Annotated in this window: 25 protein-coding genes (2 of these 25 cut by a window edge); 10 read left to right on the top strand and 15 right to left on the bottom strand. The window is 47.1% G+C overall.

Going from position 1 to position 57,671, the window contains the following annotated elements; all coding sequences use genetic code 11:
• Positions 1-96, top strand: the 3' portion of a protein-coding gene (locus tag RIG68_RS13695; RefSeq protein ID WP_350123120.1) for a CASTOR/POLLUX-related putative ion channel. It extends 1,809 nt beyond the left edge of the window; 96 of the gene's 1,905 nt are visible here — the last part of the coding sequence; its start codon lies beyond the left edge, outside the window; it ends in the stop codon at positions 94-96.
• Here RIG68_RS13695 and RIG68_RS13690 read toward each other — a convergent pair whose 3' ends face one another.
• Positions 97-282: a hypothetical protein gene (locus RIG68_RS13690; protein ID WP_152001483.1), complete on the bottom strand. Its 186-nt coding sequence runs from the start codon at positions 280-282 to the stop codon at positions 97-99.
• A gap of 157 nt (positions 283-439) precedes the next feature.
• Positions 440-2,146, bottom strand: a complete 1,707-nt coding sequence (locus RIG68_RS13685; RefSeq protein ID WP_350123117.1) for a DUF6909 family protein — start codon at positions 2,144-2,146, stop codon at positions 440-442.
• A gap of 173 nt (positions 2,147-2,319) precedes the next feature.
• Here RIG68_RS13685 and gdhA point away from each other — a divergent pair, with 173 nt between their 5' ends.
• On the top strand, positions 2,320-3,663 hold the full coding sequence (gdhA, locus tag RIG68_RS13680; RefSeq protein ID WP_350123114.1) for an NADP-specific glutamate dehydrogenase: 1,344 nt from the start codon (positions 2,320-2,322) through the stop codon (positions 3,661-3,663).
• Positions 3,664-3,934: 271 nt separating this feature from the next.
• Here gdhA and RIG68_RS13675 read toward each other — a convergent pair whose 3' ends face one another.
• The 6 genes from RIG68_RS13675 to RIG68_RS13650 all read right to left on the bottom strand — a co-directional run bounded on the left by RIG68_RS13675 (position 3,935) and on the right by RIG68_RS13650 (position 7,396).
• On the bottom strand, positions 3,935-4,642 hold the full coding sequence (locus RIG68_RS13675) for a metallophosphoesterase family protein (RefSeq protein ID WP_350123111.1): 708 nt from the start codon (positions 4,640-4,642) through the stop codon (positions 3,935-3,937).
• Between the two features lie 18 nt (positions 4,643-4,660).
• A complete protein-coding gene (locus RIG68_RS13670; protein ID WP_255471551.1) occupies positions 4,661-4,795 on the bottom strand; it encodes a hypothetical protein in 135 nt (44 codons plus the stop codon).
• Positions 4,796-5,331: 536 nt separating this feature from the next.
• On the bottom strand, positions 5,332-5,655 hold the full coding sequence (locus RIG68_RS13665; RefSeq protein WP_350072423.1) for a LiaF transmembrane domain-containing protein: 324 nt from the start codon (positions 5,653-5,655) through the stop codon (positions 5,332-5,334).
• Positions 5,656-5,661: 6 nt separating this feature from the next.
• Entirely contained in the window at positions 5,662-6,234 is a 573-nt protein-coding gene (locus RIG68_RS13660; protein ID WP_350123108.1) for a hypothetical protein, read from the bottom strand.
• Between the two features lie 210 nt (positions 6,235-6,444).
• Positions 6,445-6,972 (bottom strand): ferritin, encoded by a 528-nt coding sequence (locus RIG68_RS13655; RefSeq protein WP_350123105.1) that lies wholly within the window; start codon positions 6,970-6,972, stop codon positions 6,445-6,447.
• Positions 6,973-7,051: 79 nt separating this feature from the next.
• Positions 7,052-7,396: a hypothetical protein gene (locus RIG68_RS13650; RefSeq protein WP_152001490.1), complete on the bottom strand. Its 345-nt coding sequence runs from the start codon at positions 7,394-7,396 to the stop codon at positions 7,052-7,054.
• A 15-nt stretch (positions 7,397-7,411) separates the two neighbouring features.
• Here RIG68_RS13650 and RIG68_RS13645 point away from each other — a divergent pair, with 15 nt between their 5' ends.
• Positions 7,412-7,837, top strand: a complete 426-nt coding sequence (locus RIG68_RS13645) for a DUF427 domain-containing protein (protein ID WP_502880637.1) — start codon at positions 7,412-7,414, stop codon at positions 7,835-7,837.
• On the opposite strand, the gene RIG68_RS13640 is transcribed toward RIG68_RS13645, so the two are convergent.
• Positions 7,838-10,714 carry a DUF5050 domain-containing protein gene (locus RIG68_RS13640; RefSeq protein ID WP_350123099.1) on the bottom strand — a complete coding sequence of 959 codons (2,877 nt, stop codon included), beginning with the start codon at positions 10,712-10,714 and terminating at the stop codon, positions 7,838-7,840. It abuts the gene before it with no gap.
• Positions 10,711-11,856, bottom strand: coding sequence for an aminotransferase class V-fold PLP-dependent enzyme (locus tag RIG68_RS13635; RefSeq protein WP_350123096.1), 1,146 nt, complete (start codon positions 11,854-11,856; stop codon positions 10,711-10,713). Before RIG68_RS13635 ends, RIG68_RS13640 begins: the two co-directional genes overlap by 4 nt.
• Before the next feature lie 53 nt (positions 11,857-11,909).
• On the opposite strand from RIG68_RS13635, the gene RIG68_RS13630 reads away from it, so the two are divergent.
• A complete protein-coding gene (locus tag RIG68_RS13630; RefSeq protein ID WP_350123093.1) occupies positions 11,910-12,233 on the top strand; it encodes a Rieske (2Fe-2S) protein in 324 nt (107 codons plus the stop codon).
• Here RIG68_RS13630 and RIG68_RS13625 read toward each other — a convergent pair whose 3' ends face one another.
• Both RIG68_RS13625 and polA read right to left on the bottom strand, forming a co-directional pair.
• Positions 12,234-13,196 carry a threonine ammonia-lyase gene (locus RIG68_RS13625; RefSeq protein WP_350123090.1) on the bottom strand — a complete coding sequence of 321 codons (963 nt, stop codon included), beginning with the start codon at positions 13,194-13,196 and terminating at the stop codon, positions 12,234-12,236.
• 90 nt (positions 13,197-13,286) lie between these two features.
• Complete coding sequence (gene polA / locus RIG68_RS13620) at positions 13,287-16,076, bottom strand: DNA polymerase I (RefSeq protein ID WP_350123087.1); 2,790 nt, start codon at positions 16,074-16,076, stop codon at positions 13,287-13,289.
• Positions 16,077-16,494: 418 nt separating this feature from the next.
• Between polA and RIG68_RS13615 the strand changes: the two genes are divergently transcribed.
• From RIG68_RS13615 to RIG68_RS13605, 3 genes are all read left to right on the top strand, one after another.
• Positions 16,495-17,058, top strand: a complete 564-nt coding sequence (locus RIG68_RS13615) for a DUF4251 domain-containing protein (protein WP_350123084.1) — start codon at positions 16,495-16,497, stop codon at positions 17,056-17,058.
• Between the two features lie 175 nt (positions 17,059-17,233).
• Complete coding sequence (locus RIG68_RS13610) at positions 17,234-18,196, top strand: hypothetical protein (RefSeq protein ID WP_350123081.1); 963 nt, start codon at positions 17,234-17,236, stop codon at positions 18,194-18,196.
• A gap of 187 nt (positions 18,197-18,383) precedes the next feature.
• Positions 18,384-20,741 carry a prolyl oligopeptidase family serine peptidase gene (locus RIG68_RS13605; RefSeq protein WP_350123078.1) on the top strand — a complete coding sequence of 786 codons (2,358 nt, stop codon included), beginning with the start codon at positions 18,384-18,386 and terminating at the stop codon, positions 20,739-20,741.
• Positions 20,742-20,745: 4 nt separating this feature from the next.
• Here the strand turns inward: RIG68_RS13605 and RIG68_RS13600 are convergent, their stop codons facing one another.
• Both RIG68_RS13600 and RIG68_RS13595 read right to left on the bottom strand, forming a co-directional pair.
• Positions 20,746-22,539 (bottom strand): SLC13 family permease, encoded by a 1,794-nt coding sequence (locus RIG68_RS13600; protein WP_350123075.1) that lies wholly within the window; start codon positions 22,537-22,539, stop codon positions 20,746-20,748.
• A gap of 78 nt (positions 22,540-22,617) precedes the next feature.
• A complete protein-coding gene (locus tag RIG68_RS13595; RefSeq protein ID WP_152001506.1) occupies positions 22,618-23,046 on the bottom strand; it encodes an RrF2 family transcriptional regulator in 429 nt (142 codons plus the stop codon).
• Between the two features lie 136 nt (positions 23,047-23,182).
• Between RIG68_RS13595 and RIG68_RS13590 the strand changes: the two genes are divergently transcribed.
• Entirely contained in the window at positions 23,183-24,835 is a 1,653-nt protein-coding gene (locus tag RIG68_RS13590; protein ID WP_350123072.1) for an amidase, read from the top strand.
• 53 nt (positions 24,836-24,888) lie between these two features.
• Here the strand turns inward: RIG68_RS13590 and RIG68_RS13585 are convergent, their stop codons facing one another.
• Entirely contained in the window at positions 24,889-28,107 is a 3,219-nt protein-coding gene (locus RIG68_RS13585; protein WP_350123069.1) for a CHAT domain-containing protein, read from the bottom strand.
• A 674-nt stretch (positions 28,108-28,781) separates the two neighbouring features.
• Here RIG68_RS13585 and RIG68_RS13580 point away from each other — a divergent pair.
• A complete protein-coding gene (locus tag RIG68_RS13580; RefSeq protein ID WP_350123066.1) occupies positions 28,782-39,719 on the top strand; it encodes a BspA family leucine-rich repeat surface protein in 10,938 nt (3,645 codons plus the stop codon).
• A 198-nt stretch (positions 39,720-39,917) separates the two neighbouring features.
• Positions 39,918-57,671: the 5' portion of a LamG-like jellyroll fold domain-containing protein gene (locus tag RIG68_RS13575; RefSeq protein WP_350123063.1), read on the top strand. Its footprint extends 33 nt past the window's final position; 17,754 of the gene's 17,787 nt are visible here — the first part of the coding sequence; it begins with the start codon at positions 39,918-39,920; the stop codon falls past the right edge of the window.

Here is a 57,671-nt window from a genome sequence, read left to right as displayed (position 1 = left end):
GCCACCCAGGGCTACGGGGTAGTGGTTAACCCAAAGAAATCTGATCTGATTACCTTTTCCAGTAAGGACAAGATAATCGTGCTGTCAGAAGACTAACTAAGCAAACGCCTCATTCTTCAGGGCAAGCCTGATTTCTTTTAGCGCCTGGCTCTTTAGCCTTGCTTTGACTCGCTGATCATTTAGTTGCAGTTCTGAGATGTACTCAAGCACATCTTTTTGCTGATCTGTCTTTAGGTTCTCCACCGAGTGAAGAATTTCCGATTGTAGATTACTCAGTTGCATGATTTGGTATAATTAGCTACTGTAAATAACGTAACACAGCGTAACTTGTTCATTACTATTCTATTACCCTATCATTACAGATGTAATATTTCTGCCATAATCGTTGAAAAAGGTGGCGGCTTGCCCTAGCGGTAAGGCGTTGTTTCTGAGTATGTGGCTAATCTTCTTGTCGAAAAATTTTGTTGATAATGGCAGTGGTGATCAGGTAGGTGGGTTTCACACCTACAAGGCCCAGACTTCCCGAAGCCAGTGTGTTGCCCGTTACCAAAGGGTTGTCAGATGCGTAGTAGGCGTACCTTAGTACAACGTCTTTGCTGATACTGTTGCGGATAATTGCGTGTGACTGAATAGCCTTCTGATAGTGTGCACCCTCCATTTCCAGTCCAATGGCATTCCACGAGGAGCTTTTGAAGTATTCCAGCACTTCTTTGTTTTGAAGAGAGGTGCCAAGCACGGTGATCATAGGCCCTTCACAAACATATAACCCCTTTGCGTGGAAGTCGCTGGCCTTGAAATCATTGACGATGGGGTAATTGTCGGCAGTGCCTTCGAACACATGGGCTGTGGGGATCATAATGTCTCCTTTGCCTCCCTGCAATATGCCCGCCTTGCCCATGATATTGATAGAAGCCACCCTGATCGAAATTTGATCGTTTTCCTCCAGCGGTTTCAACAGCTCATCCATGATCTCGTAGGCCTGCTCGCCAAAGGCGTAATCGAAAACAATCAGCACTGGTTTCTTGCTCTTGGACTTTGCCAGGTCTGCTTTAATCTCCGTGGGAAGGAGATCAAAGTTGATTTTAGCGGTATCGATTACCTGAGCAGAGATGTTGGTTCCGTTGCTGTCTTTGATAAGGTGGAGGCCATTTTTGGAGGCAAACGCTTCCACACGATCATTCAGCTCTTTGTTTTTCGGGTCGCTCAGCATAAGCGCTACATCTTCCAGGCTTTGCTTCTTGCGTTCCGATTCTTTTAAGGCCGCAAAACAGTAAAGCGTGTTGAGGAAACTATGAAGGTTGGCGCTGATGACGTGGATGGGTCTGTCGAGCAGTTTTGCTTTTACAAGGTATTTGTTAATTTGCTGCGACCAGCGCTCACCGTACATGTGGTGCCCAATGCGCTGGCGGAGGGTGGGAGAAAACGAAATTTCGATGGTTTTGCTTTCCTGTTTTTCACGAATGATCAGGGTTCCCAGCCAGTAGACAATGTGAAACAGACCATTGTTATTCGACTTGGACGACTGTAGGCGCATAACAGCCGCCTTTGTTTCCTCGTAGGTTCTACCCAGCAATGTCGACAGGTAAGTGAAGGCAAGCTCCTTGCTTTTTCCTTTCAAATCCTGCTCACTGGTGACCAACCTTTCCAGTGCAAGCCATTCTTTTCTCAGGTTACCACCCCCGTCATAGGCATGCTCTTTAATTTTCTCCGCTTCATGGTACATAAAGGTAAGGTGAGTGAGAATGTCGTAAATCTCACTTCTGCCTCTGGTTACCTCAATGAACATTTGTTCGTCATCAATCCTGTAGCAGTTTCTCTTTCTCGCATGAGGAATGAGCACTTCAAAGCCAGATTTGTGGTAGCCTTCTTCTGAGATAAGCCGGATAAAACGACACTCTTCTATCCCCTTTGGAAGTCGTTCGATTACATATACCAGGCCGTCCAGCTCAACTTTTGAGGGGTCGTTCATTGAGCCGTAAATTTCAGGCCGAAGCGTGAGCAGTGAGTCGGTGAGCTGCTGGCCGGATGCCCCCGAGGGCTTGTAGATGCCACTGTTGAACAGGTGGCGCATTTCGATATAAACTCTTTCAATAGCAGCCCTCGACTCCTGGGCTTTGGTTAGTTCAATGGGGTGGTGAAGCGACATTTTTTACGTTTCACACAAAAATAACCATTTACTTTCAAATGACCACTGTGCTAGGCACCGGCAAACGGAGTGGAGCGCCCTCTGAAGGTGGTTTTTTTCGCTGAGTTTACGTTTGTCGCTGAAAACTTTTATATTAATTTTTTGAGATCAATCAACACCTAAAAAAAAGAGATATGAACCACACTGCTTTAGTATCCGCATTTATGGAAAGAACTGCAGCAAAAAACCCCGGAGAGAAGGAATTCCTGCAAGCTGTATTGGAGTTTGCCGAGGTGATAGTTCCTTTTGTGGAGGAGCATCCTGTGTACAAAAGGGCCAAAATTTTGGAGAGGATGGTGGAGCCAGAGCGAGTGGTGATTTTCAGGGTGCCCTGGTTGGACGACAAAGGAGAGATTCAAGTGAACCGAGGGTTCAGGATACAAATGAATTCTGCTATTGGGCCATACAAAGGTGGTTTGAGGTTTCACCCCTCGGTCAACCTGAGCATACTTAAATTTCTGGCGTTCGAGCAGGTATTTAAAAACAGTCTTACAACGCTTCCGCTGGGTGGAGGCAAGGGTGGCTCCGACTTTGACCCCAAGGGAAAAAGCGACAATGAAGTGATGAAGTTTTGCCAAAGCTTCATGACTGAGCTTTGCAGGCATATCGGCCAGTTCACGGATGTGCCGGCAGGCGATATCGGCGTAGGCGCCAGGGAAATAGGCTTCCTTTTTGGGCAATACAAGAAAGTAACCAATGAGTTTACGGGCGTGCTCACAGGCAAGTCGCTGAACTATGGCGGCAGCCTGATCAGGCCTGAAGCGACTGGCTACGGCTGCGTCTACTTCAGTGACGAAGCGCTGCGGCACCACGGTCATGAGATTGCAGGCAAAACGGCCGTGGTTTCTGGCTCAGGAAATGTAGCTCAGTTCACCACCGAGAAGCTTATTGAACTGGGCGCAAAAGTTGTGACGGTGTCAGACTCTTCTGGTTTTGTTTATGATAACGCTGGCATTGACGCAGAGAAACTCGATTTTATTAAGGACCTGAAAAATGTAAGAAGAGGCAGGATAAAAGAATATGCTGACAAGTTCAAGGCGGAGTTTCACGAGGGCAAGACGCCATGGGGAATAAAGTGCGATATAGCATACCCTTGTGCCACTCAAAATGAGCTTGACGAAGATGACGCCAAAACACTGGTGAAGAATGGAGTGATTGGCGTTTTTGAAGGAGCTAACATGCCCACTACCCCCGAAGCCATGCACTTTCTGAGGAACAAGGATGTGTTGTTTTCGCCGGGTAAGGCATCTAATGCTGGCGGTGTGGGCACTTCTGGACTGGAGATGGCACAAAACTCCCAACGGCTGTCATGGACGAGGGACGAAGTGGACTACAGGCTTAAAATTATTATGAAAAGTATTCATGAAAACTGTGTTAACCACGGTGCTGGCAGCAAGATTGTTGACTACGTGAAGGGTGCCAATATCGCAGGGTTCAGAAAGGTAGCGGACGCCATGCTACAGCAGGGAGTTGTATAGAACAGGTAAGGGCTGGCGATAAATTTAATGAGATTATCAGCCAGTTAAACTATTTGTTGGCGTCAATACAATATTGATCTATATTTGGGCTCTCATTAAAATTTCAGAACTATGGCAATGGTAGTTATTATTGGCGTTTTGTTTGTGTTGGCAATTATTTGCCCCATTATTTTGCCCAACAGCAAAGTGAGCAGCCACAACAAAGACCTGGAAGTATAACGAGCATGCTGGTACCTGCAATTGCATCCCGGCAGTTTCCGGGATTTTTCATTTAGTCGATTCTGGGCTGAGTGAAAAGCTTCATTTTGTTTAGTTCAAGGCAGCATAGCGATCCCATATCCTTTCTTTCGCCCGAATACACACAACCATTGTCCAGTGGAATCACTGGAAATTCTCTCTCTATTCTTTTTTTCATAATTGCCAATTCTACAGGAAGGTGTCCATGAACGAGGCGCTTGTTGCTGGCCTTGCGGGCGTCATAGTGAAAAGCCCTCGTGTTGATCATGGCACTGGTATCGTCAAAAATGCTTTTCCTTTCGAAGTTGAACCCGGCATGTACAAAAAAGGTGGTTTCAGTTTCGTAGTACAGGGGAAGCGTAAGAAGAAAATCTACAAATAGCCGCTTTTCGTCGGCAGAAATGGTCTGATACTCTTCATAACGTTTCATGTTGGCGTATTCCGAGGAATCCAGCCAATCGTCGTCGTCTCTCGTGAGAAAGGAGAGGAGGTACTGATCGTGATTGCCTGCCAGTGGAAGGACTTTGGGAAACTGGCTTTTTAAATCAATGATAAAATTGAGGGTGGCAACAGAAGAGGGACCCTTGTTTACATAGTCACCCAATAAAAAAAGAGGCGATTGCCCCTTGTAGTCAATTTGATCCAATAAAGCTTTTAGCGTATTGATGCAGCCGTGTATATCGCCAATGGCGTATACTTTCTGCTCATTTTCTACAGAAACAAATGAGCCGGATGCACTCATTTCTCTGAAAGCAGTGCCTTATTTGTGGTTCTCTTCAGCCTTAGCTTTCGTTTTTCTTGCGTTAACGAACAGAAGCGCATTAACAAGGGAGATAAGTCCAATAGCGATGTAAACGAAAAGGTCAACACCAGAAGTAACTGCAGGATTAAACATATTGCTTTTGTTTTTTACGTTGCGAATATAATCAGTTTGGCCAGCCGAAAAAACAGCCGTGGGGTAAATAAACGGCTTCACGTTAAAAAAGAGTGACCAATGTGCTCATTTCAACGTTTTTGAATATGCTCGGCCTGCGGAAATCATCGTTTTGTTGAAAAAAAAGTACACGGGTAATGGCTATACCAAGTAGGGGGAAAATGATTCTTACATCAGCCCTACATTTGTATTGTAAGTAACAGAGCAACCCGTGCAGAAATGAAGCGGGTTAGGCAAAGCCAGGAAGCTCAAAAAAGGAATTTGTTTTTCAACACAGCTAAGGAACAAGTAAGTAGGAATAGTTTATTGTTTTACAACCCAGCTAATGGTAAAAGGCTGTCTCGAATAGGGCAGCCTTTTTTTTGCTCAACCACACACCAAACATTCAATACCCAGGAATACAGATTGATCCTACAGCTGTCCCTCTTACGACCAATGACTGGTGAAATGACGGTTGGCTCTACCAAAAAACTTAATTTTGTCGACTATGCAGTCTTTTAGCCCGAGGCGTCTTCGTCAGCGCTGTTTCGGTTTCGAAAAAAGAAACTTGCGCCGATAATGATCAAAACAATTGGCCAGAGATCACGGAAATTGAAACTCATGATGTCTGGAAGCAAAAAAACAGCGCCAATACCTGCAAGTATAAAACCGGCTGAACGGTTTCCGGTGAGGAAATTGAAGGCACCAAGCCCGATGAGCAGCATTTGCCAGGTGTGGAAATACCAGGGCAAATCGATGATATCGAGGTTTCTCAGGAGAAAAAGCACGCCAATGATGATGAGAAATAGACCTAAGACCAAACGTCTTTGTGATTGTTCCATGATGTCTTATTTAAACCAACCGAATAGAAATGATAAGGTGAATGATGGACTGCTAAAATCCTTATTGTCGTAAAAGGAATTGCTAACGGCTGATACCGTACGGTAGCCTACACCCGCATTGACTTTCATCCAATGGGAGAAGTTCATTTCAGCCTCTAGCTGAGGCACCCATACGAATACGTTGTCAGATATGGGAGCGGCGCTCGATAAAAAGGCGTCTTCGGGTGTCAGCGTAATCACTCCCCAGCCCAGCCTGTTGCTCACCCCAAAGTGAACGAGCTTGTGCGGAAAGAAGACGTAGCCTGCATAAAAACCACCGTGGGTAAAACTGGTTTCCCGCCTGATACCGGCAGCTTCTTTATGAATACTATTGGCGAGGCTGAGCCCGTAACCACCAAGAAAGAGCGACCTATTGAAGAGTACCGCTCCACCGCCGCCATTCATAATGGCAGCATGACCCTCAATGGATGAGAATTCCAGGATGATTCCTCCAAACCCGGAAATGTTGATTTTTTCGCCTCCGAACAACACTTTTGGCTCTTCGTCTCTCGCCCTGTTTTGGGCATGTAGATGGCACAAGCAAGCCATAGTTAAAACACAGACCAGGTAGAAAATCCGTTTCATTAGTTGAAGATAAAAAATAACCAAAAGTTAAAAGTAGGCTCCTGGAAGATCAAAATGGATTCACCTCCCCTGACCTGTTGAACTAATACGATAAACTGGGCAATAAGGGTACTGAAATAAAAAAGGCTCCTTTTGGGAGCCCTTCAAAAATAAGTATTTTTACAGCTATTCTGCCATGCCTCTGGTCTTCCCGATTTCTCTGTCGATAAGAATCTTGCCAACGCCTTCTTCACCGACTAGCTCAAATATTTCAAGACACCTTCTTGCAGTAGCCTCTTCTTCTACCTGTTCGTTGATAAACCAGTCGAGAAAAGAAGCGGTGGTGTAGTCTTTTGCTTTGTAGCACTTATCAACGATGTTGTTGATGGAATGGGTGATGGCAATTTCCTGCTCCAGCGCAATTTCGAAAACGGACTTGAAAGAGTCGAATTCCTGCACAATATTGGTGATTTCGGGCACAATGGCGGTTCCACCCACGCTCGAGATATAGTTGAATATTTTTTTCATGTGAGCACGCTCCTCGTCCGACTGAAGCTCAAAAAAACGGGCACTATGTACGTAACCGTTGCGCTCACACCAGGAGGAGATGGCTAAATAGTTGAAGGAGCTGATGGCTTCTCTGCGCACTTGCTCGTTCAAAAGTTTCTCAATTTCTTCAGAAAGTGAGGTTTTCATTCTTACAATATCCTTCATAACAAAATCTGGTTTCAATAGGCTAAGATAACAGGAATCGAAGCCAAAAAGTGTAGCTGCTGGCTGATTTGTAATTAAACTAAATAAGTACGTTGTAAACCCGCTTATAAAGAATTGAGGTCAGCTCAAGCATGGTGGCCGCCCCGGCGAAGAGGTCTTTCAAACCGATCATTTCCTGCACCCTCATAACGAGCAATACATCTATTGACGGGATATACACAACCTCGGTGTCGCAAAGGGAGTGACTAAGCAAGAGGCTTTCAGGATTAACTGCCTCCATTTTTGATTTCAGCCGACTGAACTGAATGGCATTGAAAGGCTGCACCACACCCTGAAAAACAAGGTAGAACCGCTTGTTGGAAGTGCTTTGGTACAAAGCACCTACTCCATTTTTGAAAAGCTCCTGAGCGTCTTCTGGTAGCATAAACTATTAAAATCAATGCAAATTAGCGCTTATTTAAAATCAGTCCAAATAAAAGGAGCTGATTTTTGTCAGTTGGAAGATAGTTGGCCCAAATATTACTGGGTGGCAGAACCAATACCACATTTTGATGTTAAACTGGTATATCAAAAGCAAGCACCCATGAAAGCGATTTGGAACGACCAGGTAATAGCAGAAAGCAATGACACCATTGTTATTGAAAACAATCACTACTTTCCAGCCAACACCATCAAGAGCGAGTTTTTTAAAGAGAGCAACACTCATACAGTCTGCCCCTGGAAAGGGACGGCTTCTTATTACACGTTGGAAGTGGCAGGAGAGCAAAACAAAGACGCCGCCTGGTATTACCCTAAAGCCAGCGAGCTAGCCAGAAACATAGAGGGTTATGTGGCTTTTTGGAAAGGTGTGAAGGTGGAGAAGTAACTAGAAGCCAATCGAGCCCAGCAGTACGTTGAAAACATAGGTGTCTTGATCTGGTATATACACCATTCTGACACCAGTGGAAAAAACAGGCAAGTATCTCATGATATTGTAATCCACAAAGAGATCCAAGCCTACCGAACTGAATGTTACGTCTGAAGAGGGTGTGGTTCCTATTCCATAATCGTAGAATGCATTCGCCCGAACTCGCTGGACATAGAGCAATGAGCCCAGGGCGAGATCAGGATAAACTAGCGGTAACGCATAGTTAGCAGAAAACGTGGTCAGATCCTTGAATGATGTGTAGCCATAGCCTCTGACATACTGAACCTGGCTGCGAAACCTGTAGTTATTGATATCCTCTTTTTGGTAGGCTCCACGCAGTCTGACGGAATGGTGCTTCAACACACCAGGCAAGTAAAGGTATGCCTCTCCAGACCACAGTGTTGACAGGTAGTCGCTTCCTTTAAATGGCGTGTCAAAATAGCTGAGGCTAACCGATTGCCCCCATTTTGGATAGATATCACGCTTGCTTTGTTTGAGAAGCCGGGAGTAGCTTAGGCTGTATTGCGCAGAATAAAGGGAGCCATTTCTCTGTTGGTCAATGTCCAGCACCGGATTGGCATAGTCTTCAACCAGAGTGGAGGAAAACACAGCTGCCACTGAAGCGTCTTCCTGATACTTTGAGTGCGTGAGGTGAAAAGGAATGCGAAGGCCGCCGTTGAGTCCCTTTTCAGTCCAGGTATATAGCCTGGTGTCTCCAGTGACATTATCAAACACCGATCTTGTGCCAGAGAGCATCCCAGCATCAAAGATGACAGGCAAGCCCTGGTAGGAGAGATTGGCCGACCAGTACCCGGTACCTTCCGTGAGGTTTATAGTGTACCCGGCATCCATATACATGGTGCTCAGAATGTTTTGCGAATAAAGCCCCAGCTCGATTTGTCTGTCGCTGAGTGTGTTTATCCAGCCCCAGCCATAAGGCCGGAAAAGGTGTTTGAGCTGCTGATACTTTTTAACGTCAAAGGTTACCTCCGGCACAGTGCTAAGTATATCGGCCTGATTTTCCTGCGCTACCAAAGGCTCAAAATAGTTGACGGGATTGACCACCATGTCCTGAATTTTAGTCCAGTTTGCAGTCTCGAACGGAGCCCGGACAATGTCCCAGCCATCTTTGGTCATCTCGTTGTAGTAAATCCAGTTTTTGTCTGTTGAGACAATGGGGTTGTAGGCCCCCAGCCTTGAAGAAGTAATCTGGAATCGTTCTTTGGAAGAAAGATCGAGCGCATATAAATTGTCCAGCCCGGATGCATCGGAGGCATATACGAGCCAATCATTCGTCATAACGGGATGTCCCAGGTTTTCAGTTGATGAGCTGATCCATTCAGTTTCCTGACCTGATTCGATATCAATGCTAACGATGCTTTTCTTTGGAGCAGCATGCTTCAGTGCTACTATCGATAGCCCGTTGCTTGAAAACTGCGGCATTGAATAGAAGTGATTGCCGGGGTTTTCGAACCTGTTGAGGACATTACCGCTTTTTGCGTCGAGCAGCACAATATTGAACTGATTGTCGATGCTTGATTCTATGGTAGCCACTATTGTGCCATCTGGCGAAATGCCCGCTCCTTTGTAGCGCTTGCGTTTGCCCAGGGTAGCTGCTTTTCCTGTTTTCAAATCAAAAACTTTGATTGAGGAATAGGTGGTTTTGTCCCAGCGGGGGTGAAAAAGAATTTCATTCCAAACGACCTTATTACCGCCTGAAGACAAGTAGCCACTGTCTTCCCAAACTCCTAGTGTATGCAACACTCTCCAGTCACCACTTTCTTGATGCCGTACCAGCTGCGATATATCTCCGATACCATATCTAATGGCCAGGAACTCTTTGTCTGACGTTAACTGTGGGTAAGCATATTCAGTGTACGCCTTTCCTCTGTTTTTGGTAATGGTATCAAAGCTTGTTAGTTGAAGCTCGGCCACCTGGTTTTCATATAGCCCTTCCATTTCCTCACTCATGAGCTTGTAGTTTCTGGTGAGGTTGAGTCCGGTTTCTTTTTTCAGTGCCCTGGAGAATGTGAAGGGGAGAATTGGCCAGCTAAAGGAACGTTCGGTTACTCTGTCCAGAATGTCATCACCGTAAGTTCTGCGAAGGAAGGTAGTCATCAGGTAACCGGTGAGGTAGTGGTTGGGTATCTGGTCTTTGTAGGATCGCAAGTACTGCTTCTGATATTTAAAGCCACCTCTGTCGAGCAGATTGGCACGGTGAAGTGCTTGAAAATAGGGAATACGACCCCTGCCCGAACCGGACATGGCTGTTTCGATCCCCACGGCGTCGCCCTCCCAAAGCCAAAGTGGCGTTGAGATAAATGCCAGGCCCGCCAGTACGTCCTCTCCAAAAAACCAATAGCCGAGCTTTGAGATCCCCGTGATAGATTTGTCGAATTGCACCACATGCCGGTATTCGTGGGTAGCCAGCGTGTTGAGCCAATCGTTGTTGCCGAGAAACTTATAGTCTTGCGGGGGCGAGGTATAAAATTCGGATCGTCTGGGCCCCAGTGTTACAAACCCGTTGGAGATAACTCCCTGGTTTTGTAGCAGAATTGGAATAGGTCTCGGCTTCTTGCCCAGCGACTTGGAGACAGGTCCATGGAGGTGCTCCAGGGTGTTGGCCATTCGCTGGCCTTCTTTTTCAAAGCCTTCGGGAAAGAGCACATTGAAGTTATCGGTTATTATTTCATTCCATTTTAATGTGGCGGGGTTGTTTTCCATCACCGGAACCTGCGCAAAAATGGAATGAAAAAAACACAGCAGAAGTAAGGTTAGAGCGGTTGGCTTTAGCATAGGCTGAAAACAACCTACCATTTGGTTAACCTTAATCATTCGAAGCATTTAAGTAAGACAGAAATGTCGTCGAAATTGTTGTAAACATTGGGTGAAATGCGGATAGAGGTGCCTCTGACCGAAACACTGACTTTGTGCTGTTGAAGGAGGGCCTGGGTTTTCTCAAAAGAGGTCTTTTCTTTGAACCTAACCCCAATGAGGTGAGGAGAGCGATAGGCGTCATCTTCGATCAGATAGCCTTTGTTGCGCAAAATGGTAATAGCCTCCCGGGTGAGTTGAGTGCAATACCGGCTTATTTCAGGCACCTGCCATTTGATGATTTGTTTGAGAGCAGCCTTTAGCATGGGCACAAGAATAAAATTGCTGTGCTCGCCTACCTCATAGCGGAGTGCGCCGGGTTGATAATTCTCCTGATAGTTGACGAGGTTAGCAAAATTCTCACTTTCAAATCGGTTGATCCAGTTTTCTTCTACCGGTGAGCCATTGTCAAAATGTGGGCCGTAGTAGGCAAGCCCGATGGAGTAAGGACCCATCAGCCATTTGTACCCAGCGCAAACCAGGGCATCGGGCTCAATCTCTTTGACACTGAATGGGAAGGCCCCAACAGATTGCGTGCCATCAATGACCAGCAAAGCACCAACCTCCCTGGTGCGCTGCCGAATTTTCTTCAATTCAAAAACAGTACCATCGGCCCAATGACAGTGGCTGATCGCCACAAGCTTGGTCTTGCTACTGATGGCTTCCAGAATGTTCTCATTCCATTTCTTTCCACGTCCTTCTGCCAGCTTGGGCGGAGCAATTATTTTGAGCTCTGCTCCCTGATCATTACAAGCCTTCATCCAGGGATAAATATTGCTTGGAAACTGCTCTCCGGCAGCAATAACCTCGTCACCTTTGCTCAGCTTCAGGTTCCTGGTAACTGTGGCCATGCCATAAGACACAGAAGGGATCACAACTATTCGATTGGGCTCAGGGGTATCAATTACCTCTGCAAACAGCGTCCTTAACTCGTCGGTATCCGAAAAAAAATCTTGAGGTGAGACTTGATAGGGAAACCTCTTTTTTTGCATACCCTCGATGCCTTTTTCCTCTACTTTGATCATCATAGGCGACATGTAGGCGCAGTTAAGGTAGGGCACGCCTTCAGGCAGAAAAAATTTATCTCTTTGGCAATCGAGCATCGTTGTTCTAATTTTAGCTATCGGGGTAAAAATAACCGTAATAGTAACAATAGATGCAATGGTATAAGGTATTTTCCAGCAAGCAGGCGATGCAAAACAGTCTGACGATCAATAAGCCGGTAAAACTGACTGCTGGTGGGAAAACGCTTTGCCTTGTGATGACACCGAAAGGAGTTTTTGCTTTTCACGACGCCTGTCCACATATGAGGTTTCCGCTGCACCAGGGGAGGGTCAATCCCTTTGGTGAAATAGTTTGTGCATTGCACAGCTATCGCTTCAACATGGAAACTGGTGAGGAGGCAGAGCAACGGGGCGGAGACCTGAGCTGCTGCCCATTGGAGTGGAGAGAAGATGGATTGTATGTCGGGGTTGATTAGCTAAAAGGTTTTTCCAAACGGCAAATCTTCCAAATCAACATTGCCACCGGTGAGTATAATGCCTATTTTTTGCCCCTTGAATTCCTCTTTTCTTTTCAACAAAGCGGCAAAGGGTACGGCGCAAGAAGGTTCAATGATGATTTTCATACGCTCCCAGATGATGCGCATGGCGTCGACAATTTCAGTTTCCGAAACGGTGACGATTTCCTTAACGTGATTTCTGATGATCTCGAAGGTAAGCTGGCTCAGGCTTGTTCGCAGGCCATCGGCAATTGTCACGGGCGGCCTGGCAGGCATCAGTTTGCCTTTCTTCACCGACTGATAAGCATCGTTTGCTAACTCAGGTTCGGCCCCAATAACCGCAGTTTTAGGCGAGAGGTAATGGCAAGCGAGGGCGGTGCCGCTTAGCAACCCACCACCACCTACAGGGGCCATTACCGCATTCAAATCCACTACCTCTTCCATCAGCTCTTTGGCAGCAGTAGCCTGGCCGGCGATGATAGCCGGGTCGTCGTAAGGAGGGATGAATGTCGCTCCCGTTTCAGCTATTACTTTCTTTAATGTGTCCTCTCTTGACTTCAGTGTGGGTTCGCAAAAAATGACTTCGGCACCGTAGCCGATTGCAGCGTTTTTCTTCACCTCGGCCGAATTACTGGGCATAACGATATAAGCCTTTACACCAGCCATTTTAGATGCGAGCGCAACAGCCTGTGCGTGATTGCCCGATGAGTGTGTGGCGAACCCCTTTGTCCGGTTTTCAGGCACGATCGAGAAGATGGCGTTTACCGCCCCTCTCATTTTGAAAGCCCCGACCTTCTGGAAGTTTTCGCATTTAAAATAAACACTGGCGCCAACCATTTCATCAATGCTATGCGAGGTGAGTACAGGAGTTTGCAGAATGTGACGGGCGATTCGGGTGTGGGCCCGCTTGATATCGCTCATAGAGGGAATGGTCAATTCCATGTTTTATGGTATTTCTAGGTTGTTAGTTCTTTGTAAAAGGCAATCATATTCAGCGTTCAACTAACCGGTCACGGACGGCCTCGCAAGGGTTTAATGTGCCTCCAGCCAGTTGTTGCCTACACCGGTGCCGACCTCCAAAGGTACTTCAAGGGAAATCGCATTTTCCATAAAATGTACCACTTTTTCTTTGACTACATCCAGCTCACTTTCATGCACGTCAAAAACCAATTCATCATGCACTTGCATGATCATCTTAGTCTTCATTTTTTCCTTGATAAGCCAGTCATGTATGCGTATCATGGCGATTTTTATAATATCAGCGGCACTCCCCTGGATAGGTGCATTGATGGCGTTTCGCTCAGCAAACCCACGGATGGTGATGTTTCGGGAGTTGATGTCTCTCAGGTAGCGACGTCTCCCCAGTATGGTTGTTACGTATTCCTGTTCACGTGCCACGTTCACAATATGATCCATGTAGCGTTTTACTGCTGGAAACTCAGTGAAATATGCATCAATAATTTCTTTTGACTCGGTACGTGAAATGCCCAGGTTTTCGGCCAGGCCAAACGCTGAAATTCCGTAGATGATACCAAAGTTAGCCGACTTGGCAATGCGCCTCATGTCGGAGTCCACTTCTTCCAGTGGCTTTTTGAAGATTTTGGCGGCTGTGGTTGAGTGAATATCCCGGCCGTTTTTAAAGGCCTCAATCATACTTTCGTCTTTGGCAAAAGCGGCAATAATGCGCAGCTCGATTTGCGAATAATCCGCAGAGAAAATTTTGTAGCCTTCTTCCCGTGGAATAAAGGCTTTCCTTATTTCCCGTCCCTTTTCAGTTCTGATGGGGATATTCTGCAGGTTCGGGTTATTGGAGCTCAATCGGCCGGTGGCCGCCACGGCCTGGCGGTAGTCGGTGTGTACCCGCCCATCTATTTTGCTGATCATTAGAGGCAGGGCATCTACATAGGTCGACTTCAGCTTTTGATACTCCCGGAATTCCAGAATCTTGTTGGCTATGGGGTGTTCGTTCGCCAGCTTTGAAAGGATATCTTCCCCAGTAGCGTATTGGCCGGTCTTTGTCTTTTTGGGACTGTCGATCAGCTTGAGTTTGTCAAAAAGTATCTCACCCAGCTGCTTGGGAGAAGCAATGTTGAATGTTTCTCCAGCAATTTCATAGATTTCTTTTTCTACTATTTTACTGGCCTTCTCCAGCTCACCCGACATTTGGCTTAAAGCATCGGTATCAATTTTGACGCCTTCGTACTCCATGTATGACAGCACTTTCACCAGCGGGCCTTCTACTTCGTCCAGCAGTTTTTTCATGCCGTATTTTTCTACTTCAGGCTCAAGCTTTTCCTTTAACTGCAAGGTGATGTCTGCGTCTTCCGCCGCATATTCTGTGATAGCCGCCAAGTCTGCATCCCTCATGGTGCCCTGCTTCACGCCTTTTTTCCCAATAAGGGTTTCGATAGAAATAGGGCTGTAGTTCAGGTAGTTTTCGGCGAGCACATCCATGTTGTGACGGGTGTCGGGATCGACCAGGTAGTGAGCCAGCATGGTATCAAACAATGGCCCCGCCACTTCAACGCCATACTTCTTGAGCACCGTCATATCGTATTTGATGTTCTGGCCAATCTTGGTAATGGTTTCGCTTTCAAATACCTCCCTGAACTCCTCAGCTATTTTTTTAGCATCGTCAAACTTTTCCGGCACAGGGATATAGTAGGCTTCGCCGACTACATAGGCGAAGGAGATGCCCACAAGTTCGGCCTCAAATGAGTCAATATTTGTTGTTTCTGTGTCGAAGCAAACCTCTTTTTGCAGAAGCAGATATTTGAGGAGACTTTTTCTTAGCTCCGGGGTATCGATCAGGTGGTAGTCGTGCACTTCCGTGAAGGCAGTTTTCTTTTCAGCAGGCGCCTCTTCTTCGAAACTCTCGTTGCTGATTACCGGAGCCGGGGCACCGAAAAGATCCATTTGCGATCCAGTTTCCTGCTTTTTAGGCTCGCCAAAAATACGTTTGGCAAGGGTTCGGAATTCCAACTCACTAAAAACACCTTTCAATTTTTCCTCATCTGGCCCATCGTATCGGAGCTGCTCTTCGTTGAATTCAATAGGTACCTCGCAGTGAATAGTGGCCAGTTCTTTACTCATTAAACCCTGTTGAGCAAACTGAATCACATTTTCCTGAAGCTTGCCTTTGAGTTTATCTGAGTTGGCAATCAGGTTTTCTACTGTGCCAAACTCTTTCAAAAGCTTGGAGGCTGTTTTGGCGCCCACCCCCGGAATGCCGGGAATATTATCTACAGAATCGCCCTGTAAACCGAGCAAGTCACGAACCTGATCTACCTTGTCGATATCGAATTTGGCCAGCACTTCAGGGATACCCAGAATTTCCACTGAATTACCCAGGAAAGCGGGCTTGTATAAGTAAACATGTTCCTGCACAAGTTGGGCGTAGTCTTTGTCGGGCGTCATCATGAAGACTTCAAATCCCATATGCCCGGCTTTTTTGGCAAATGTTCCAACAATATCGTCGGCCTCGAAGCCATCCAGCTCCAAAACAGGAATCCGATAGGCCTCGGCCATTCGCTTTACCCATGGAATGGCTATAGAGATGTCTTCCGGCTGAGCTTCCCGGTGAGCTTTGTATGGCTCGTACTGCACATGCCTGAAAGTGGGGGCAGCAGTATCGAAGCAGATGGCAATATGAGTAGGCTTTTCTTTAGTTAAGATTTCGAGCAGTGAATTAGTGAAGCCAAGAATTGCTCCTGTGCTCATGCCTTTTGAGTTTATTCTTGGGTTTTTGCTAAAGGCAAAATGAGCCCTGTAGATAAGGGCCATTGCGTCAAGCAGGAAAAGTTTTTTCTCGGGTTTGCTCATAATGGTAAAGGTAGAAAAAATGGAGTTTCCATTCGAGAAAGTATGCAGCTTAGCTCCGCCTAAAATTTTTTTTGAGACAGCACCAACCTTTTATTTCCAATTGTGTCATTGATGGTGTTATGAGAAAACGAAGATATTTTTTGATTTTATTGGGACTGGTTGTAGGGATGGTTTGCTTTTTAACCTCATTTGAGTCTAAACCGTCAGCTGGGCGTAATGCTTCTGTTGTTAGCTATTACCTCCGCTGAGACTGATCCTCGTTTTTTGATCACCATCAATCTTTGTGGTTCGCCTTTGTGGCGAACTGCAAAGAACTGGAGGTGGATGTGATTCCTCCCACAAATGTTAAAAATTGCTAAAAAGGTACGAGTGGCATCGCTTTTGATTGTTATAAGGTTGTACTAAACAATTAGAAGCTATGAAGAAGTTGAAGAATTTAGCGGTGCTTGGATTGTTGATCTTAGTAGTACCGGCTTATAGCCAAACGGCTGATGACAATGAGAAACTTTCCAAGGCTGATAGAAAAGAACTTAAACAATTAGAGAGGGATCAGGAAATGACTGAGCTCAAAGAGGTAGTGAATGAGCGGTTGTTCCTCATAGACGCCGATTTCCTCCTTGACAGACAAAGCCGACAGTATATGGCCACGGCCAATAATTTTGTTTCCATTGAGGGAGACCGAGTTATTATGCAAACTGCTTCTCCCTACGGCATAGGCTACAACGGCATTGGTGGCGTTACGTTTGTTGGTCGAATACTAGACTATAAGGTCAACGAGAGTAAAAATGGCAACAACTTATTCGTCACCATTCAAACAAGCTCAGTTGGCTATGGTAACGGCACCATATTTATATCTATTCGGGGCAAGGAAAACGCCGTGGCCCGATTTTATGGGCCCTGGGGAAGAAGTCTTGCCTTTTCGGGAGATGTGGAGCGCCATGGCGAGTCGTTTAAATACAAAGGAATGAGTGTCCCCATGTAGCACTTACAAAAACACATGAAGAAAGGGCCGTTGCTTAGCAGCAGGCCTTTTTATTTTATTGAAAATTTAGGAGTATCTTAGGTGCTGAGTGAAGTCGAAAGTGCAACGCTAGTTTTTTGACGATTTCGGTGATCACCTGCGAGTTTTGGCAATATTATTTCTAACCTGAGTGATTATGAGAAAACTTATTACCACTGTCCAACTGGCAGTTTCCCTGACGATTATTGTTTCTATCGTCAGCTGTGGCGACAAAGATGAGGAACCTTCAGCGTCCCTGGAGTTTGATGGAAGTTATAATGGGATTTTTTCGATGCAAGGGGTTCAAATTGGCACCTGGACTATGCTGGTCAACACGGGGCAGGCCAGTGGATCTTTTGATTATATCACCGGAAGTACAGCTTACACAGGCACTGTTTATGAAGGAGGCAAGCTTGAAGTAAACATCACTTACGACGACGGATCTACCACAGAGACGGTCATCACTATTAAAGAGGACGGTGCAGTATCGGGAACCTGGGCAAACTCCGATGTGGAGTTTGGGGAGCTTTCCGGCGCTATGGAGGTGACAAGCTTTGACGGCAGCTACAACGGGATTGCTTTTTCTGACGACATGTATTCCGCTTCCTGGTCGCTGACAATCAGCAAGGGAAAGGCAACAGGTGCTTACAGCGGAGGAGACGGCAATGGCCTGATATCTGGATATGTTGATAGCGAGGGAAAATTATCAATCGGCTCTGCCTTTGCCACTGGAACGGTGCTGACTGCGCAGGGCAGTATTGCGGATGGCAACGTCACGGTAATTTGGTTCGATACAACACAAGAAACGGGTACAGCCCTTGGTGCTATTGCCACTGGCGCTTTTGACAATGACTATGAAGGAACGGCACAAGGCGGCGGTGTCGTTATTGGTACCTGGACTTTGAATATTGCGGGAGGCAAGGCGATGGGCGTTTATAATGGCAGCGATGATTCATCGGCAATTAACGGCTTTGCCAACGAGGATGGCGACATTTATCTGGGCATCAACCAGGGCGACGGGGATGTGGTGACTGTCACCGGCACCATCGAAGGTGGGGATATCGCTGGCTCATGGACCGATTCTGACGGACGAAGTGGAACGTTCGTAGGTGGCATCTAACACATGAGGATTGTTGGTTAACTCAAACCAACCGATTCAGCATTTACATTAAATTTATTCTGAAGATCACAAAGTCGACTGCATGGCAGCCGACTTTGTTTTATTTTACCCTGGCTGCGCCTTTTGTGTAAGGCTGCTTTCAAAAGTTTTGAATAAGGTGAAAATTGTTCAAAATAATATTGACCCCATGAGACCTATCTACATTGTTGTCCTTTTGCTTGCTCTGTCGTCATCAGCCACCGGACAATCTTCCCTTTCCATTCCCCAGATTATGCAGGGGCAAGATTTCACGGGCTACTGGCCGTCCAGCCCATGGTGGTCAGAAGACGGTAAGACGATCTACTTCGACTGGAATCCTGACAAGAATCCGAGCGATTCACTATATAAGTACGTCGTAGGCTCCAATGGCCCCGTGAAGGTAACTCCGAAGGAGAGACGGGCTCTTCCGTCCAGACGAGGCACGTACAATAAGGCAATGACCAAAAAGCTGTACGAAAAAGGTGGGGACGTATTTGTTCTGGATCTGAAGAGTGGAGCAACTACTCAGGTGACTAATACAGCAGGTAGGGAGTCGGATGCTTATTTTGGCCCGGATGAAAAAACCATCCATTTTACCTTCGATAACAACCTGCTCTCCTGGGACATTTCAACGGGCGTTATCACCCAACTTACCAACTTTAAAGAGGGCTCTGCAAAGAAGCCCAAAAAACTATCGGAACAAGATGAATGGCTAAAAAATGATCAGCTGGGGCTTTCGCAGATTGTGAAGCAGCGCCATGACGAAGATGAACTGGAAAAAGAAATCCGAAAGGCAGATCAACCAGGCAGACCAAAGGAAATTTACCTTGAGGGCAAAAGTGTGTCGGGTATTCTAATGAGTCCTGATGGCAAAGTCATTTCTTATGTTCTTTCTAAATCGGCGGACAATACCCACAATACCATGGTGCCTGAGTTTGTAGCTGAATCAGGCTACACGGAACCAATCAATACGAGAACAAAAGTGGGCTCCGAGTTATCCAAAAGGGAAGTTTGGATGTTTACGCCTGCCACAGGAAAGGTGATGCAGGTGAAAACCAATGATTTACCGGGGATCAAAGACAAGCCCGATTTTTACGCCGACTATCCAAAGCTTGATACGATGAAGGCTTTCGAAAGAGAAGTGTTCAGCTTTGGCCCTTTCTGGTCTGACGACGGGTCGAAGGCAATGATGGTGTATCGGTCGGTCGACAACAAAGACCGGTGGATCACCCTGTTGAACCCTGAAGACGGATCGAATACATTACTGGATAGGCAAAGGGATGAGGCCTGGGTAGGCGGCCCCGGCGTGGGTTGGTCAATGTATTCTCCTGGTGACATTGGCTGGTTGCCTGACAACAAAAGGATTTGGTTTCAGTCGGAAGAAACTGGGTTCTCACATTTGTACGTACTGGATGTAGATAGCAAAAGCAAAAAGGCTTTAACGGCTGGAGAATATGAGGTGTACGATGTAAGCTTATCCAAAGACAAGAAGTCGTGGTATTTCAGCAGCAATGAGGGAGACTTCGGACAAAGGCACTTTTACAAATTGCCGTTGGAAGGAGGCAAGGCCGTGAAAATTACATCACAGGTGGGAAGCAACGATGTTACACTGTCACCGGACGAGAAGAACCTGGCCATGTTGTTTTCAACAGCCAACAAACCCTGGGAGTTGTTCCTGATGCCGAACAAGCCGGGGGCAGCGATGAAGAAAATTACCTCTTCAACTACGCCCGAATTTGATGCATATAGCTGGAGAACACCCGAGTTCACTACGTTCACCGCCAGGGATGGCACTGAAGTGCCGACGAGGCTTTATAAACCAGAGAACCCAACCCCCAATGGCCCGGCTGTTGTTTTTGTGCACGGAGCTGGCTACCTGCAGAATGCGCACAAATGGTGGAGCAGCTATTACCGTGAGTACATGTTCCACAACTTTCTGGTAGACAATGGATACACAGTGCTCGACATTGACTACCGGGCCAGTGCAGGCTACGGCCGTGACTGGCGAACTGCCATTTACCGGTTTATGGGGGGGTGGGATTTGTCCGACAATGTGGATGGGGCTAAGTTTCTGGTAGAGAAACACAGCGTGAGCAAAGACAAGATCGGCGTTTATGGCGGTTCCTATGGAGGCTTTATTACGCTGATGGCATTATTTACCGAGCCCGATGTTTTTGCGGCTGGTGCCGGCCTGCGGTCAGTTACCGACTGGGCTCACTATAACCACGGCTATACGTCTAATATCCTGAACACACCTGTGCTGGATAGCATTGCCTATCGCAAGTCGTCACCGATTTATTATGCAGAAAACCTGAAAAAGCCATTGCTTATTGCACATGGCATGGTCGACACCAATGTACACTTTCAGGATGTTGTTCGGCTGTCGCAAAGGTTGATTGAGTTAGGCAAAAAGGATTGGGAAATGGCTTTATATCCGGTGGAAAACCACGGCTTTGTGGAGGCTTCCAGCTGGGTCGACGAGTATCGGAGAATTTACGAGCTATTCGAGAAAAATCTGAAAAAGTAGTTTTTCAGAAGGGAAAAATAATGGGGATCAGGATGCTGGCTACTATCCAGAACACCAGGGAAAGTGGCCAGCCTACTCTGAAGTAATCGGTAAATTTGTAGCCGCCAGCACTATATACCATGGTATTGGTTTGGTAGCCAACTGGGGTCATGAAGCTGGCGGATGCAGCAAAGGTGACAGCCATTAAAAAAGGCGTGGGGCTCAGGTCAAGCGATTGCGCAGTTACGATGGCAATAGGGGCTAAAAGTGCTGCGGTGGCATTGTTGGACATCATTTCGGTCAATAGTGCGGTAACCAGATAAAGACCCGACACAATGGCAATTGGTCCAAATTCGCCCAGCGAATCAATGAGCGAGCCAGCAATGATGGCAGCGAGGCCACTTTTTTGCATGGCCACTCCAAGGCTGAGGGCACCAGCCAGCAGAAAGACCACTTTCCATTCAATGGCCTGGTATACCTCCTTCATCGTGATTGATTTAGAGACCACAAGTATGGCGGTGCCGGCAATCGCTCCAATCATTATATTGACGAGATTAAAAGCCGCCAGAAACACAATGGCGCCAATAATTGTCAGCACAAAAAGGAACCGTTTCTTTTTAAAGTCCATCACACCCTCTTCTGAAAGGATAAGGAAAGGGCTTTCGTGATGCGTCTCCTGCTTTTTGAGCTCAGTCAGGTGGTGGGTTTTTATTTCTGCAAGGATAACGTCTCCAGCCTTTAACGCTACCTCATGCAAGTGTTCGTGGAGCACCTCTTCACGGTGGCGAATCGCCAAGGGAACAGCACGGTAGCTTCGCCGAAAGTCGATTTCTCTAAGAGTTTTTCCCTCAAAACTAGATTGAGAAGTAATGACCAACTCCACCAGCGTCATACCCTGGTTGTTGAGGGCTTCTTCACCAATACTTACGGCAGATTGCGATTGAATCTTTACCAGGTCTTTCAGCCCTTTGATCTTCTCAACATTGCACCGCACCTTTAGCACATCGCCCGACAGCAAAACCATATCGCCGGGGGGCAGCCCATATTTTTGCCCATTGCGCCGCACCTCAAGGATATCCATTTCAAGCTCTTTTACTATTGGGCTATCCATGATACGCTGGCCAGTGAAAGCCCCATCTTCTTTTAACTCTATTTCAGTAAGGAAGTCCCGGAAAGAAACACTGCTTTTGAATCCTTCGGCCACCGATCGGTCGGGAAGAAGTTTTATCCCAATGAAAGCGATATACAACGTGCCAATCACAAGAAAGATCAGACCAAGGGGAGACATTTCGAACATACCAAACTCGGGCAGTCCGTTTTTCATCGCCACACCTGAGACTACGATATTTGTAGACGTACCTATTAGGGAGCAAACGCCACCAAAGATGGAAGCGAAGGAGATAGGAATGAGCAGCTTGGAGGGACTTATGTTGCTGGTGTGGGCGATCTGCACGGCAACGGGGATAAATACTGCCACAACTGGCGTATTGTTTACAAAAGCCGAAGTGAACCCGACAAAGAGCACGAGGCTGATCATCCCAAAAAGGTAATTCGATTTGAACAGGCCGGCAAGCTTGGGTGTCATCAGCTGAAGCGCACCTGTCTTGAGCAGAGCGGCACTGAGAACAAACATGAAAGCCACGGTAATGGTGGCTGGGTTGGCAAAGCCAGCCACCCCTTCTTCAGGGCTGATAATACCCAGAAGAACCAGTGAAGACAATATGAGTAGCGCAACAACGTCGATTGAGAAGAATTCCGTCACGAATAGCAGCACTGCCACTACTATCACGCCTAATACCAACCATGCATCTAGCCCCATATTTTCCGAATAAGCGGGCAAATATTATAAAATCTATAAACTATACCAAATTAGTAGACTTTAGGACAAAGAAAAAAATCACTTTTGAACCGATTCCTTTCCGATGATGGAAGCCAGGGTGTTTTGCTTCAGTATCTGAACGGTCTCATTTCTAACAGCCATAAATACATCCCGGATACCACAAGTTTCTTCGTCTTTACACTCCTCGCAGCGTTCATAGTATTTGTAAGTAACGCAGGGAAGTAGCGCAATAGGGCCGTCAAGCAAACGCATAACATCAGCCACATTCACTTCTTCGGGGGGTTTAATGAGGTAGTATCCACCGCCTTTGCCCTTTTTACTGGCGAGTATGCCTGCATTTTTCAGATCAAGAAGAATGGCCTCAAGAAACTTTTGAGGGATGTTTTCTTGCTCGGAGATGTAACTAATTAGCACTGGGCCCTGCTCGAATTTTTTGGCCAGGTGAACCAGCGCATTAAGTGCATACTTGGTTTTCTTTGAAATCATTAACAGCGACTGAGTTGACAGCGAAACAAATATAACTATATAAATAGAACCCGAAGAAAATGGTGTGTGGGATTCCATTCCTAAAAAACTAATTGGTGCCACAGTGATACTTCCTTAGCTTCTCAAAAAAAATCCCATGAAGAGGAGAGTCGTTTTGCTGCTGTTGGTTTTCAGTTTTGGAAGTGGCTTTTTTATTGCCTCCAGGCATTCGTTTTCCAGGAAAGATATAGGCTCGGCACAAAAGCTTATCGGTTTGCAATTTAGCAAAGGCGATGTGGACACTATGTTCAGCTATCTGGAAAGGAACCTAACGGGTTATGAAGCGATGAGAAACCTTCGGTTGCCCGAGACAGTTGTGCCGCCTCTCCTTTTTACCACCAATCATCGGGTGGGCTCGAAAGAGCAGCACAAAAAAATCGATTGGTCTGTGGAAGCCAATCCGGATGCAGTTTCTGAAGAGGAGTTGGCTTTTTTAAGCGTGGAACAACTGGCTGCGCTAATCAAAGCAAAAAAGGTTTCTTCAGTTGAGCTGACTCAGTTATTTCTCAGTAGGATTAAACAATATGACCCAACACTGCTGGCAGTGATAACCGTCACTGAGGAGCTGGCATTGACGCAAGCCAGGAAAATGGATCAGGAGCTGGCGGGGGGTAAATACCGCGGCCCGTTGCATGGAATACCCTACGGCATAAAGGATTTGTTTGCTGTGCAGGGTTACCCCACCACCTGGGGTTCAAAGCCGTACGAGCATCAGATACTAGATTATAATGCTACAGTAGTAACAAAGCTTGAGGAGGCTGGGGCCGTACTGGTAGCAAAGCTCACGTCTGGTGCTCTCGCCCGGGGTGACGTGTGGTTTGGCGGGCAAACAAAAAATCCCTGGGACACCACGCAGGGAGCCAGCGGTTCCTCAGCTGGAGTGGGGTCGGCAGTGGCTGCCGGGCTTGTACCATTTGGTATTGGTACGGAAACACTAGGCTCCATTGTTAGCCCGTCGTCCCGTTGTGGCGTGACCGGGCTGCGGCCCACTTTTGGAAGGGTAAGCCGGTACGGCTGCATGAGTCTGAGCTGGAGTATGGACAAGCCAGGGCCAATTACAAAAACGGCTATGGATTGCGCCATCGTGCTGGAGGCCATTATGGGGCCTGACGGCCTCGATCTTACCGTCGACGACGTCCAGCTTTTACACCCAGCGGCGCTCTCGGCCAAATCGCTGCGAGTGGGCTATTTGAAGGGCATGATGGAGAACGACAGCACAGAGCTGGGAAAAAATGCGATTGCCATACTCAATAGACTAATGGAGGCAGGTTATGAAATGCAGGAGATTGAATTGCCAGCTGAGGATTCAATTCCCTACAGTTCTTTTGACGTGATTCTTAGGGCGGAGGCTGGTGCTTTTTTTGACGAGCTGGTGAGAAGCCATGATGTTGATAAGATGGTAGAACAGACGGGCGGCTCCAGAGCTAACTCACTGAGACAATCAAGGTTTATACCAGCCGTGGAATACCTTCAGGCGCATAGGCACAGGCAGGTGTTGATGGATAAGATGGATGAGACACTTGCGGGAATTGACATTTTAATTTCGCCCACATTCAGTCGCCAGTTGCTGATAACAAATCTTACCGGGCACCCGGCGTTGGCTTTTCCAACTGGCTTCGATGACAAGAAGAGACCGACAAGCCTTACCCTGGTTGGTCATTTATTTGAAGAGGACAAGCTGGTTGCCTTTGGGTCAGAAATTCAGGGGTTGACGGATTTTCACCTTCAGCATCCGCCTATGTTCAAATAAAAACCCATCTGCCGCAGACAGAAGGGTTCGCAATTTCGGATAAGGAATATTTCTTATTCGCCGACCATTATAAATGCTCCCCAGAAATAAGGCTCTGGATATTTTTCCTTCAACGACTTTTGCGCATTAATAAAGGAGGCATGTTTATCTCCTGTCTTTAGCCAATTTTCATAAAAGTGAGTCATGAGCTCTTGCGTGGCGTCGTCATCCACCGTCCACATCGACATGATCATACTTTTGGCACCCGCCACTCTAAAAGCCCTCTGGAGGCCGTAGACGCCTTCTCCATTTTGCACCTCGCCCAACCCCGTTTCGCACGCAGACAGCACCACCAACTCAGTACCATCAAGGTTGAGGTTCATCGCTTCGTAGGCGGTCAGAATCCCGTCATCTTCTGTCATTTCGCCGGTCGCCAGAAAACTATTGGCGCCCGCAAACACGAGACCTGACTTAAGAAGTGGGTTCTCAATATACTTAGTATCAATAGCTTCTTCAGGCTTGGGATCCTCAAGAAAAAACCCGTGCGTGGCTACATGCAAAGTACGGGGATATCTAACATTCTTAAGTGATGTCTCGATAGCATTGTCTCCCAGAACAATTTCCGAAGAAGTTTTGCTCGACGTGTAAAGGGCGTTGATTTTTTCCACCTCCACTTTTGTTCCCGGGAGAAGCGCAAGCAGGTCGTCACTGTTTATATAGCGATTGAGATTACCCCGGATTCCTCGTGGCAGGCCTCTGGAGGCTCCTCTTGTTAGACCACGGCTAACAGCTTCTTCGCCATCTGTGCCTCTCGACCCCCGTGTTCCACGAGTACCTCTGGTTCCCCGCACACCCCTACTATCTGCACCGCCTTCAGCGGCATCCGCAACGACGCTGGAAGCAATGGCTTCTTCAGCTTTGATGTCTTCGAAGGCACCTTTGTTGTAGTTGGGGTACCCTATGAGCACCGCTTTGCCGTCCTTAGTTTGAAAGGCTGAGACTTTTCTTTCCTCCACCAGGTCTTTGGTATTGGTTACTACCTGAATCTCTATTTCGTCGAGAGTGTAATTGCCAGTGTCAGGGTTTCGCAAGGTGTAGATGCTGATTTGATTAAAGGCTCCATCAGGAGACAAATACACCTTTTTGACACCTTCTAGTTTGTTAGCGATGGGCTTCCAGAATAGCCCGTATGAAAAGTCTTCTTCAATTTTGTAGCGAATGGCGTTTCTATAGTTGGCCAGGTAGCGGTCTTCCATTTGGTTGCCGTTTCTTATGATTACCAAATCAGGGTTGTCCTTTGTGTCGTTGCGAACAACTAACGCCGCATAGTATATATTGTCAGTGAAAATGCCGCTTGAGTCAGGCTTGAATTCTCTAAAACGGATAATTTCTACGGCCGCTTCTCCAGGTTTAAGCTTGTCTCGTACATTTTGCCAGGTGTAGTCCTTTTTCACGAAAGTATTGGAGAAGGCCGCCGAAGCGGTACTTAGCTCTCTTTCCAGGGCATTGGCAATGCTGGACAGTGAATCAATTTTTCGATTTCTGATGTCTAGCTCCTCATCATTGGAAGAGTATAATTTTGCAATCTTTTCCTTTTGGCTTATCCAATCCTGGTATTTGTTGATGACGACAGTGTCACCGCTGTTAAGGATGCTTTCACGCACTTTGTTGGTGGCGTATAAAATCAAGCCTTTCGTAGCCAGCTGAATATTGTACATATCGCCAATAAGGGCTGGGTTGTCTTTGAACCTGTCAATGGCAAAAGAATTAAACTCTTCAAAGGCAGTTCTTAACTTGGTATAGTAGAACGTAGCTTTTTCGTCTTCGCTAAGGATGGGGAAATAAGCGTTGATCTGGGTGAAGAAGTTATCAAATGTCTCTTTGTAGAAGGCTTCAGCACCTTTTGAGTCTTTTTGAGCCCACTTGAGGATGGCTAGCTTATTCGTCGTTTCTGCGTATTTTGGGTGAGTGGCACCCAGCGCTCTTTTCCTTATTCTTAAAGATTCGCTGTAGTACTTATCCGCCTCGCTATAGTTTTCTCTTTTGAACTGGAGGTTACCCATGTTGTGTACACTATTGGCATAGTCTGGGTGGCCTTCTCCTAACACGGCTTTATCAGTGGCCAGTACTTCAGTCATTGTGCCAAGAGCCTTTTCCAACTGGCCATCGTTGATATAAGCAAGTGCCAGGTTGGCCTGAGTGTAGGAGTAGTCGAAGCTTTCAGTACCCATAACGTCGCCAATAATTTGCATTGCCTTTTCATATGCTTCGATGGACTTGGCGTGATTCCCCATATAATTGTAGACAGACCCAAGGGCATCAAGAGAATAGGCATACAAAGGAGACTCCGTCCCATACAGTGTTGAATCTATTTTTAGCGCTTGTGTGAAGTAGTTAACGGCTTCATCGTAAAGGCCCATTCTGAATTTAACGGTGCCTGTATAGTTATAGATAAGACTTTTTACCTGCTCGTTTTCTCCCTGGAGCCTGTTTAGAATTGAGTTGGCCGTTGTAAGCGTTTCTTCAGCTTCTGAATAGCGGCCTGCTGACTGATAGAGATAACTTAAGCTACTTAATGCAACAACGTAATCAACCGAGGCGGTTCCAACGCTATTTTCCAGCAATTCCAGCGCTTGCTCGAAAGTCCTTTCTGATTTGGAATATTCTCCGGTGGCGGTGTATAAAATAGCCAGATTGGTGACTACTGAAGGATAATTGGGATTGTCACGATCAATATCTCTCATTAGTTTTCTGAGGGTGGTTTCGCTGTCTTTGTAGCGGCCCATGCTCTTGTAGAGGTCAGCCAGGTTTTTCACAGTCCTTGCGTATTCCTCGCTTTTATTACCGTAGGTCTTTTTGTCTTCCTCCGCCAGCTCTAAAAACAGCTTTTCTGACTCCTGATAGTCGCCAAGCCCCATGGCATAGAAAGCCAGGTTGAACAACAAACCCCCATAATTGTATTCTGATTTATCCTGAATAGATTGTCGTAGGGCATATTCCTTTTTGTAGTAATCATAGGCCTTCATGGGGTCGCCCTCCACATCGTATGACTCACCCAAAAACGAGTAAACCAGGGCCGTAAGGGTGTCTTTTTTAGGCTCGGAGAACTTCAGAAGATCGGCTTCGAGATCAAGAATAGTAGGGTAATCATAGTCATCGTACGCTTTTTTAGCCTTTTCGAAAGTTTTCTTAAAACTTTTGTTGTCGAACTTATACTGGCCCCAAGCAGGCAGAAATGTTGATGCCAGAAAAAAAATAAGAAAGCCTTTAAAAATCAAAATGTGGGTCTTCATGAACCGTCAGATTTAGGTTGATTGCTTTAACCGAACAAGTTACAACATAGAAATATAATAATCCCAGAAAAAAATTGGATTTCTCTAATTTCTCTGTGTTGAAATGTAATTCTAAGGTTCCGATGGATGAGTTTGTTGTTTGGTCTAACACAGCCGACAGAACCGTTAAAAATATTTTAGTAGAATTATACACGTCTGTTTAGCTTAAGTTAAATTTTGACATTATGTTTATGGACGAAGCGTAATAGGGCTTTCGCTGCTATTGTGTCGTTCGAACTATTCGATGTTGCCAGCTGCCTTTTTATAAAGACGTTTTTCGCTCATTTTTCAGACTGAAAATAGGCTGGCGTCAACATTTCCTACACTTTTACTTTTGTTTTTGGGCGTGCTATGTCACTGTTGAAATCTCTTTGTCTTCATATCAGCATACTGATATGAGCTTGCACTCTTTTATCTTCTTTTTCACCGATTTTTGCTCGGCAGCTTTTTCGGTCAGCCGGAGAGAACCTCCTTGTTTGTTGGATACTATGCCAACCGCCATTTTTCAACAACCGGTGCCACTTCCAATCGTAGGAGGTGGGTTTTTACCATTCAAATGTCAACAGCAAACCAGGAGTTTATTGCAGGTGAAATCATTTCTATAAAAATATCTAGTACCCAACCGCTAACCGAATATGAAAATCCGAACAGCTTTTTTACTGAAATGCCCGAAGGTTCCTTTTGTGCTTTTCTTGCTGCTTATGTCATTTGGTCATTTACACTATGCTCAGGTCATAAAGCTTGAGAATGCCAGTGCCTATGGAACGGCCGCTTTTGAATTTGGACAAGCTATCGCCATTCACAATGGAACCAACAATGTGTATACTACTGGAAGGTTCTTTGGTACGGTAGATTTTGACCCCAGCGGGTCTGTATTTAATCTAACTTCGGTAGGTGATGGTGATATTTTTGTTTTGAAGCAGGACGAGGCAGGGAACTTCCTGTGGGCCATCAACATAGGCGGATCCGATTTGGATACGCCAGGAGATATTGCCGTAGATGCTAGCGGCAATTTTTATATAACAGGGTGGTTTAGAGATATTGTTGATTTTGATCCGGGCGTTGGGACAACCAACCTTACGGCAGCAGTTGGTGGAGGAGATGTGTTTGTAGCCAAGTACGATGCAAATGGGGATTTAGTTTGGGCAAAAAGCATGCTAAGTGACGGTCTTAGCACTGATTCCGGGGCAGCCATCGCTGTTGACGGCTCCGGCAACGTTTATACTGCGGGTTCTTTCGACGGCACCACAGATTTTGATCCGGGTGTTGGTGATGCAAGCGTCGTTGCGCAAGACTATGATTCTTTCTTCAGCAAGCTCGATGCAAATGGTGATTTTGTTTGGGTAAAAACAATAGGTGGGTCGCTACTTTCTACCATTGTATCCGACATGACCATAGATGCCTCAGGAAATATTTATGCGGTGGGTACTACTAATGGAGTCATTGATTTGGATCCGGGCATAGGCACTTCCAATATGGCTTTTTCAGGCACGACTGCCACTTTTTTGTTGAAGCTTGATGCGGCTGGTGTATTTCAGTGGGGTAACTCAATGGTGAGTGACGACGTCTTAGGCATTACGGGCCTGGCTATTGGGTTGGACGCCTCCGACCAAGTATATACGGTCGGGTATTTTGCTGGCGTTGCTGATTTCGACCCGACTAATGGCCCGGTAAATGTTACAGCAACAGGTTCTGCTCTAGATGCCTACATTAGTAAGCATGATGATTTGGGAGGTTTTTTATGGGGTAGGACTTTTAGCGGAACCATAGAGACAACTGCAAACTCGCTTGTAGTGAGTGGCCTGGGAGATGTTACCGTTGCCGGTTATTTTGACGGCACAACGGATTTTGACCCCTCAGTAGCGACCCAAAATATTACGTCAGCCGGGTCTTACGATATATTTATAGTCCAGCTTGATCCAACAGGTGACATAGTATCGTTTGCTGAAAACATTGGTTCCAGTACTTCCGAGCAACCTGAGGACATAGCCATTGACGGCGGCGGCAGAATTTACTTAACGGGCCTTTTCGACGGAACTACTGACCTTGACCCAAATGCTGGGGTATCCAATTTTATTTCAGCAGGAAGCGGAGATATATTCATTGCGAGCTATTCCGAATACAAGCCGTTCATTACTACCTGGCAAACCACAGGCACTAGCGAAACTATAACCATACCGACCACCGGAGCCAGTATCGGCTATAGTTACAGCGTCACCTGGGAGGAAGTAGGAAATGAGGTGTCAAATAACGGCTCAGCAGGACCATTTAATGACGGAAACCAGCCTCATAGTTTTGTGTTGCCAACTGCCGGCCTCTATCGGGTGTATATCGCCGGGGATTTTCCGGCAATCTATTTCGACAGTTCAGGCGACCGTTTGAAAATACAGTCTATTGAGCAGTGGGGAGATATTGCATGGGCGGATATGAATGCGGCTTTTGCCGGGTGCAACAATCTTATATACAATGCAATAGATGCTCCTGATCTTTCCAATGTGTTGGACATGAGTTCCATGTTTAGCTATGCGGGTTCATTTGATGGGGACTTGAGTAGCTGGGATGTAAGCAATGTTGAAAACATGCGTTCCATGTTTGAAGGAACCGACTCCTTCAATGGAAACATTACCAACTGGCAAGTTGGAGCTGTTACGGACATGTATTCGATGTTCTCCTATGCGATATCTTTTAATCAGGATATTGGAGGATGGGACGTAGGCCTGGTGGAAGATATGGCATATATGTTTTCTGGAGCGTCTTCTTTTGATATCGATATCTCCGGTTGGCAAGTGGGAAACGTCACAAATATGTTCCACATGTTCGAGGATGCGACCATTTTTAATCAGGATATTGGCGGTTGGGATGTGAGTCAAGTCTTCGAAATGCGGAGCATGTTCTCCAATGCGACTGCTTTTGATCAGAACCTTGGGGCGTGGGACATTGGCAGTCTAAATTCAACTTCCGGCGACAACATGCTCGACAACAGTGGTCTTTCCAAAGCCAATTACGATGCTTTGTTGGTAGGTTGGGCAGATGACAACGGAGCTACGGAAAATATTCCAACAGGATTAACACTTGGGGTAGCTGGCCTTACCTATTGCTCATCAGCAGCCGACCGGCAAGTATTAATAACAAACTACTCATGGACGTTTGTCGGAGATACTGAGGATTGCCCCTCTGAGCATTGCGCTTCCGCAGCAACTGATGCCGCTGACTCTAAGATAGTAGCATTTTCCATGGGGGGTGTTAGCACAACCAACGCCCTCTCCTGCGAAACATATACTGACTATAGCTCAGAAATTATTTTAGTGGCGCCCGAATCTGTGAATGCCTTCTCACTTGATGTAGGCACTTGTGGCGGTGACTATGATAAGATAGCCAAAATTTTTGTAGACTGGAACAACGACTTTGTTTTTTCACCTGGCGAGTTGGTATACACGTCGACGGTTAGCCTGTCGCCGACCAATTTTAGTGACGACATCACGGTGCCCATAGACGCAGCGACCAATGCACTGCTTAAGTTGCGCATAGTGCTGATGGAGACGACGGTTGCCGGAGACGTGCAGGCTTGCGGCCCGTACGACTATGGCGAAACTGAGGACTACTCAATCTATGTGTCCGACGCCACCACCAATGCAGGTGTCACCGCTATCACATCGCCACTTACCGCACCTACCGGCGACTATCAGGTAAAGGCCAGAATCACCAATGTCGGTCAGGATCCTATTCAGAACTTCACTGTTAGTTATGAAATCAATCCGGGGGCAATAACCGAAGTAGAAACGTTTACCGGCACGATCAACCCGTTGCAAACTCAAGAGTATGCCTTTACCAACCTGGCCAACCTGGCAAGTGTTGGAACGTATCAGCTTGCCGTAAGCTTGGCACTTGCTGGAGATGAAGTTCCCGCAGACGATGTTTTCAACGCTGACATTGAAATAATTGAGCCGATCGCCGCCTTTCCCTATTTTGAAAGCTTTGAAAGTGGAGATGGTGGTTGGATGGTGGGGGGATCGAACCCTTCTTGGGGTAGCGGATTCCCCAGCGGTTCGGTAATTAATGATGCAGCAGATGGCGCACAGGTTTTTACAACTAGCCTTGAATCAAGCTATAATGAAAATGAAGACAGCTATATTGAAAGCCCGTTTTTTGACGTTTCAGGCCTTACGAATCCGACCTTCCGCTTTTCGCTGATCTACGACATGAATTTCAATGCTGGTGATGGGCTCGAAACCTTTGACTATGCTAATGATATTGCCTACATAGAATATTCATCGACGGATGGTCTTTGGCATGTGCTGGGCCAGGCCAGCGACCCCAACTGGTACAACGTCAGTAGTGACCCTCCGGCAGGAACAGTGTCTGGCACCGATGGCTGGTCCGACGGCTCTGGAGGCTGGCAGGAGTACAGCTATAACCTAAGTACGATTAATCTTACCGGCCCAGTGAGGTTTAGGGTTCGTTTTGTGACGAATGAGACAAGTGAAACCAGTTATGACGGGGTGGGTTTTGACAAAGTCTATCTCTACGATGACGTACCCTCTTCCTTAATCGTAACTTCCACCGCTGATGCTGGCCCTGGCACTTTGCGTCAGGCGATTTTGGATGCCAGCACGGTTTCTGTTGATACTATCAGATTCAATCTGCCCGCCAGCTCAGAGATCACCGTGCTTTCTACCCTGGATATAGGGACCAAGCAGCTGGTGATCAACGGATACGAGGTTGATAATCTTGTCATAAATGGTTCCGGGGATGTAGACCAGGGCAGTGGTGTGTTTGGTGTGAGGCTCTTCAACGCTACCGCCCCTCTTACACTCAGCCACCTCGGCTTCACCAACGTGAATTATACCAACCCTCTAATCGACGGAAATATCGGCGCTTTGCTAACTATCAAAGAAGACCTCAATATTGAGCATTGTTCGTTCTTTGGGAACACTATGGTGGGCCAGCCGATGTTTCATCTGATGGATGAATTTTTTGGAGCAGGGCCGCAAGTATTGGTCAATGAGTCAAGCTTTACAGGCAACAGCCTCACTGGTGCCAGCGGAACCATATTCAATATTTTGGGAGATTGCCAGGTTTTGGTTGACAATAGTGTTTTCGACGGGAACGTAACCGACTTTGATGGAGGGGCGATATATGCTGAAAAGGGATTCATTTCTACAGAAAATACGACCTTTGAAGCGAACGAAGCCTACCTTGGAGGAGCTGTTGCCGGAGCTAGCAGCACAGTCTATCTTGTGTTTAGCAACTCTACCTTTAACGATAATGGTGCCAATAGCGGCGGGGCGATAAGCTACTCGGGAAATGCGTTGGTGACAATTAGTCGGAGTACAATATCCGGTAATTCAGCATTGAACTACGGAGGCGGCATTGAAGTTACCGCTGGATCGATAAACATTTATTCTTCGACGATCACACTGAATCAAGCGGATTTTGATAGTGACGCAACAGGCAGAGCTGGAGGTATATACAACAATTCTTTAAGTGATGTATCTCTTTATAATACGATTTTGGCAGGGAACCTTGATACTAACTACCCCGATGGAGAAGGTTCATTCTCATCCAGTGACTACAATTTAATTGGCGACAACTCTGGAATGACATTTACTCCACTTGGCAATGACTTAGTAGGAAATAGTGGTACCCCCATAGATGCCTTGCTTGAACCGCTTGCAGATAATGGCGGACCAACTTTAACACACCTCCCTGGGGTGGGGAGCCCGGCTATTGACGCTGGTTCGCCGGCTGAGAGCAGTGAGTATGACCAAAGAGGAGCACCAAGGTTTGACGGCAATCCTGACATCGGTTCAGTGGAAGCAGGGTCACGGGTGCCAACTGTTATTTATGTGAACGCTACAGCGTCAGGTCTTGATGATGGCACCTCCTGGGCCGATGCCTTTGTCGACTTGCAGGATGCCCTGGCTTTTGCTATCAGCGGCGACCAGATATGGCTGGCCAATGGGGTGTATCTGCCTGACGGGGCCGATGCTGGTAATACGTCTCTTTCTTTTGTGATTGCACAAAATGACCTGGAGATTTTTGGTGGTTTTGATGCGACTGAAACAGACCTTTCACAACGATTTGCTGACCCGGCACAAACTGTTTTGAGTGGCGATTTAAATGGTGATGACGATTTCAATTTCACCAATATGGCTGATAATTCGAACAACGTGCTTATTGTAAGCAATGTGCAAGGGGTTTTCCTTGATGGGTTCACGATAAGTGGCGGTAATGCCACCACCTCTGGAGGAGGTATTTATTCCTCCAATACGGACTTGAGCCTGAATAACATGGTGGTTGAATATAACCAGGCCGGGACTAGTGGAGGTGGCGTCTATATAACAAGCGGAGAAGTTACTTTTCTCAAGACCCATTTTCAGAATAATAACGCCACGGTAGGCGGAGGGGTCTATCTGGACGCATCGGAGCCCTTTATCTACAGGTCTATTTTTCAGTACAATTCAGCTGTTCAGGGGGCCGGGCTTTACCTGAGTAGCTCTAACCTGACTAACCAGACGCCTGGATATTACAATAAATTCATCGGGAATAGCCAAAATGGAGTAACGGGAGGGGGGCTTTACCTCAGTGAAAGTTATTATGAAGCATTTCAAAATTTGTTCGCAGGTAATTTCGCTTATGACAATGGTGGTGCGGCGCATGCGGATTATCTTTCCACATTCATTTCTGTCAACTCAACTATTGTCGACAATTCATCTAACGACGGATCAGGCGGTTTGAGCTTTGACGATGGAGCTTATGTTGAAATACAAAACACCATCTTTTGGGGCAATACCTCAGTAGCAGCACCAGAGGGGAGTCAACCAAGCATTAGGGATGGGGGATCATTTACGGTTGAAAATTCCATTGTAGAGTTTTGGGACCCGCTTGTCTATAGCGACGTTTCGGACTATGATGTATTCGGCACCGATCCTAATTTTGTAGATGGGCCTGGTGGCGATTATGGACTTTTGTCAGGGTCGTCCGCCATTGATCTAGGCAACAATCTTTTATTGAACAATTCCGTCAACATCGACTTTCTTGATGAAGACGGGGATGGAAACTTTACCGAAAAGCTTCCTAATGACTTGGCCAATAACCCGAGGTACACAGGGCTTAGTGTAGACCTTGGTGCTTTTGAATTTCAGGCAGGGTTCGGGCAGTTACAGGTGGTGGCGGCAAACGGAGAAATACCAACGGGTACTGTTTCCTATCCCGACACCGATGTGGTTGTGGCAGGATTGAGTGTCAGCCTCACTGACGCTGCCGATCTGGATGGGCTAGCCTTTACCACCAACGTTGACCTGTCGGCAAGCCTGGGTAACTATAGGCTCTACCATTCTACTGATGCTTTGTTCGGCACCACCGGTGACAATACCCTGATTGGCAGTAGTCCTTTTTTCTCTATGACTGATTTGGAGTTTGCCTCTATGGCGTACGGTTTAGCAATAGGTACTCACTATATTTTCCTGGTAGCAGATGCAGAACCAGAGGCCAACCCTACCCAGCCGGGTATTCAATTCAGCACAGATAATTTTGGTATTGATGTAAGCTCGGTAACGGTTGAGGCATTTAGCTACAGCGGCCCAAGTATTACCTTTGATGCTGATCCGTTATTTACGGCGACCCTTCAAAATGCGACTGGCAGTGAGGTGAATGTTTCGGCAGGAACGTCAGATATTACTTTGATGGAGCTTCTCGTAGCTGCTGATCCTTATGGAGAAGTAACCGGGTTGAAGGTCAACTTCTCATCGGATCCGGACACCTACCTGGAGAACTACCGATTAGTTATTTCACTGGACAACAGCCTTGCTACTTTGATTGACAATGACACATACAATTCCTCTTCACTTACAGCTGGTTCAGTAGAATTTTCACCGCTTTTCGGGGGGATCTACACCGCAGGCAGGTACTACTTCCTGATGGCCGATGTGGCAACCGGGGCAGGAATTACGCCTTCTCCCATTACCTTTTCTGTGGATGACGCCAGTTTCACTGCAACATTTGGAACGGTGACCGGCATTGATGTTTCGAGTGATCCGTTGTCGGTTGGAGATATTGTGGCCCCGGCCACTCCCACAGCCTTGAGCCTAAGCCTTGCTGCTGCCAATGAAGTAGATGGAAGCTTCGTAGGGAGTGGAGCTTCTGGCTATTTGGTGATCAGACGCCCTGCACTAGCTGTAGCTTACAGCCCAGTTGACGGCACAGAGTTAACGGCTGGCAGCAACCCATTAGTTGATAACCACGTGATAGCTGTGGGCCCAACTACTGTCTTTACAGACGCCGGTCTTGCCAACCAAACAGATTACACCTACGACGTGTATGCCTACAATGGCAGTGGGGCTGGCATTGTATACAGCACGACCGCATTGACCGGCAACATTACTACACTTTCGGCAACTCCGGTCACCCCCACAGCCTTGAACCTAAGCCTTGCAGCTGCCAATGAGGTAAATGGGAGCTTTACAGGTTCTGGAGCCTTGGGCTATTTAGTGATCAGGCGTCCTACGGCAGCGGTAGCTTACAGCCCGGTTACCGGCACAGAGCTCACGGAAGGCAGTAACCCTTCTGCCGACAATACGGTGATAATGGTTGGCGCTGGCACCACGTTTACCGATAGTGGGCTGTCTTTCGAGACGGATTATACCTACGATGTATTTGGATACAATGGCGGCGGCAGCGGAATAGTGTATAGCGTTAACCCGTTGACCGGGAACATCCAAACTGGGGCAGAAGCGTTGCTTGCTACTGAACCGCTGAGCCAGCCCACAGCGCTTGTCCTAAGCCTGGAACCGGGCCGGCAGATGAGCGGTAACTTTACTGCGGCTGCTGACGGAGCGGAGGGGTATCTTGTGCTTCGGTACTATACGCCGACGTCTCGTACTGTACCTGAAGATGGGACGGAATATGCGGCAGGAGACAGTTATACCGACCAGTACGTGGTGTATGCGGGATCAGACACAAGTTTCACTGATGACTTGTCTGGTGTAGAGCTGGGAACGGTGGTGGATTACGATGTATACGCCTACAATGGCACTGGAGCAGCCATCAATTACCTGACGACAGAACCATTGACAGACAGCAGAACGCTGGAAGAAAGTTTAAGCGTAATTGCATCAGAGGCCACAGGTGTCACCACCTACAGCTTCCTGGCGAGTTGGGACTCTGTGGCCAGCGTTAGTGGTTATTTGCTTGAAGTAGCGACCGACGAATTGTTTGCCAGTCAGCTGACGGGCTTCAACCCCTCGGTTACGACAGACACCAGTGCAACAGTTAGTGGGTTGTACCACGCAACCGACTACTTTTATAGAGTTCGAGGTTACACTGCAACAGACACCACTGCCTACAGCAATACGATAACAACGAAAACACTCCATTCAGCAGAACTAACGTCTGACTCGACAGCGCTGGTTAAAATCTACGATGAAATGGGAGGTGCAGGCTGGAGTAGTTCAGGGAACTGGAAGGTAAGCCAGGTGAGAGGCTGGGCAGGCGTAGCAGTAACAAATAGCCGGGTGACGGCCCTCAACCTTGCCTCTAATAATGTGACGGGCGCCTTCCCAATACTGACAGGCACCGAGCTGAATGCACTACAGCAGCTGGACCTGGCCAATAACCAGGTCACTCTGGTGCCCGCCAACACTAACCTGGCAGCACTGCAAGTATTGGATCTGTCTTCCAATCAACTGGACTTTGGTTCCTTGGAGCAGTTTGCAGGGGTAACGACGTTTAGCTACTCACCGCAGGGCGATATTTTCGCAGCTACTAACCTGCTTCAGGAAAGAGGCGAGTCATTGACACTTGATCGCACCAGCCCTGGCGCATCGAACCTTTATCAGTGGTATAAAAACGGAACATCCATCGACGGAGCCACCGCAGCGGCGTATACAATCGCCTTTCCCACATTTGCTGAAGAAGGGAGCTACGCCGTCGAAGTACGCAATAGCCTGCTACCCAACCTTACGTTGAACACATTGCCTATTACACTTCGGGTAAGCTCATTGGAACGAGACAGGCTGGTACTGACCGAGCTTTATACCCTAACGGCTGGCGATAGCTGGACAAACAAAACCAATTGGAACACGGCTGACATCACTAGCTGGTTTGGCATCACCGTCGAGAACGACCGTGTTACAGGTATTACCCTTCCGTCGAACAACCTTGCTGGTGATGTGCCCGCTCGTCTGGGCGACATGAGGAGACTTACAGTGATTGATTTGAATGACAATGAGATAAGCAGCTTGCCAGCACTAACCAACATCATACAGCTCAACACCCTTGACGTTAGAAACAACCGGCTTCAGTTCGACGACCTTGAGCCTAACATAGGGATAGCGAGTATGACCTATGCACCTCAGAAGTTGACCGGCCAGGCCAGAGACGAAAAGATAGCAGTGAACACGGAAGTAACAGTAGAGGTGCCAGTTGGTGGGACGGCCAATAGCTACCAGTGGTATCGCAATGGATCATCGATAGCAGCAGGAACCAGCAGCACCTATCAGCTAGGACCAATAAGGTATGAGAATATGGGAAGCTACGAGCTGGAGATAACCAATAGCAAAGTAGCTGGCCTCAGTTTGCGAAGCGAAGTACAAAGAGTCCTTGCTACTGCCGCCATTACAGGCACGACAACAGACCTGAACGAATTAAGAGTTAGCGGCGTAACAGGTGCATTGTTAGGAGTAAAAGAAGGAGCTTATGATACGACAGGTTTATACACCAGCAGCGACAATGGCGTGTTTACAATCAACAGTGTGATATTGGGAGACTATCTGCTGTACGGAGAGCAGGACAAACAAGTATACATCCCGAGCTACTACCGGAGCACGATCGACTGGGTGTTCGCTGATCTGATCCAACTAAGAGACAACGTCGGTGACCTGGCGTTAACGCTGGTTAACGTACCGAGGGAGTTGACCCCGGCGGATGGAGACAACACGTTCAAAGGTCTTTTTGAATCGGACTTTGGGGACACTGGGGGCAGGGTTCTTGACCGAAAGCGAGTGCAGGGAGCGGGGGTGAGTGTGAGCCGTTCCCGGTTCAGGGCGAAAGACAACGAAGATGAGTATGAGCTGATCGCCTATGTTCAAACCGATGAAACGGGTCAGTTTGAGATGAACAACTTGCCCGACGGGGACTATCGTGTCAACATACAGTATCCGGGTATCCCGATGGACCCGACCTCATTTGTGGACTTCCAGTTGGGGGGCGGCACAGGTGTTGAGCAGAACAGCATCCGGATCAATGCGTTGGCTACTCCTACCAGCATTGTGGTGACCAAGGTGGAAGAGACGGGTATCTATTTGGACTACTTCAAAGGGCTGACGGCGTACCCGAACCCGGCTGCCGACTATATCACGATAAGGTATGAGAAGCTTGTAAAGGGCAGTGTTGAAGCAGAGTTGATCGACATGACGGGGCAGACGTTGCAGAAAGCCAGTCTAATCAAAGGTCAGAATGAAGGCCTGACTTTAGATGTAACCAAGATAAGAAACGGGATGTATATTCTCAGGTTCCACGACCTTGAAAACAACGGAGTCAACATCACCTCATTTAAAATCTGGATTAGTAAGTAGAAGTCTTCAACCCGCTTCATTATCAACACGATAACATCACCAATCGATGTTACCGTATTGTCACTTTTTAGGTAAATTGTTGTATTTCTGAAAGTTATGAGTTAAATTCCATTTGTACTTCCGCTGCCTGTGGATTCGCCAAGCTCCTAGCGAGCATACGCTTGATTTTTTTGTTTACAGAAGTAGCCACAAGTCCCAATGAAATCGTACAGGAGGACAAAGGCCGTTGCAAAAGCCGCAGCGGCTGCCATTTACTTTTTTCTTTTTCAAGGCCAGGTTATTGCTCAGAACTATTCCCTGCAATTTGATGGTGTGGATGACTATGTGGAAGTGCCGGATGCTGCCAGCCTCGACATAACTGCAGCCCTCACGCTAGAGGCATGGATCAAACTGCAAGGTGCCCCAGCCGATTTTCAACCGATCATTAATAAAGCCAACCCTGACGCAAATCAGCGTTCATATGCGCTATTTGTATCGGCGGATATGTCGCTTGTTATGGGCGTGTCAGAGATAGGAGACGATTACAATGCGTTAGTGGCAAGCAGCTTTCCCCTAAAGCTTGGCGTTTGGCAGCATGCGGTAGGTGTGTATGAAGATGGGGCTCTTCGGGTCTATATCGACGGGCAGCTTGCCGGTGAAGAAACAGTGGGAATTCCCGCTTCGCTTCACAGTGGCACTGCCACAATGAATTTGGGCACCTATTCCAATGCCGAGACAAGCGGAGAAGGGTCGGTCAGCGATGCGCTAAACATGGAGCTTGACGAAGTGAGAATTTGGTCAACGGCGAGAACCAAAAATGAAATAGTGTCAGCTATGTTCGGCGAGCTTTCTGGCGGTGAGTTGAACCTTGAGGCCTATTATAAATTTGACGAGAACACGGGAATTGTTGTTGGTGATGCAACAGCGAACGCAAATGATGGCATTTTGAGGGACAATAATTATGCGACTAACAGTGCCGACGGCGTAGGCTTTGGCCCGCTTTGGGCTGACCCTTCAGGAGCGTTTACCCCTATCCTTTACCAAGCCTCCAATATTTCCTCTTCTGGCTTCACCCTCAACTGGTTGCCCATAGCCAACGCCTCTACTGTTTTCTACAACCTTGATGATAACTCGGACTTTTCATCACCTGTCATTTCATCGGCATCCGTCACCAACACCAACGGCGGTAGCGAGGTTGTTGCACAGGATCTTTCTTCTTATCTCAACACACCTCTCTATCTAAGTATTAATTACGATGATGGAGGCCCCAGCCCGTTTTCCAATACCATGCAGTTCATGGTTACACCTGGAAATACATTGGACTTTGACGGGACAGATGACCGGGTAATAATTCCCTATTCGCCAACACTTGATTTGACAAACCAGTTTACTTATGAGTTTTGGTTTAAATCGAACAACCTGTCCCAGAGCCAAAGCTATATTATGGATAAGGACAACATTATCTCGATAATCTTCGAATATGTTGGAAACACAATAGAGTTGTATGGAAGCTTTGCGGGTACAAGTCCGAGAAGTGTTTCGGGGATAGTCATCAATGACACCGATTGGCATCACGTAGCTTATTCTTACGATGGCGCAACATTAAATGGTTATTTGGATGGCGCACATATCATCAATGAATCGATCTTGTTTTCCATTGACCATCAGTCAACGACAGATGAATATTTTCTTGGCTCTTCTACCTCTGTGGCCAATTTTCTCTCAGGCCAGTTAGATGAATTCAGGATGTGGAGTGTTGCGAGGTCAACAGCTGAGATTCAGGACTATCTATACACTACGCTGTCTGGCGCTGAGGAGGGTCTGGTGGCCTACTATCAGTTCGATGAAGGAGATGCAGGAGCGACAAATACAGGCATTACCACACTTCCAGATCTTAGCATTAACGGGCATCACGGAACGCTTTCCAATTTTCAGTTAGATTTTGCTGCTTCCAACTGGCTGACATCTGGCGCTATGCAGCCCCCACCATATACGGTCGTTAATACCCATGATGACGGTTCGGGCTCATTAAGGCAAGCAATTATCGACGCCAATGCAAGCGGTTCAAAAGAAACCATCACATTCGCCATTCCGGGATCAGGTCCATGGACCATTAATCTGGTAACACAACTACCCAACATCACAAGATCAATGGCAATTGATGGCAAGTCTCAACCTGGCTGGGATTTCGCTACTGAAAATATGGTCACCCTTAACCTCGCTGGTGTCACTAATGGGGATGGTTTCACCATCGCATCACCTGACGTGGATATTTTTGGGTTGAAAATTGTCAATGCCGATTTCGGCATATTGATCAACGGAGAAACCTATGACAACGCCGTTATCGAAGACAACATCATCAACAACAATATTACCACTGCCATTAATATCGTCAATGCCGACAACATCACTATTCAGGGCAACCATATCGGAGTGACTGGCGATGGACTTTCCAACCAGGCTACATCGGGAATTGGTATTGCTGCTTCTTCCAGCGATAACCTGGTTATCGGGGGAGACAGGACTCTTGGTGAAGGGAATCATATGGCCGGGTCAGCCGTTAGCAGTTACCTCATCAATATTTCCGGCAGTACGGGAGTGACGTTGGAAGGTAACTTATTGGGCAGTTCTCTTACTGGAGCTGATATCACCACCAGTAGAGGAATAAATATCACTACGACATCCAACCTCACCATAGGCAATGCGGACCCTAACCGACGAAATTACATTGCCGGCATCGACAACATTGCTGCTATTGCTGTAAGCACAGGCGACCAGATAGATATCGTCAATAACTACGTGGGGGTTGGCTTAGCCGACACTTATACGATTGGCAACAGCATAACCGGAGTGGGTGGTCTTGTGCTGACAGGAGCAACAAATTTTACAATTGATGGCAACGTGGTAGGTGGTTCGGCCGACGATGGAATTGAAATCGGTGGTGTATCAAACACAGGCTCAATTATCAACAACTTAATTGGAGTGGCACCCGATGGTGTCACAAGTTTTGGCAATGGTACGTATGGAATTAACATCGTTTCGGCAACGGTTACCACAACAACAATTGGTGGTGTGGGAGCTGAAAACACTGTTGCTTTTAACGGATCTGGCGGCATAAGAACATCTCAGACCTCATTTGGTACTAGTGCCATCAGCGCCAATAGCATTTTTTGTAACACAGGTCTTGGTATCAATATTAGTGGCACGTCGGTTGTTGCGACCCCAGTTATTACCTCCGTGTCACCAACCGAAATCAGTGGAACGAGTACCGCAGAGGACGGTGCCAATATCCTGATTTTTGAATCTGAAGACGGCTGTGCCGATAACCAGGGAAAAATCTTGCTGGCAGAATTTGCCAATGCAGTTTCGGGTGGAATGTGGGCTGTTTCCGGCTCATTCGATGAAATGACACCCTATACCGCCATTGTCGACGACGATGAATCAAGTGTCGATGGCATTTTTGGTGTGTCAGAGTTTTCAGCTCCTTATTTTACTGATCAGTTTACGGTAACCAGCACCGCTGATGCGGGAGCAGGTTCGCTAAGGCAGGCGATTTTAGATGCAAATGCCAGCCTGGCAGCCAAGAGTGTGATAGATTTCAATATTGCTGGTGGAGGGCCCTGGGTGATTTCCCCATTAACAGTCTTGCCAACGCTCGACAATACGGTAGATGCATCAATAGCAATTGATGCCACCACTCAGCCAGGCTGGGTTTTTGGTGATCCCAACTCCATGGTGATTTTGGATGGCACGTCGGTGAGCAACTTAAACTGTTTCTACATCACCGAGTCTGATGTTGAAATATATGGATTGGTCATAAATGGTTTTTTTAACGGACTCTGGGTAAATGGTGGGTCGCACAACCTTATCATAGGTAAGCCGGGTAAGGGAAATATTATAAAAGGCAATACGGGATCTGCAGTTATTTCCTCGGGAGCCTCAAACGATCAAATCATTCAGGGCAATTATTTTGGTTTGAGCATTGACGGCTTAAGCGTTGATGCAAATTTGGGAAGCGGCTTGTTTATTTCTGGCGACAATATCTTAATCGGTGGCAACTCGCTGGCGGGGGAAGGAAACGTTATTTCTGGCAATGGCAGCGGCGGCCTTGAATACGGCATCCAATTTGACAATGGCCCTAATGCTCAGATTTTTGGCAACCTGATTGGAACGGATAAAAACGGAGAAAACGCCCTTGGAAACCTTAGAGGTATTCGTATTGAGGCAGGTGACGATTTCGTTGTGATTGGTGGCCAGGGTGTTGGCCAAGGCAATGTGATTTCAGGTACATTCAGTGCTTTCAGTGTCCATTTGGTGGGCGGTAGCAACACTATTGTTGATAGTAACATAATCGGTCTGAATAGTTCTGGAACTACAGCAATTGGCAATGTTGGTAATGGTATCGACATTGTTTCGGGTATTGGCCTGGGAGCGATCATTCAAAACAATGTGATCTCGGCCAGCAACGAAAGCGGGATAGCGGTTGCTGGTACTTCTGATGTGATCATTCAAAACAATTTTATTGGAACTAGTGCTGCTGGCAATTTTGGTTCAGGTATGGCAAACCTGGGTCATGGTATAGCATTTGGCCTGGCAAATGGCGTCAATAATACTAGTCAACAAATAAAGGTTGAAGACAATGTTATTTCTGGCAACGGAGACACTGCCGGGGACAATGGAATTAATTTTGCCGGGGCCAATTCCAACATTTTAATTCAGAGCAACAAAATAGGTGCAGAGTTTGGCGGCCCAACACCCCTCCCTAATACTGGTGAAGGCATAGACTTTAGTAACACAACGACTGACGTGACGGTTGGTGGCGTAGGCTTCGAAAATATCATTGTTTACAATGCGGGTAGTGGGATTTTTTTTACGGGTTCAGATAATTCGAATGGAAACCTTATTGACATCAACATCGTCGCTTGTAATGTGGGTGGGGGAATAAGTTTTGCCAATACGGCTATTGTTGATGCACCTGTGATCAATCAAATTACAGGAACTGAAATATCGGGTACCTCTACGACTGCGGATGCTACTAACGTAGATGTCTATCGGGTAGATGCTTCGTGCGCAGATGACCAGGGAGCATTTTACCTGGGGTCTACTACGGTAACTGGAGGAGTTTGGAATTTCTTGACCTCGGTGGCCGGTGGGGAGTCATATGTGGCAATTGTAAATGACGTGTCGATTGGACTTTCTGAATTTTCTTCCCAGGCTGCCTTAAGTCCACCAATCTCGCCTTCCAATCTTCAAACTGTCGAAATATCATCAACACAGATTGACCTGGCGTGGACAGATAATTCATCCGATGAAACGGATTTTGCCATTTTTAGGTCTGACGGGAATAACGTGACTTTTAGCGAAATCGCCACGGTGACCGCTGACGCAACTACTTATATAGATAATACAGTCACAGTTGACAATAGCTACTTCTACTATGTGGTAGCCAGAAATGCAAATGGCGATTCGGCACCATCTAGTGAAAAATCAGGCAATACCAGAACACCTCCTGGTAATGCATTTAATTTTGATGGAGTAGCTCAATTTATAGCTCCAGACATATCCGGAGCATTGTCTGCCCTTACAGTAGAGGCATGGGTTTGGGCCTCGACATCACAGGGAGGAGGAGAAGGCATGTTAGTTTCGCAGGCTACCCTGGGAACAGCGGCAGGCTGGGAACTCTGGCGGCAAGGCTCAAATTTCTATTTCTCGTTCAAGTCTTCTGATGCCAATACGTATTTTGCCTCCGCTCCACTAACAACCAATGTATGGCAACACGTAGCTGCGGTTTGGGACGGCACAGAAACTACTGTATATGTCAATGGGGTGCCGGGAGCAGCTGTGCCTACTGTGGGTAACATCCCTGACAACAGCATAAATTTTGTGATAGGGAATAACAGCAGTGGAGCTCGGCCTTCTATAGGCCTGCTTGATGAAGTCAGGGTTTGGGATGACGCAAGAACACAGCCTGAAATCTTGGGAAATATTGCAGTCCCGCTAACTGGTAGTGAAAGTAATCTTTTGGCATACTACCGCTTTGACCAGGGCATTGCAAATGGAAACAACACGTCACCACCTGTGAATCTTCTACCAGATAGAAGTCTAAATAATCACGATGCCACACTAACTGGTGCGGTGCTCAATGGCTCAGTTGCTTCCAACTGGGTGCCATCATCTGGGCTTGACGCTTCAGTGCTTAACAACTCACTGAGTTTCGACGGGGTGGATGACGTTGTCCACCTGCCCCACTTCAGTCGGCCGGAGCCACTAACGATAGAGGCTTTCATTAGGACATCCTCTTTTAATTCGCCGCAAACCATTGTGGCCTGGGGAGGCATCAACGACTATTCGATTCTAAGGCTTGATAATGGCTATCTGAGTTATACCGAATATTACGAGTTTGGTGACCCAGCTACAACCATCACTTTTGACAGATATGCTCTTAATGATGACCAATGGTACCATGTAGCTGTGGTTCGTGAAGGGAACATGAGCAACAATGCCACGCTTTTTGTCAATGGTGCACCGGTGAAGACAGGAACTGTGAACGGGCAATTCCACACTACTTCGGCATTGGATATTGGATCGTGGAATAACAACGGTACGCCAGTAGATTTCTTTGAGGGGATGATCGAAGAGGTAAGAATATGGGACGCCGCAAGAACGCCAATTGAATTACAGACAAATATGACTGTAGAGTTAGCCGGAAATGAAGCTGATCTAAGGGCCTACTACCAATTCAATGAAGGATCGGCTGGATCCGACAACACAGGCATAACCACTTTGCCTGATATTTCCCCCAATGGTGTTGATGGAACGCTTGCTAATTTTACATTGAATGGTTCCTCATCGAACTGGGTGACTTCTGATGGGTTTGCCGAAGTGGCACCGGGTTCCCCCACTGCGGTTGTGACAAACGAAGTAAGTGACAGCCAGATCAACATCAATTGGGAGGACAATTCTTTATCAGAAACCGGCTTTAGCATTGAACGGGCTGATTTCGATAAATCGACTTATAGCCAGATTGGTGCAGTGGCAGCGAACCAGACTTTCTATTCAGATGTCACTGTTTTGCCTGAAACCGGATACTACTATAGGGTGATGGCTAGTGGCGCAACAAATAACTCTATGCCCTCCCGTGAAAAGTACGGTACAACGATAACTGCTCCAGGGAATTCTTTGAGTTTTGATGGAGTTGACGACTATGTTGACCTGGGGGACCCAGATTACAGCGGTTTGGGTGCCTTCACTGTTGAGGCGTGGATTAAACCTTCTTATATTCCATCTGGTCCTGGTGACGAAACGATGACTATCATAGGCAAAGGGGCCACAAGTGTAGAAGGCACTACGACTTTTGCTATTGTACTTGAAGGAAGCGACTCAGGAGGCGAATTATTTGGCCTTGTTGACAATGGAAGTACCATCGAGGTAGCCCGTTTTGATGGGGGAAATGGATTTGATTTGTTTCCGGACGAATGGAGGCATGTGGCAATGACCTGGATAGCTGACGGTCCGGTCACATTATTTGTTGATGGTGTTGAAGTAGATGCAACCGCCAATTTATCCGGCCCTTTGAATGTTGTTAGTGAACATCTGCTATTGGGCAGTGGGACCGACATCAATGAAATTAATTATGAGGGAGAAATAGATGAGGTGCGGATTTGGAATTATCGCAGATCCGATATTGATCTGCAAGCTGAGATGTTCAATACAATTGACGGTGGTGAAGAAGGGCTGTTGGCCAACTACAGATTCGATCAGGGTATTGCCGGAGCAAACAATGCTGACCCGGCAATAGAATTTTTACCAGACCGTACGCCAAATACTAGCGACGGTGAGTTGATAGGGTTTACGTTAATGGGGCCAACTTCCAATTGGCTTACTTCTGGTGCGCTAACAGCCCCGGTCACCTCTTACCTGACTTACTCTTCATCTATCAATATCTCTTCCCAGGTAACTTACGACAATACTCCTTTTGGAATTATTGGGGAGGAGGCTACCATTCAGGATATCGATTTCAGCTGGGATGGAACCAAAATGTTTATTGTAGGTACCGGTGGGGACGAAGTCAATCAATACAGTTTGGCTACGCCGTTTGAAACCACAACAGGTGTTACGCACGATGGATTTTTTGATTTGTCAGGGCAGGAGACAGCACCCTATGGGCTTGCTTTCAACAGGAATGGCACCAGAATGTACGTCATCGGCGATGGGTCGGGCAGTGGGTTTGTTTCACAATACAGCCTCACCGACCCATTTGAAATTACATCGGGAGTTACTTTCGATGGAAATGCGGAAGTATCAGCTGAAGGCAGTTTCCCACGGGGTATGGCCCTAAGTCGGGATGGTGCTAAGTTGTTCATAGTCAACAACGGCGACGATGAGGTCAATCAGTACAGTTTGTCATCTCCTTATGATATTACCTCAGGAATCACCTTTGATTCCCAGCTTGTTGACGTGAGCGCCCAAACGACAACCCCTGAGGAAATTGCCTTTAATATTGAAGGCTCCAAAATATTCATAATGAGTCGTGGTGACCGGAAAGTGTACGAATATTTGCTAACGAATCCTTTTGATTTTTCTGGTGGGGCGATTTATAGCGGCGTATTTCGCTCCGTGTTGTCACAGGAATCCTTCCCCACTGGCCTGGCCTTCAGCAGTCCGGGCGATAAGATGTACGTGGTGGGAACCGCTGGTGATAAAGTTAATCAGTATACCCTATCCGGGGAATCATTTAAAGAAGACCCGCTGGACAATGGTGTGGTCAACGGCTCAGCTGTTATTAGTGTAGCTGGAGGCGAAACGTTTAGTAATAGTGGTAGCAGACTGACCTACGGCGTAGACTATTCTATCAGCAACCTGCCTACCGGTTTAATTCCCGATTTAGCGATAGCCACAGATGGCCTGTCTGGAGTGCTCACTTTTTCTGGCAGCGCTAGCCCCAACGATGATGCGGAGGATGTAACCGATCTTATTTTTACTTTTGAAGATGCCGCCTTTGTAGAAGGTGGCGCGGCTACTGTAGCTGGTTCAACCGGCGCTAGTAGCAATTTGTCGATAGAGTTTTTTGAAGGCACACAAGTAGTGACCACGACCGCTGACTCCGGTCCAGGCAGTCTTCGTCAGGCCATTTTGAATGTAGAAAATACTACTGACCCTGTCACAATCAGCTTTAACCTTCCTGGAGATGGGTCAGGGACCAGTTGGACAATCAGTCCAGACACAGAACTACCTCTGTTAACCAACACAAATTATAAACTGATTATTATCGACGGAACGACGCAACCTGGATGGGACCGTGCCACCGATAGAATGATTGTCATCGACGGCGAGGGCAGTTTGGGCAGGGGGTTGTCGCTCGTTAGCTACAGTTCATCCGAAGGTCTTGAAGTCTACGGGCTAAAAATCCGAGGATTTGACTATGGCATTTATGCTGATTACCTCGAATTTGCTACTATTGGTGCACTAGGCAAGTCGAACGTGCTAAGCGGTAATGTCACCGGTTTTTATGGGCAATATGCTAATAGCAACAACATTTCCTATAACTATGTAGGCACTGACGTTACCGGTTCGTCGGCAGATCCCAATGACATAGGCATAGATTTTGGGTATACCTATTCGGAATCTTACGATAACTATTTCACCAATAATGTCATTTCCGGTAATACCAATATTGGTCTGGCAATCAGCTATTCTACAGATTTTATCCAAAACAATAAGATAGGTGTGAGCGACGACGAATCAACAGCGATTCCAAATGACATTGGTCTGTGGGCTGCTGGGCGCGGCGTAGTAGAGGACAATATCATTTCTGGTAATATCACCGCTGGGGTACTTCTTCAAAGCCCGGGAAATACAAATGAGTTGCAATTTTACCGCAATTATATTGGAACCAATAGCTCGGATACCCCAATTCCCAATGGGGTTGGCATTAGCAGTACGCCAGATCCGGGCTCTCCTTATAATCCGCCAATTATTGGTGATTTCGATCCGACCAATGGTAATATTATTGCTTACAATGTCGGGGCAGCTGTTCAACTGAATGGCCAGGGCTACACCAATGTCAAGATTCTTACTAATTCAATCTATGAAAATGGATTAGGTATTCAGTTGCTGAATGGTGCCGATGGTGGAGAACCAGGCCCGGAAATAACTAATGTGTCGCCTGGGTCGATTTCCGGCACTATGGAGAGCTATGCAGATGCACTGATTCACTTGTATGAAGTTGATCCGGTTACGGGAAAGCAGGGCAAGACCATCATTGACAGTCTCAATGCACCTACGCAAACCACCTGGACGATCAGCAATGGCCTCATCGATCCTACCAAGGGCTATGTGGTGACCCAAACCTCTAATACCTTTGGAACCACTGAGTTTTCGGCACCCAGTTCCAATTACGCCTTAGATTTCGATGGGTCAGATGACTATGTCAGTGTGCCCGACGCCGTGGGACTGAGAATTCCGACTGACATTACGCTGGAGGCATGGGTCAGGCGAAAGAGCTTTGGCATAGACATTATCTTAGAAAAAGGTGGAGATTGGACAACGGGAACGAACTATGGTTTGGGTTTGCACAATATTAACAACAACATGTTCTACTTTTTCTGGAACGGTGGTTGGAAAGGCACCTCAGGCCCGTCTGATGACAACTGGCACCACTACGCAGCCGTTGCACACGATGGTAATACGGAACCCCAATTTTACATTGACGGGGTATTGCAACCAGTGGAATTTTCAAGCGGCGTAAGTACGATAGATTTAGATGAGACAGCCACTGAGGCACTTCATATTGGAGCTCAAGTGGAGTCGGGCCTTAACTATTTCGGCAATAATGATATTGATGAAGTAAGGGTTTGGAATACGCAAAGGACAGCCTCCGAAATCGCCAATAACTACTATCAAACGCTGGATGGAAACGAAACGGGCCTCGTAGCATATTTTGACCTCAACGACGGATATGGTTCAACCACAGCCTTCGACTTGTCGGCAAATGGGTATGTAGGAACGCTGACCACTATGGATCCTAACACTGATTGGGTGGTGTCAGGTGCATTGATTCCACCTTTTGCGGTGACTGAAGCAACTCCGGCACCCAATGCCATTGGGGTTCCGCTGGCGTCAACGATCAACTTCACATTTTCCGACCCGGTCGATGGGGTTACATGGAACCCAGGCAACGTCTATGTGAGGGGTGATCAAACCGGCCTTTTGCCTGTGTCATTTTCCGGGGGTGGGTCAACCAGTTTGACAATCGACCCATTGATTGATTTTCAACCTGGAGAAATTATTAGAGTCACTTTGACAACAGCAGTGGCAAGCACTTCTGGAAGGCCACTTTGGAGGCCTTATACCTTCGAGTTCCGTGCGGCGTCGGCCAACGGACCCGAGACTCCAGATTTTTTTGCTGACCTACCTGAAAATCATGTTACAACATCTCAGCTTGCAGAAACCGTTTTTGCTGTAGATATCGATAGTGATGGCGACATGGATATCGTAGCAGGCATGCAGGCGGATCAAATTTCATGGTTTGAAAACGACGGGAGCCAGGGCTTTACCGAGCATATAGTAGACAATGTTGTCGGCATTTTGGACGTGGGGGCTGCCGACATAAATTCTGATGGGTCGGTCGATTTGTTTGCCCAGGGGGATGGTAGTTTAAACTGGTTTGAAAACGATGGAAGCGAAGGATTCACAATTCATGAAGTAGACGATCTGGGTGGTTCCAATAGTCTTGGGCAATCGCAGGCGGTGGACCTGGATGGTGATGGCGACATGGACTTTGTTGTTGCATATACGGATTTTGATGAAGTGGCCTGGTATGAAAATGACGGTGCCGAAAATTTCACCAAAATTGTCATTGATAATGTGGCACTGGAGGCATATACCGTTTGGCCTGTGGATGTGAATAGTGACGGGCTGATGGATGTGGTTGCCACACACAGCGAAAATATAATTGCCATTTACAACAACGATGGGTACCAAAATTTTTCGAAAGAGGCAATCTATGTGCCCTGGACAGCCTCTCATGTTGGAGTTGCCGGCTACGCCGCAGATTTTGACGGAGATTTAGACGTCGACCTTATTTTCTCTAATAGTGGAGGTTTTGATGACGTGTGGCTTGAAAATGACGGGTCTGGTGCATTTACACAAAACAATTTCCCCGGGTTAACTGGTGGCGATACTTATTTGATGGTCGACCTGGATGGCGATGGCGACATGGACGACATCGTTGCAACTGCTGCCGATGGTATTTATTGGGATGAAAACGATGGCGGCCAAAACTTTACTAGTCATGAAATTGCGTTGATTCAGGATTGGGTGGATATTTTCCCAGTAGATATGGACAATGATGGTGATCTCGATGTCGTCGCCACCTTTGGTGAGCTGATGTGGTTTGAAAATACGGCAAACCCACCCAACCCAGCGTCAGACCTGATAATTGCCGAAATTTCAAACACGTCCATCCTTCTTTCATGGACCGATAATTCATCTGACGAGGAGGAGTTTATCATTGAAAGGGCAGGGTATGATCGGCTTAATTTTGAACTGTTTGACAACGTGCCTGCTAATCAGACCAGTTACCTGCTGGAAGGGCTGTCACCCGGAGAGGGGTATTATTATCGGGTTGTCGCAAGCAAGAGCAGTGGCGTTTCGGAACCGTCGAACGATGAATTTGGAAGCACGATTGTTCCACCGGGGCACGCACTCGACTTTGATGGGGTGGATGATGCGGTGCTGTTAGGAAATCCCGAAGAGTTGAACTTTGGCAGTGCTTTCACTTTTGAGACATGGGCCTATATAAAAGCCCTGCCTCCAATTTCAACGCAGTTTATTTATCTCTATACTCAGGTAGAAGATGCCGTGGAAGACAACAGTGTTGCTGTAGATAACCTGGGTAATGTTCGCCTCTATGTTCATGGGCTAGGGCAAGCAGTGGTTATCTCTTCCAACACAATACAGCTTAACCAATGGACGCATATTGCAGCAACATATGAAGATGGTATCGGCTTAAAAATATATATTAATGGTGTTTTGGAGGGCTTTACCGCTAGTTCCGGAATCCCTGTCGCTGGAGTTGGCAATAGTTATCTGGGATCAGATCCCGAAAGAGCCATCGATGGATCGAACTTTCCGCTAAATGGGCGGATGGATGAAGCACGCATTTGGGATATTGCCCGTTCTGAGGCGGAAATTCAAAGCACTTTGTTTGGTTCGGTTGATGCCGATGCCCCGAATTTAGTAGCCTACTACCGCTTTGACCAGGGCCTGGCTGAGGGTAACAATCTTGACCCTTCCATCGACTTCCTCCCAGACCGAAGCAGCAACATGATCGATGGTACACTTCTTGACTTTAGCTTGAATGGCTCGTCTTCCAATTGGGTGACTTCAACGGCGTTTGGTGGAGGAAGTTTCGTCGTAACGAACACAGACGACTCGGGGGCGGGCTCGCTGCGGGAAGCCGTGGACAGTGCCCTGCCAGGAGCAACCATTACATTCTCGTTACCCCCCGACTCAGAGATTCTTCTTTCTTCCACAGAGTTGGGACTAAACAAAACGCTGTTTATTGACGGAAGTGATGTGCCGGGATTGAAGATTTATCCTCCCGAATTGTTGCGTCTTTTCAGCGTTTTAAGCGATGGCAATTTGTACTTATCTAACCTTCACCTCACAAGGATCGATGTAAACGAGGCGAACGGAGGAATGATCTTAACCCTCGGAAATTTGATCCTAAACAATGTAACCATTGACAACTCAGATGCCGGAGGGGCTTTTGGAGGAGCCATTTTTGCCAGTGATGCTGCGTCAGTCACTTTGGTAAGCTCTGCGATCACCAACTGCAATGCCAATCGGGGTGGAGCCATAGCACTCTTCGACGATGCCTCTCTGTCAATCTCCAATTCAAATATTGAATCCAACACTGCATTTGAAGGAGGTGCGATCTATGATTTTTCAACAGGCAACACTGCTATCATAGAAAGCACAATGAAGTTAAATGCTGCCGGATTGGACGGCGGTGCTGTTCACCATTCGGGAGCTGGCGATTTTAGCATTGTCGGCGCTTTGTTTCATCAGAACAGTGCAGTCAACCTGGGCGGTGCCATTTTTACCTCAAACGGAGAACTCACAATCTACAATACAACGATTTCTTCCAATGATGCTGACGGAGGAGGAGCGTTGTTTGCCTCGAACCCAGGGGTGGTCGGCATTACAAATGGTACGATTTACAGCAATTCCGGAAACTCAACCAGCGGTGTCTTGGCCGATGCCCCACTGACTATGCAAAACAGCATCCTGGCTAATCAGCCTCCTTCTTCAGGCTTTTATGAACTGATTGCTGATTTCACTAGTCTCGATTACAACTTTATCTCTGTCGGGGATGACATCACGACATCAGGCTTTGGCACAAGCGACATTGTCGGGTCAGTAGCTCTACCTGGAGACCCCGGCCTGGGCCCTTTGGCCAACAATGGCGGGTTGATATACACTCATTTGCCTCAGTTTGGAAGTCCAGTTATTGACGCCGGCAACCCGGGTTTTTTCTCAGTCCCTGATCAGCGGGGTTATGCCAGGGACGCCGACCCTGATATTGGAGCAGTGGACAGTGAGGGCACACCACCTGATGGCGTGGTAATTATCACCGTTTCCGCTACCGATCAGTCTAGCTGTCTTTCGCCCAGCGGAGAGCTCACAGCATTTGCCACAACTTCAGGTGGAATTGAGCCGGTAGGCCTGTACACATTCACCTGGTATTCGGGAAATGAGGCCATCCCCGGCAATGAATTGGCTACCAACGCCGCTCTGGCTGGTAGCGCAGGGCTTACGATTTCGGCCCTTGCGGCTGGCACTTATACCATAGAAGTAGTCAACAACGATCTGGCATCTGTATCAGTTTCAACCGTGGCCATAGTTGATAACCTCACATTACCGATTGTCACGGTGGGAAATGTTGCCCAGGCCAATGAGACTGTGGCTGGCGCAAGTGACGGCAGCCTCGACGCTACAGGGTCGGTGGCAGGTGGTAGCGGCGACTACAGCTACGAGTGGTTCCAGGGAACAAACTCCGGTGGCACCCTGTTGGGAACGGCTATCAGTATGTTAGGCCTCACTGCCGGAGACTATGCTTTTCGGGTAACAGACAACGTTTCCGGATGTTTTTCGGCAGAAGAAGTCTTCACCATCAATGTATCAGGTGTTGCGCCAGCAGTCGATACCAACACAGGCATTGTGCTCAACCAGGGAGCAGCACACACGCTCTTGCTGACGGAACTTGCCGCAAGTGATGCAGACACGCCTCCGCTCACGTCGCTTATTTATACAATAACTACTACGCCAACATTTGGAGCCATTTTAGTAGAGGGGGTTGAAGCCTCGTCATTTTCGCAACAGGATTTGGTGGATGGATTAGTGGCATATCAACACGATGGGACAGAGAATTTTACTGATAGTTTTGATTTTGAACTGTCGGACGGTACAAGCACCCTGCCCTCACAGACGGTGAATATAACCATTACACCGGTGGTTGTTGTGCCATTTGAACTAACATCACTAAGTGCTTCCGAAGTTACTTCAGGCACTTTCAGAGCAAATTGGGATTCTTTGCCTAACGGTACAGGGTACTTGTTGGAGGTAGCCACCGACGCACTTTTTGCCAACCTGATTGCTGGGTTTAACCCCCAGGTAGTGACCGACACTACCTCGGTTATTCCCAACCTTTACCATGCCACGGACTACTTTTACAGGGTTCGGGGCTATACTGCAAGTGACACAACCGGTTACAGCGATACCGTACGGGTAAGAACCCTTCAGTCGGCAGATCTAATAGCAGACTCGGTTGCTTTGGTAAAGATGTTTGATCAAATGGGTGGTGCTTCCTGGGTGAATTCAGATAACTGGATGTCCGGCCAGGTTCGTTCCTGGTATGGCGTTTTGGTTGAAAACAACCGTGCAACAGCGTTGAATCTACCATCAAATAATGTGACGGGAGCATTCCCTGTGTTGGAAGGAACCCAATTGAACACCCTGCTCCAGCTTGATCTAAGCAATAACGCTGTGTCGGGTGTTGGCTCAGGAGCCAATCTTGCGGCATTGCAAACGCTCAACCTGGCAAATAATAGCCTGGATTTTGCTTCGCTTGAGCCCTTTGTTGCAGTACCTGACTTTTCCTATTCCCCACAGTTGGACGTGCTTGGCGCTGTTGACATTTTGCAGGAAAGAGGTGACCCAATCAATTTGGATCGAACCATAGGTGGAACGGCAAACGTTTATGTCTGGTTTAAAAACGGAGTGCCGATAGATGGCCAGAGCAATGCTACCTATGCCATAGACTTCCCAACATTTGCTGATGAAGGAAACTATGCTGTTCAGGTCACCAACACACTTTTACCAGACCTCACACTCAATTCGCTTGCGATAGCCTTGCGGGTAAGCTCCCTTGAGAGAGACAAGCTCATTCTTACGGAGCTTTACAACCTTACCGACGGCGACAACTGGATTCAAAACACAGGTTGGGGCGCTGAAGACGTAACCACATGGTTCGGCATTACCGTTACCAGCGATAGAGTAACAGGGATAGATTTGCCAGCCAACAACCTCAACGGAGATTTGCCATCTACCCTTGCAGACATGAGAAAGCTTACGGCGATTGATGTATCTGACAACGAGATTGCAAGCATCCCCGAACTGACGAATATAATAGAGCTCTCTACTTTGAATGTCGCCAACAATAAGCTTCATTTCGATGACCTGGAGCCAAATGTGGGGATTGCCGGTATCGTTTACAGTCCGCAAAAGTTAACCGGGACAAAAAAAAGAGAGCTGGTGCCGGTGAACTCTTCCTACACTGTGGACTTGCCGGTTGGGGGCAGCGCCAACACCTATCAATGGTTCAGAAACGGAGTGGCTCTGGACGGGGCAACCCTTGGTCAATATGCTATATCATCGCTGGCATATAGTAATATGGGTAACTATGAACTGGAGGTAACAAGTTCCTTGGTGCCTGGCTTAACTCTCAAAAGCGAGGTACAGGAAATTCTTGCCACGGCGACTCTGTCAGGTGCTATAACCGATAGAAATAGTAGCCCGGTAGGCAACGCATTTGGCGCATTGCTTGGCATTCGGTCAGGGGCCTACGACACTACCAGAAACTACGAAAATGAGGCAAGCGGCACATTTGTCATAAACGATGTTGTGCTTGGAAACTATCTGCTCTACGCCGAGCAAGACATTCAGGTGTTTCTTCCAAGCTACTACAAGAGCACAATAGACTGGGCGTTTGCTGACCTTCTCGAGGTGCGTGGTAACCTTAGTGGCCTCACCATAGCGATGGAAAATGTGCCGTCAGTGTTAACTCCCGCAGATGGCGATAATACCTTCAGTGGGTTATTTGAATCTGATTTTGGCGACGATGAGGGACGGGTGTTTGATAGAAAGCGGGTGAAGGGGGCGGGTGTAAGCGTGAGCCGTTCCAGGTTTAGGGCGAAAGAGAACGATGATGACTATGAGCTGATCGCCTACGTCCAAACCGATGAAAATGGAGAATTTGAGATGAATAATTTACCTGATGGAGACTATCGGCTTAACATTCAGTACCCAGGTATTCCGATGGATCCTGCATCCTTTATTGATTTTCAACTCGGAGGAGGTAGTGGGGTAGAGCAAAATAGCATCAAGGTAAATGCGTTTGCCAGTCCGGAATCTATCGTTGTAACAAAAGTCGAAGAAACAGGCATCTATCTGGACTACTTCAAGGGGCTGACGGTGTACCCTAACCCGGCTGCCGACTATATCACGATAAGGTATGAGAAGCTTGTGAAGGGCAACGTGATCGCAGAGCTCATGGATTTGACCGGTCGGGCGGTAATGTCGGAAGAGGTGCGGCAGGGAACCAACCGGCAGACGGTATTGGATTTGACGGATGTCAAAAACGGCCTTTATATACTGAGGTTTTTTGACAAGGATATGAATGGAGTAGAG

The organism is Imperialibacter sp. (genome assembly GCF_040222385.1).
In the GTDB taxonomy this organism is placed as follows: domain Bacteria; phylum Bacteroidota; class Bacteroidia; order Cytophagales; family Cyclobacteriaceae; genus Imperialibacter.
This window is presented reverse-complemented; position numbering and strand designations above follow the sequence as displayed.

What these genes read in the sequence shown, in the direction of transcription:
- RIG68_RS13590 (WP_350123072.1), top strand. Translation starts at nt 23,183, where the DNA reads ATGAAGAGGAGAGTCGTTTTGCTGCTGTTGGTTTTCAGTTTTGGAAGT.
- polA (WP_350123087.1), bottom strand. Translation starts at nt 16,076, where the DNA reads ATGAGCAAACCCGAGAAAAAACTTTTCCTGCTTGACGCAATGGCCCTT.
- RIG68_RS13655 (WP_350123105.1), bottom strand. Translation starts at nt 6,972, where the DNA reads ATGAAGGATATTGTAAGAATGAAAACCTCACTTTCTGAAGAAATTGAG.
- RIG68_RS13615 (WP_350123084.1), top strand. Translation starts at nt 16,495, where the DNA reads ATGAAGAAGTTGAAGAATTTAGCGGTGCTTGGATTGTTGATCTTAGTA.
- RIG68_RS13625 (WP_350123090.1), bottom strand. Translation starts at nt 13,196, where the DNA reads ATGGAATTGACCATTCCCTCTATGAGCGATATCAAGCGGGCCCACACC.
- RIG68_RS13580 (WP_350123066.1), top strand. Translation starts at nt 28,782, where the DNA reads ATGAAAATCCGAACAGCTTTTTTACTGAAATGCCCGAAGGTTCCTTTT.
- RIG68_RS13670 (WP_255471551.1), bottom strand. Translation starts at nt 4,795, where the DNA reads ATGTTTAATCCTGCAGTTACTTCTGGTGTTGACCTTTTCGTTTACATC.
- RIG68_RS13640 (WP_350123099.1), bottom strand. Translation starts at nt 10,714, where the DNA reads ATGATTAAGGTTAACCAAATGGTAGGTTGTTTTCAGCCTATGCTAAAG.
- RIG68_RS13595 (WP_152001506.1), bottom strand. Translation starts at nt 23,046, where the DNA reads ATGATTTCAAAGAAAACCAAGTATGCACTTAATGCGCTGGTTCACCTG.
- RIG68_RS13600 (WP_350123075.1), bottom strand. Translation starts at nt 22,539, where the DNA reads ATGGGGCTAGATGCATGGTTGGTATTAGGCGTGATAGTAGTGGCAGTG.
- RIG68_RS13665 (WP_350072423.1), bottom strand. Translation starts at nt 5,655, where the DNA reads ATGGAACAATCACAAAGACGTTTGGTCTTAGGTCTATTTCTCATCATC.
- RIG68_RS13585 (WP_350123069.1), bottom strand. Translation starts at nt 28,107, where the DNA reads ATGAAGACCCACATTTTGATTTTTAAAGGCTTTCTTATTTTTTTTCTG.
- RIG68_RS13645 (WP_502880637.1), top strand. Translation starts at nt 7,412, where the DNA reads ATGCAAATTAGCGCTTATTTAAAATCAGTCCAAATAAAAGGAGCTGAT.
- RIG68_RS13630 (WP_350123093.1), top strand. Translation starts at nt 11,910, where the DNA reads ATGCAATGGTATAAGGTATTTTCCAGCAAGCAGGCGATGCAAAACAGT.
- RIG68_RS13650 (WP_152001490.1), bottom strand. Translation starts at nt 7,396, where the DNA reads ATGCTACCAGAAGACGCTCAGGAGCTTTTCAAAAATGGAGTAGGTGCT.
- RIG68_RS13605 (WP_350123078.1), top strand. Translation starts at nt 18,384, where the DNA reads ATGAGACCTATCTACATTGTTGTCCTTTTGCTTGCTCTGTCGTCATCA.
- RIG68_RS13635 (WP_350123096.1), bottom strand. Translation starts at nt 11,856, where the DNA reads ATGCTCGATTGCCAAAGAGATAAATTTTTTCTGCCTGAAGGCGTGCCC.
- gdhA (WP_350123114.1), top strand. Translation starts at nt 2,320, where the DNA reads ATGAACCACACTGCTTTAGTATCCGCATTTATGGAAAGAACTGCAGCA.
- RIG68_RS13675 (WP_350123111.1), bottom strand. Translation starts at nt 4,642, where the DNA reads ATGAGTGCATCCGGCTCATTTGTTTCTGTAGAAAATGAGCAGAAAGTA.
- RIG68_RS13690 (WP_152001483.1), bottom strand. Translation starts at nt 282, where the DNA reads ATGCAACTGAGTAATCTACAATCGGAAATTCTTCACTCGGTGGAGAAC.
- RIG68_RS13685 (WP_350123117.1), bottom strand. Translation starts at nt 2,146, where the DNA reads ATGTCGCTTCACCACCCCATTGAACTAACCAAAGCCCAGGAGTCGAGG.
- RIG68_RS13610 (WP_350123081.1), top strand. Translation starts at nt 17,234, where the DNA reads ATGAGAAAACTTATTACCACTGTCCAACTGGCAGTTTCCCTGACGATT.